34 protein-coding genes and 1 rRNA gene (2 of these 35 running past the window's edge) are annotated in these 57,671 nt (G+C 71.7%); 18 read left to right on the top strand and 17 right to left on the bottom strand.

All coding sequences use genetic code 11. The features are described 5' to 3' along the window. A protein-coding gene (locus WME85_RS13625) for a beta-propeller domain-containing protein (RefSeq protein ID WP_437838388.1) crosses the window boundary here: on the top strand, positions 1-584 show its final stretch. 2,791 nt of this gene lie to the left of the window's left edge; the window shows 584 of its 3,375 coding nt (coding positions 2,792-3,375); its start codon lies off the left edge, out of view; the stop codon is at positions 582-584. Between the two features lie 104 nt (positions 585-688). On the opposite strand, the gene WME85_RS13620 is transcribed toward WME85_RS13625, so the two are convergent. Both WME85_RS13620 and WME85_RS13615 read right to left on the bottom strand, forming a co-directional pair. Next, a complete protein-coding gene (locus WME85_RS13620) occupies positions 689-1,600 on the bottom strand; it encodes a hypothetical protein (RefSeq protein WP_437838386.1) in 912 nt (303 codons plus the stop codon). Beyond that, positions 1,600-2,394: a hypothetical protein gene (locus WME85_RS13615; protein ID WP_437838384.1), complete on the bottom strand. Its 795-nt coding sequence runs from the start codon at positions 2,392-2,394 to the stop codon at positions 1,600-1,602. The genes WME85_RS13620 and WME85_RS13615 overlap by 1 nt, the downstream gene beginning before the upstream one ends. Positions 2,395-3,634: 1,240 nt before the next feature. On the opposite strand from WME85_RS13615, the gene WME85_RS13610 reads away from it, so the two are divergent. Continuing rightward, entirely contained in the window at positions 3,635-4,096 is a 462-nt protein-coding gene (locus WME85_RS13610; protein WP_437838382.1) for a hypothetical protein, read from the top strand. A gap of 553 nt (positions 4,097-4,649) precedes the next feature. Here WME85_RS13610 and WME85_RS13605 read toward each other — a convergent pair. From WME85_RS13605 to WME85_RS13595, 3 genes are all read right to left on the bottom strand, one after another. After that, positions 4,650-6,020: a hypothetical protein gene (locus WME85_RS13605; RefSeq protein WP_437838380.1), complete on the bottom strand. Its 1,371-nt coding sequence runs from the start codon at positions 6,018-6,020 to the stop codon at positions 4,650-4,652. Positions 6,021-6,147: 127 nt separating this feature from the next. Beyond that, the gene (locus tag WME85_RS13600) at positions 6,148-6,756 is read right to left on the bottom strand and encodes a DUF6691 family protein (RefSeq protein WP_437838378.1); all 609 of its coding nucleotides are present in this window, start codon (positions 6,754-6,756) and stop codon (positions 6,148-6,150) included. Continuing rightward, positions 6,753-7,187: a YeeE/YedE family protein gene (locus WME85_RS13595; protein ID WP_437838376.1), complete on the bottom strand. Its 435-nt coding sequence runs from the start codon at positions 7,185-7,187 to the stop codon at positions 6,753-6,755. The genes WME85_RS13600 and WME85_RS13595 overlap by 4 nt, the downstream gene beginning before the upstream one ends. Positions 7,188-7,705: 518 nt before the next feature. Between WME85_RS13595 and WME85_RS13590 the strand changes: the two genes are divergently transcribed. Both WME85_RS13590 and WME85_RS13585 read left to right on the top strand, forming a co-directional pair. After that, on the top strand, positions 7,706-9,553 hold the full coding sequence (locus WME85_RS13590; protein WP_437838374.1) for a protein kinase domain-containing protein: 1,848 nt from the start codon (positions 7,706-7,708) through the stop codon (positions 9,551-9,553). 312 nt (positions 9,554-9,865) lie between these two features. Next, positions 9,866-12,784: a TonB-dependent receptor domain-containing protein gene (locus tag WME85_RS13585; RefSeq protein ID WP_437838372.1), complete on the top strand. Its 2,919-nt coding sequence runs from the start codon at positions 9,866-9,868 to the stop codon at positions 12,782-12,784. An 18-nt stretch (positions 12,785-12,802) separates the two neighbouring features. Here WME85_RS13585 and WME85_RS13580 read toward each other — a convergent pair whose 3' ends face one another. Continuing rightward, a complete protein-coding gene (locus WME85_RS13580) occupies positions 12,803-14,044 on the bottom strand; it encodes a methyltransferase (protein WP_437838370.1) in 1,242 nt (413 codons plus the stop codon). A 91-nt stretch (positions 14,045-14,135) separates the two neighbouring features. Between WME85_RS13580 and WME85_RS13575 the strand changes: the two genes are divergently transcribed. Both WME85_RS13575 and WME85_RS13570 read left to right on the top strand, forming a co-directional pair. Next, a complete protein-coding gene (locus WME85_RS13575) occupies positions 14,136-14,972 on the top strand; it encodes a hypothetical protein (RefSeq protein WP_437838368.1) in 837 nt (278 codons plus the stop codon). A 696-nt stretch (positions 14,973-15,668) separates the two neighbouring features. Then, on the top strand, positions 15,669-16,085 hold the full coding sequence (locus WME85_RS13570; protein ID WP_437304793.1) for a nuclear transport factor 2 family protein: 417 nt from the start codon (positions 15,669-15,671) through the stop codon (positions 16,083-16,085). Positions 16,086-16,159: 74 nt separating this feature from the next. Here WME85_RS13570 and WME85_RS13565 read toward each other — a convergent pair whose 3' ends face one another. The 4 genes from WME85_RS13565 to WME85_RS13550 form a co-directional block, all read right to left on the bottom strand. Further along, positions 16,160-20,350, bottom strand: a complete 4,191-nt coding sequence (locus WME85_RS13565; protein WP_437838365.1) for an ATP-binding protein — start codon at positions 20,348-20,350, stop codon at positions 16,160-16,162. A gap of 146 nt (positions 20,351-20,496) precedes the next feature. Then, a complete protein-coding gene (locus tag WME85_RS13560) occupies positions 20,497-20,895 on the bottom strand; it encodes a YybH family protein (RefSeq protein ID WP_437838363.1) in 399 nt (132 codons plus the stop codon). Between the two features lie 112 nt (positions 20,896-21,007). After that, positions 21,008-26,452: a type I polyketide synthase gene (locus WME85_RS13555; RefSeq protein WP_437838361.1), complete on the bottom strand. Its 5,445-nt coding sequence runs from the start codon at positions 26,450-26,452 to the stop codon at positions 21,008-21,010. Continuing rightward, the gene (locus tag WME85_RS13550) at positions 26,439-31,679 is read right to left on the bottom strand and encodes an amino acid adenylation domain-containing protein (protein ID WP_437838359.1); all 5,241 of its coding nucleotides are present in this window, start codon (positions 31,677-31,679) and stop codon (positions 26,439-26,441) included. The genes WME85_RS13555 and WME85_RS13550 overlap by 14 nt, the downstream gene beginning before the upstream one ends. A 583-nt stretch (positions 31,680-32,262) precedes the next feature. On the opposite strand from WME85_RS13550, the gene WME85_RS13545 reads away from it, so the two are divergent. Beyond that, positions 32,263-32,685 carry a transposase gene (locus tag WME85_RS13545; RefSeq protein ID WP_437838357.1) on the top strand — a complete coding sequence of 141 codons (423 nt, stop codon included), beginning with the start codon at positions 32,263-32,265 and terminating at the stop codon, positions 32,683-32,685. Next, positions 32,675-33,088 (top strand): hypothetical protein, encoded by a 414-nt coding sequence (locus WME85_RS13540; protein ID WP_437838355.1) that lies wholly within the window; start codon positions 32,675-32,677, stop codon positions 33,086-33,088. The genes WME85_RS13545 and WME85_RS13540 overlap by 11 nt, the downstream gene beginning before the upstream one ends. A gap of 207 nt (positions 33,089-33,295) precedes the next feature. Here WME85_RS13540 and WME85_RS13535 read toward each other — a convergent pair whose 3' ends face one another. Together WME85_RS13535 and WME85_RS13530 are read right to left on the bottom strand one after the other, a co-directional pair. Further along, a complete protein-coding gene (locus WME85_RS13535; protein WP_437838353.1) occupies positions 33,296-34,864 on the bottom strand; it encodes an FAD-dependent monooxygenase in 1,569 nt (522 codons plus the stop codon). 417 nt (positions 34,865-35,281) lie between these two features. Continuing rightward, complete coding sequence (locus tag WME85_RS13530) at positions 35,282-36,394, bottom strand: M23 family metallopeptidase (protein ID WP_437838351.1); 1,113 nt, start codon at positions 36,392-36,394, stop codon at positions 35,282-35,284. A gap of 43 nt (positions 36,395-36,437) precedes the next feature. Here WME85_RS13530 and WME85_RS13525 point away from each other — a divergent pair, with 43 nt between their 5' ends. After that, complete coding sequence (locus WME85_RS13525; protein ID WP_437838349.1) at positions 36,438-36,935, top strand: hypothetical protein; 498 nt, start codon at positions 36,438-36,440, stop codon at positions 36,933-36,935. Here WME85_RS13525 and WME85_RS13520 read toward each other — a convergent pair. Beyond that, positions 36,932-37,489, bottom strand: a complete 558-nt coding sequence (locus WME85_RS13520; protein ID WP_437838347.1) for a hypothetical protein — start codon at positions 37,487-37,489, stop codon at positions 36,932-36,934. The two genes, WME85_RS13525 and WME85_RS13520, sit on opposite strands and share 4 nt — an antisense overlap. 1,257 nt (positions 37,490-38,746) lie before the next feature. Here WME85_RS13520 and WME85_RS13515 point away from each other — a divergent pair. From WME85_RS13515 to WME85_RS13480, 8 genes are all read left to right on the top strand, one after another. After that, the gene (locus tag WME85_RS13515; protein ID WP_437838346.1) at positions 38,747-43,714 is read left to right on the top strand and encodes an AAA family ATPase; all 4,968 of its coding nucleotides are present in this window, start codon (positions 38,747-38,749) and stop codon (positions 43,712-43,714) included. A 91-nt stretch (positions 43,715-43,805) separates the two neighbouring features. Continuing rightward, positions 43,806-44,252 carry a response regulator gene (locus WME85_RS13510; RefSeq protein ID WP_437838343.1) on the top strand — a complete coding sequence of 149 codons (447 nt, stop codon included), beginning with the start codon at positions 43,806-43,808 and terminating at the stop codon, positions 44,250-44,252. A gap of 13 nt (positions 44,253-44,265) precedes the next feature. Beyond that, complete coding sequence (locus WME85_RS13505; RefSeq protein WP_437838341.1) at positions 44,266-45,486, top strand: PAS domain-containing protein; 1,221 nt, start codon at positions 44,266-44,268, stop codon at positions 45,484-45,486. Between the two features lie 206 nt (positions 45,487-45,692). Next, on the top strand, positions 45,693-47,012 hold the full coding sequence (locus WME85_RS13500; protein WP_437838339.1) for an ATP-dependent 6-phosphofructokinase: 1,320 nt from the start codon (positions 45,693-45,695) through the stop codon (positions 47,010-47,012). A gap of 77 nt (positions 47,013-47,089) precedes the next feature. Continuing rightward, positions 47,090-47,521: a hypothetical protein gene (locus tag WME85_RS13495; protein WP_437838336.1), complete on the top strand. Its 432-nt coding sequence runs from the start codon at positions 47,090-47,092 to the stop codon at positions 47,519-47,521. A gap of 324 nt (positions 47,522-47,845) precedes the next feature. Beyond that, positions 47,846-49,351 carry a glutamate-cysteine ligase family protein gene (locus WME85_RS13490; RefSeq protein ID WP_437838334.1) on the top strand — a complete coding sequence of 502 codons (1,506 nt, stop codon included), beginning with the start codon at positions 47,846-47,848 and terminating at the stop codon, positions 49,349-49,351. Between the two features lie 7 nt (positions 49,352-49,358). Next, positions 49,359-50,741 carry a hypothetical protein gene (locus WME85_RS13485; protein WP_437838331.1) on the top strand — a complete coding sequence of 461 codons (1,383 nt, stop codon included), beginning with the start codon at positions 49,359-49,361 and terminating at the stop codon, positions 50,739-50,741. After that, on the top strand, positions 50,734-51,588 hold the full coding sequence (locus WME85_RS13480; RefSeq protein ID WP_437838329.1) for a class II glutamine amidotransferase: 855 nt from the start codon (positions 50,734-50,736) through the stop codon (positions 51,586-51,588). Before WME85_RS13485 ends, WME85_RS13480 begins: the two co-directional genes overlap by 8 nt. 51 nt (positions 51,589-51,639) lie before the next feature. Here WME85_RS13480 and WME85_RS13475 read toward each other — a convergent pair whose 3' ends face one another. The 3 genes from WME85_RS13475 to WME85_RS13465 form a co-directional block, all read right to left on the bottom strand. Continuing rightward, complete coding sequence (locus tag WME85_RS13475; RefSeq protein WP_437309524.1) at positions 51,640-52,014, bottom strand: zf-TFIIB domain-containing protein; 375 nt, start codon at positions 52,012-52,014, stop codon at positions 51,640-51,642. 91 nt (positions 52,015-52,105) lie between these two features. Next, the gene (locus tag WME85_RS13470; RefSeq protein WP_437838326.1) at positions 52,106-52,885 is read right to left on the bottom strand and encodes an N-acyl homoserine lactonase family protein; all 780 of its coding nucleotides are present in this window, start codon (positions 52,883-52,885) and stop codon (positions 52,106-52,108) included. A gap of 51 nt (positions 52,886-52,936) precedes the next feature. Next, positions 52,937-53,773, bottom strand: coding sequence for a DUF1206 domain-containing protein (locus tag WME85_RS13465; RefSeq protein WP_437838323.1), 837 nt, complete (start codon positions 53,771-53,773; stop codon positions 52,937-52,939). Positions 53,774-54,370: 597 nt separating this feature from the next. Here WME85_RS13465 and WME85_RS13460 point away from each other — a divergent pair. Beyond that, a complete protein-coding gene (locus WME85_RS13460; protein ID WP_437838320.1) occupies positions 54,371-56,137 on the top strand; it encodes an ArnT family glycosyltransferase in 1,767 nt (588 codons plus the stop codon). A 659-nt stretch (positions 56,138-56,796) separates the two neighbouring features. Here the strand turns inward: WME85_RS13460 and WME85_RS13455 are convergent. Continuing rightward, positions 56,797-57,671: ribosomal RNA gene (locus WME85_RS13455) — 23S ribosomal RNA — on the bottom strand (it continues 2,134 nt past the right edge of the window).

Raw genomic sequence — 57,671 nt, 5'->3', positions numbered from 1 at the left:
TCCAGGGCAACTCGATCTTCGCGAACGACAGGGTGTGGGGCGATCAGTACATCGAGACGGCGATCGCGCGGCTCGAGCTGCACGAGGGGCTCGCGTACCTGCAGGAGTACCAGCGGTTCCCGAACCGCCGGGTCCACGCGATATCCATCGACGAGCGCGGGCTGCCCGTCGTGACCCACAGCCTCATCTGGCGTCCGGTCAACAGCTGGTACTCGGTCTCGGATCCCAACTACAAGCTGACCACGCTCTCGCCCCTGGCCGAGGGGGAGACGCCGCCTCCGCCGCCGGAGAACGAGAACCCGACGCCCCCCGAGTTCGACATGCTCTCCACCGTCCGCATCGCGCCGTGGGCGTCGCTGCGCGACACCACCGACCTGCGCGCGCTCTTCGAGGTGCCAGGCGGCGTGCTGGCGATCTCCCTCGAGCAGCCCGAGGCGCCGAAGGCACAGGCGTTCTTCCCCACCTGGGGCTGGCCCGAGCGGTTCGTGGCGAGCGGGGAAGAGGTGCTCTTCGCCTCCGGCCGCTTCGGCATTCACCAGCTCGATCGCGAGACCGTCAACCTCGTCCCCTACATGGACGAGTGATCTGACGACGAGGCGAGCCGGCCGGCGCGCTCGGCGCCAGGCCGGCTCGCCAGCCGCCGGAGCCGCCTTTCGGGACGGGCGGTCCCGCCGGCGCGGCCCGGCGATCAGAACCCGATCATGAACATGTGAACGCGCACCTCGGCGCCGAGGCGGAGGTCGGCGATCTCGGCGGCGAGCGGGTCGCCGCCGTCGCCCACGCCCTTGCGGACGAGCAGCCGTGCCTCGACGCCTGCCCCGGCCCAGTGGCTGAAGAAGTGCGCGCCCGCGCCGACGTGGGCGCCGAGCAGGGCATCGGGCGTCCTCGCGAGCTGCGTGACCGGCGCCCAGAGGTCGAGCCCCGCGCGCGCGAAGCCGTAAGACCCCGTGAGGCTCCCCTTGCCCGACGCGAACGCGTAGGTCGCCCCGGGGTGAAAGCCGAGGGTCGTGAAGTCGAGCGGGCCATGGTCCATGCGCAGGATCGAGGGGTCGAGCGCGATGCCCCACCGCTCGCGGAGCCGCACGCGCACGGCCGGACAGGCGCCGATGTGCGCCGGCGATCCCCGGCCGGTCCACACGCCGAGACATCCGCCGATGATGCCGAGCTCGATGCGGGGGAACGTGACCGGCAGCCCCGAGATCCACGGGGTCACCGGAGAGGGGATCTGGAGATAGGGATCGGGCTGCGCGCGCGCCTCGGCGAGGAAGCTCGCCTCGAGCTGCGCGCGCGCCCTGACCTCGGCTTCGAGGCGGAGGCGCGCCTCCCATTGATAGTAGGCCTCCCACTCGAGGCGCGCCTGCGCCTCGAGGCGAGCGCGCGCCTCGGCCTCGGCGCGGGCCTGGGCCTGGAGGTCCACGGCCGGCGGCTGCACCCGCACCGGCGGAGGATCGACCCTCACCGTGCCGCCGATGCACCAGGGCGGAACACAGGGGTTCGACTGGGCCAAGGCCGCGGGCGCGCACGCGAGGACAAGGAGCGCGATCGCGAGCGCGACGAGGCGGCTGACGAGGCGGCGGGGGAGCGGGCTGCTCGGGCGCATCAGAAATCCCAGAACCCCGCGCTCGGGCCGAAGATGAACTCCCACCCGGCGTGCGGCCCCCTCAGGCCGGACACCTCGCCGCCGAGGCCGCCCCGCAAGAGCCCGCGCGCTTCCGCGAACCACCCCACGAACCCGCCGCGCCCGATGCGGGCGACGCGGAACTGGCACCCGAGGCCGACGTGGCCGCCGAGCATCACCGCCGGCGGACGGGCGCCTTCATCGAACGGGAGCGTCACGTCGAGCCCGGAGCGCAGGTAGACGTCGACGCGCTCTCGCCGTCCCCAGATGAGGACCACCGAGGGCTCGAGCGTCACGGCGGAGGTGCGCTCGCCCTCCGGGATGTCGATCGCGTCGTATGCGGCGGCGATCTCGAACGCGAGCGGCTCGCCCGGGCGCAGGCGCGCGCCGAGGCCGACGGCTTGCTGCGTGTACTCGCCCCCGGCGACCGCGCCGAACCACCTTCCGGCGGCGAGCACCTCGACCAGCGGCAGCCGGAGCCGGACGGGGTTCGGCTCGCGCTGCACGCCGCGCGCGATCCACGCGCGGCGGCGCTCTTCCTCGACCTGCCGCGCCGCGGCCGCGCGCGCCTCGGGCTCGAGCCGCGCGCGGGCCTCGGCCTCGAGCCGGGCGCGCGTCGCGAGCTCGAGCTCCGGCGTGAGGGGGGGCGGCCGCGGGGGCGCGGCCGGCGCGGGCGGCGGACACGTCCCCGGAAAGCACGGGACCTGCGCCAGGAGGGCGCGCGGCGCGAGGACGACCGACACGAACGCGAGCGCGGCAGGGAGGCGGGGGATCATGGATGCGGGAGGTCGACGCCGCAGGGGGGCCGGCATCGGGTAGTGCTCAAAATTGAACATGAAGGTGGGAAGGCGGGAAGAAAAGATCAATGATCTTCCCGCCTTCCCGCCTTCATGTGAACTCTCTCCGGGCAAACTTGAGCACTACCCGGCATCGAGGGTGGCTCGCGTCGGACCGTGCGTCCCGGCGAGAACACGCACTTTCACAGATTCCCGTCCGGGTTCAAGGAAGCGACGGCGCGACAGCACGACGGCGACGACCGCCGGCAGCCTCGCGCCGCGGCGCGGGAGGCGCGGGCGGCGTGGGGGGCGGCGCGCGAGAGGAGCCCGCGGCGCGCGAGAGGCGGAGGGATCCGGTTTCGCGGAGCGCCGGACAACGCTATGGACGAGCCCCATGGTCGAGCAGAGCACAGCGGAAAACGAGGGCGGGCAGCCGGAACGCGCGGAGCCCGTCGAGGAGCGCGCGCCGGACCAGAGGGCGCCGGAGGCCGCCGGAGAGGCAACGGGCGGCGCCGGAGGCGTGGGGGCCTCGGCCGGCGGCGACGCTGGGGCTGCGGCCGGCGATGCGGGCGCAGCCCCCGCGGAAGCGGCCGCGACGGCCGCTGCGGCGACGGGTAACGCGGCGACCGCAGCGGCAGCGCCCGCTGCCGCGCGGCCGCGACGGGTCATCGACATGCGCCGACCGCGACCGCCGGCGCCCGCACAGGAGACCCCGGCGCGACGGCCAGCGAGCCCGGGGGAGCGTGGACCTGGCGACCGTGGAGCGCGCGAGCGCGCGGATCGCGACGGCGGAGCGCGCGATCGCGGGGCGAGCGGCGACAGAGCGCGCGAGCGTGCGGCTCGCGACGGCGGAGTTGCCGAGCGCCGCCCCGCGGACAGGACCAGGGCGCCGCGGGATGGGGCAGCCCAGCACGAGCGGGCAGGCGCCGAGGGGGCCGCTGGCGCCTCGCAGCACCGTTCTACCGCGCCGGGAGCCGCCTCGCGCGAGCGCCGCGCGCCCGCGGAGCCGAAGCCCGCGCGGAGCGACGCAGGACGGGCCGCCGCGCCCGCCGAGGCGAAGCCCCGGGCCGCCGCGCCCGCCGAGGCGAAGCCCGCCGGCGCCGCCGGAGCGCCCGGCACCTCCCAGAAGGCGCCCCGGCAGCCGGAGCGCGCCGGGGCGCGAGGCGCGACGCCGGTTCCGCCGCCGCCTGCCGCCCCCGAGGCGACAGCGGCTCCCGAGCCGCGCCCGAAGGCGGCGTGGGTGCCTCCCCCCGCCGCCGCCTTCCCGCGAAAGAAGAAGCCAGCGCTCACCGCCAAGGAGGCGATGAAGGCCAAGGTGCAGGCGCGGTCCGGCAAGAAGGCAGCAGCGAAGCCCGCAACGGACGGGGCGGCGGAGCGCACAAAGGGCCACGCCGCCGAGGCCGCCCGCGAGGAGCCCAGGGCGTCCGCCTCCCCCGCCGCCGGTGCCGCGACCAGGCCCCGCGACGCCGCCGCGAAGCCCCGCGGCGCCGCCGCGAAGAGCGGCGCCGCCGCGAAGACCCGCGACGACGCGACAAGGCCGCGCAGCGCCGCAGCCAGGACGCGTGACGCCGCCGCGGCAGCGCCCGGCGACGCCGCGCCCAGGTCCACACGCCGCAACCAGGAGCAGGCGGCCGCGGATGAGCCCGCCAAGAAGCCCGGGCTGCTCCGCCGGCTGCTGAACCTGTTCCGGCGATCCGGATAGCCACGTCGCGTTCATCCCCTCGACAAGTCGACTCGGGAGCTGGCGACTCCCCTCGAACCCCCGAGGCATCCCTCGGATTCTTCGGAAATTCAGCGGGAGATGGGGAGATGGGGAGATGGGGAGACGGGGAGACGGGGAGACGGGGAGACGGGGAGACGGGGAGACGGGGAGACGGGGAGAGAAATTTTCAAACACTCCCTGTCTCTCCGCCTGCCTGTTCAATTTTCCCGCCGAAGAGCGTTGCAAACAAGGGGATTCCTTGGCTCGAACCTCCGACTCCTTCCGCCCCGCACAAACAACTCCGATTCCCGCTCACGGCACCACGGTGCCTCCGGGCCGCGGCGCGAGCGCAGATTCAGGAGTCGCCCGGTAGGCCCTCTCGACAGCATGCTTCATCCTGCCGGCGGAGGCGCCCGCATGCGCAAGACTGCAGTGAGCAAGCTGAACGATCTCATCCAGCTCGACGCCGACGCGGTCAAGGAGGGCGCAGCCGCCGTCGAGCAGGAAGGGCGCCGCAAGTAGCGCGGCGCCCGGCGCCCCCTCGCGCGCGCCCTCAGAGCAGGCGCACCCGGATCGCGTGCGGATCTGCCCGCTCCACGCCGCCCGCATCCTTGTTGGTGATCGGCGCGATCGACTTGAGCTTGCCGCTGTCCCCGGCCTGGATCAGCTGGATGACGCCGACGCCGGGCGTGGTGCCCGTCGAGGCGTGCGGATCGCCGCTCAGCGGCGTCGGGCCGCGCAGGGTCACGAAGGCGCGGTTGCCCGACGGCGAGATGTCCGCGAGATCCGGCGCTGGATCGCTGGCATAAGGCTCCTTCAGATCGACGGTGCCCAGGTGCGCGCTGGTCGCGACGTCGAAGACCTCGGCCACGCCGCGGATCCGGTCGAGCGCCCACACGTTGCGGCCGTGCTTCGTCAGCAGCATGCCGTGGGCGTCACGGTCCGGGGAAGCGTCGGTGAACACCACCTCGGGCAGCGGGGTATTCGGCGCGTTGGTCGCCGCGTACCCGGTGAGCGGGAACCGGTACACGTCGAACTGATCGAGGTTCGCCGCCGTCCCTCCGCCGGAGTCGATGAACATCGAGCCTCCGGCCTGGATGCCGCCGCAGCCGTTCCCGTGCACCGCGGCGACGTCGTACTCGCCCACGATGCGTATCGGCGTCGCCGCGGGGTCGACGACGAACAGGCCGCCTCCGCGCAGCGTGATGAAGCCGTGGGCGCCCGTGGCGTCGATGATCGGGCAGATGGGCGCGTTGTCGGGCCGGATGTGCGGGAACTGGCACGGATCTCCGCTGGGCGCGACGCACCTGGCCAGGTCGAGGGTCGCGCCAGGGTCCCACGCGAAGGAGCCCGCGGCGTAGTCCGTCGCGATCCGCTCGAGCAGCTTGCCGTTCTGGTTGGCCACCAGGATGTACGAGTCGTCCGGCGCCGGCACCGCGGCGTGGGCCTGCCGCGCCCCGTCCGCGCCCGCCGAGGCGCGGAGGCACGCGACAGGGGCGCGCGTGGCGGCGTCGAAGATCGCGACATGGCCGCTGGCCACGAACGACAGCACCGCGTGCGTGCGCGCCGCATTGAAGAAGAGCATGTGCGGCCGCACCGGATTGGCGCCGGTCTGCCCGAGGCACAGCGCCGCGGTCGCGCCGCCGAGATCGATGACCTCCGCCGGGACCTGCCTGATCCCGGAGCCGCCCACCAGGCTCGGGCCATTGTAGATGTACACCGTCCCACCGTACGTCAGCCCGTTCGTGTTGGACTGATCGACCGCCCACACCTCGAAGGGCTGCTCATCGCTGGCCGCCTCGGTCCCGGCCTCGATGTCGGCCTCGCTGGCCGCGAGCCCGGTGGAGCCGACGGGCTCGACACAGGCGGGTAGCAGACACAGGCCGACCGTCGCCCCCAGAAAGGGGCCGAATGACATCTTCATGGCTCGCTCTCCCGGCGTGGGTGGAGGCCGAATCCTCTCGTCCACCAGCCTGCGGATGACCGTGACTGGGCACCACGCGAATGAGTATCGAGCATTACATGGCGCACCTGGACGCCGCAAGCGTGACCTACATGGTGCGCGCGGAGCTGCCGTGGTCGTGCCCCTCGCCGCCTTCGCGCTCGCGCTCGCGCTCACCCTCGCTCCCCGCGACGTGGCCGAGCGCCGGCGCGTCGCTCGGTCCCGCGGCCGTCGATGTCGCCATGGACGCTCGCGCGCTCGCCCTCGCGGTGCCCGTGGTGAGGTGCTCGATCGCCATGCCGGCCGCCATGGCCGCGACGAAGGCGAGGACGGCGTGCGAGCCGGTCGCCAGCGAGACGAGCGCCGGCCCGGGGCAGTACCCGGCGAGCCCCCAGCCGACGCCGAACAGCGCGGCGCCAGCGAAGAGGCGGGCGTCGAGGTCGGTGCGGGCCGGCACGACGACGCGGTCGGCGAGGAGCGGAAAGCGCGGCGCGCGGGCCGGTCCGCCGCGCTCCGCGGCGCCCTGCTGCCGGCGAAGGGCGCGGTAAGCGAGGAAGTGCACCGAGATCGCGCCCGCCATCACGAACGCGAGGCTCGGGTCCCAGTCGCCGGCGACGTCGAGGAAGCCGATCACCCTGGACGGCTGTGTCATCCCGGAGACGCCGAGCCCCACCGCGAAGAGCGCGCCGGCGAGGAGCGCGAGCGCGTTCTGCCTCATCGCGCCGCCCCGATCGCATGCAGGCTGACGTAAACGGTGATGGCCGCGGTCGCCATGAACGTCATCGTGGCGCAGAGCGAGCGCACCGACAGGCGGCTGAGCCCGCAGACGCCATGGCCGCTCGTGCACCCGTTGCCGAGCCGCGCGCCGTAGCCGACGAGCAGCCCCGCGACGACCACGAGGCCCAGCGACCCGCTTTCCCCGCCGGCGGGGAAAGCGCGGGGGTGCGCCGCGGCGAGCGCGAGGCCGCCGAGGAGGAGGCCGACCATGAAGGCCGCGCGCCAGGCCGTCTCTCCGGGCCTCCGGAAGAGGAGCCCTCCGAGCACGTCGCTGACGCCGGCGACTCTCCCGTTGAAGAGGAGGAGCAGGGACGCGCTGAGGCCGATGAGGGCGCCGCCGACGAGCGGGCCTGTCGCGAGCAGTTCGTGCATGATGAGACCTCTCGGGGTGACGGCCTGGCAGCTTAGCAACCCGCGGCGAGGTCCATCCAGGACCATCCCGAAGGAGACACAGAGCGGCTCACGGGCCCCGGTTCGACTCCACCGCTCCGGCTCCACGCTGCGTCGGAACAGGTCAAGATCCGGATCTTCGCCAGCGCGGCGCGCGCCCGCGTCGAGATCGAGAATCAGGGCGCGTGCGCCGAGCTCCCGGCGGGAGGTATCCGGGAGTGGACCGTGCGGTGGTATCTTTGCGCGCTGGCTGCCGCGGCCGTGGCCGAGCCGGGGAATGCCGGGCTCGCGGCGCTCGTCGCGCGACCCGTGAAGTGAGCGGGCGGCCGCCACAACCCGCCTCTCGCGCGCGCGGCGTCAACGCCAGCGTCAACATCGACGCCAGCGCCAAGCGCGGGTGGGGTTGAGAGCGGGCGTGTCGCACACGGCGCTGGCGCGGATGTGGTCGGGGGCGAGATTGTGCCGGATGCCGGGGGGTGCTGGTGTATACTCATCGGTCGATGGCCCAAGCAGGCTGGGAGGCGGTGGAACCGGCTTCGTGGCGCAGGATTCCGCGGGTCGGGGACGTCATCGGCGGCAAGTACCGCGTCGAGCGGGTGCTCGGGCGCGGCGGAATGGGCCTCGTCGTCTCGGCGCACCACGTCTCGCTGCGCCACCGGGTCGCTCTGAAGTTCCTGCTCCCGGAGGGGCGCACCTCGCCGGATGCCGTCGAGCGCTTCTTCCGGGAGGCGCAGGCCGCGGCGGCCATCACCAGCGAGCACACCGCGCGCGTCATCGATGTGGGCTCCCCCGACGAGGAGCTGCCGTACTTCGTGATGGAGTACCTGAATGGCATCGACCTCGAGGCGCTCCTGGAGACGCGGGGCCCGCTGCCCGTCGAGCAGGCCGTGAGCCACGTGATCGAGGCCTGCGACGCGCTCGCCGAGGCGCACGCGCTCGGGATCGTCCACCGCGACCTCAAGCCCGGCAACCTCTTCCTCGCGAGCCGCAAGGACGGTTCGACCCTGATCAAGGTGCTCGATTTCGGCATCTCGAAGGCCTCCGACGCGGGCGTCTTCGGCGCGAACGCCAAGCTCACCGCGTCGTCCGTGGTGCTCGGCTCTCCCCGCTACATGTCGCCCGAGCACATCCGCAGCACCCGGAGGGTGGACGCCCGCAGCGACATCTGGGCGCTCGGCATGACGCTGTACCAGCTCCTGACAGGGCGGCTGCCGTTCGAGACCGAGTCCGTGTCGGCGCTCTTCGTGAGCATCGTGACCGACCCGCCCGTCCCCCCGCGCGCGCACCGGCCCGAGATCCCGGTCGAGCTCGAGTTCATCATCCTGATGTGCCTGGAGAAGGACCCGGCCCGCCGCCCCCAGACGGTCGCCGAGCTGGCCACGCTGCTCGAGCCGCTGGGTTCGGAGCCCGCGCGCCGGAAGGTGGCCCGCATCCTGCGCAGGGCCATGGGGAACGAGACCCTGGACGGGCTCCCGGCGCCGGACCGCCCGAGGGCCGTCGACGAGGAAGCCGAGACCCTGAGCGGACCGCGCGACGTCGCGCCGGCCTCCCGGTGCATCGCGATCGAGCGGGCGAGCGTGCCCACGCCTTCGTCGCCGCCCACGCAGCCGTCCGCGGCCGACGCCTCGCCGACGACGGCGCGGTCGCCGGAGTCGCCGCCGTGGCCGTCCCCGCCGTCGTTGCCGCCCGTGGTGGTGTCCGCGGCCGAGGCGCTGCCGGCGGCGGCGCTCGCCGCCTCGGCGCTGTCGACAAGGGCGTCCACGGTCGAGGTGCTGCCGGCGACGGCAGCGCGCCCGGACGCGGCGCCGGCCGCCTCGCCCGCGCCGCGCGAGAGCGGCCCCGCAGCGGACGCGCGCGGTCGGCCCGCGCGGCGGCGCGCGGTCGCGCCCGTGGCGGCGCTCGTCGCGATCCTCGGGGGCGCGGCGGCGCTCGCGTGGCTGGGGCGCGCGGCGCCGCCGGTCGCGGGCGGCAACGACAGCCGCGCCGGCGAGGCGGCCCCGCCGGCCGCGCCGGCCCTGGACGGGCCTGCCGCGCCCGCGCGCGAGGATCCAGGGCCCTCGTTCTTCCCGCCGTCCGTGGCCGTCATGCCCCCCGCGGCCGCCGCGGCGAGCGGGTTCGCCGCGGCCGGCGCCGCGCTCGCCCCGCTGAGCTCCGCGAGGCCACCCCGGCCGCGCTCCGTGCTCGCGCCGTCGGCCCTGCCGGCGATGAGCGGCGAGCCCGCGGCCGGCGGCGAGCCCGCGGCCAGCGGTGAGCCCGCGGCCAGCGGTGAGCCCGCGGCCAGCGGTGAGCCCGCGGCCAGCGGCGGGCCGGCGCCGGCGAGATCGGCGCGCCTGCGCGAGCATCGCTAGAGCGACAAACGGGTTGAAACCACGAGAAAAAAGCAGAATTTTCACAGGGAGGCGGGGAGACGGGGAGCGAGAAACGGAAAGAGGGAGAAATTCATTTTTTCTTCCTCCCCGCCTCCCCGCCTCCCTGTGAAAATTCTCCGGGTTTCAACGTGTCGGTGTTCTCGGTAGCCAACAGCTTGAAATGCCCGAAAATGAAGAGATTTGAACCACAGAGGCACAGAGGACACAGAGGAACAGCAACAAAACTCTGTGCCCTCTGTGCCTCTGTGGTTCGCCTTCTCGGGGTTTCGACCTGTTCGGTGTCCTGACGGCATGCGTCGAGCGCCCTCGAGCCCGCGCGCAGGCCGGCCCCCGCGCGCTCGCCGGTGGAGGCTCGCCGCGCTCCCCCTCCTCGTGAGCGCGCTGCTCCACGCCTCCGCCGCCCGCGCCGACGGCGAGGGCCAGGCCGACGAGGCCGATCTCCACTTCGAGATGGGCCGCGATCTCTACAAGAAAGGGCAGTTCCACGCCGCCCTCGAGCACTTCCTCGCGTCCAACCGGCTCGTGCCGAACCGCAACGTGGTCTTCAACATCGCGCTCACGTACGAGGAGCTGGGCCGCTTCGCGGACGCGCACAGGTACTACGACGACGCGCTCGAGGGCGAGACCGACGCGCAGGTCGTCGCCGAGGTCCAGGCCGCGCTCGCGCGCATCGCCCCGCGCGTGGCCGTGGTGCAGATCGTCACGTCGCCGCCGGGGGCCAGGATCTACGTCGATCGCAAGGACCTCGGCGTGCGCGGCATGGCGCCGCGCCGGCTCGCCCTCGCCGAGGGGCGCTACCGGATCCTCGTCGAGCTCGCGGGCTACGAGCCCGTGGCCGTGGACGCGCTCGACGTGAAGCTCGGGGAGACCAAGGAGGTGCTCCTCGTGCTCCGCCGCATCGTCGGCACGGTGCGGGTCGACGTGCGCGGCGCGAGCGAGGCCGCCGTGCACGTGGACAGCGAGGGCGCGCCGCCCGCCTGCACGGCCCCCTGCGACCTCGACCTGCCGCCGGGCCGCCACGTGCTCTACTTCGCGCGCGCGGGCTACCAGGCGGCGCCGCAGCCGCTGAACGTCACCGCGCACGAGACGGTCCCGGTCACGGCGACGCTCAGCCCGCTCACGGGCTCGCTCCTCGTGCGCGCGGGCGAGCCCGACGCGCTCGTCGAGATCGACGGCCGGCCCATGGGCTTCACGCCGTCGGTGATCCAGGGCGTCCCCGTGGGCCGCCGCCACGTCCGCGTCAGCCTGCGGGGCTTCGCCCCGGTCGAGCGCACGCTCGACGTGGCGGCCGGCCAGCAGGCGGCGCTGCTCGACCTCACGCTGGAGCCGCTCCGGGAGGTGTCGTCGGCCTCGCGCGTGCTCGAGCGCATGGAGGACGCGCCGGCCTCGGTCAGCGTCATCGAGCAGCACGAGCTGCGCGCCTTCGGGTACCCGACCATCGCCGAGGCGCTGCGCGGCACGCGCGGCGTCTACCTCTCGAACGACCACGTGGTCTACTCGGCCGGGATCCGCGGGCTCGGCGAGCCGCTCGACTACGGCAACCGGCTCCTCGTCCTCTCGGACGGCCACTCGACGAACGACAACGTCCTGAACGCCTCGTTCGTGGGCTCGGACGCGCGCGACGACCTCCACGACGTCGATCACATCGAGGTCGTCCGCGGCCCGGGCTCGCTGCTCTACGGCACGGGCGCCCTCTCCGGCATCGTCAACCTCGTCCCCCGCGGGCGGGACGAGCCCACCGGCGCGCACGTCACGGCCGGCACCTACTACGACAGCGTGGGCCACGCGCGCGCCGGGTTCCACTACAACGCCGGCAAGGACGCGGGCGTGCGGGCGAGCGTCACCGCGGCCCGCTCCGAGGGGTTCGATGTCCCTGTCGCGCTGCGGGAGCCCGGGGACGGGCCGCGCGTGCGGGTCGCCGAGCACACCGAGGCCTTCCGGGCCGGCGGCGCCCAGGGGCGCGCCTGGTACGGGCCGCTCACGGCGCAGTGGATGTACCACACGCGCGAGCAGGTCGTTCCGATCGGCTACGTGGGCACGCGGCTGAACGACTTCCGGACGAGGTACGAGGACACGCACATGATGGCCGAGGTGCGGTTCGAGCCGCGGCTCTCGCCCGACCTCCAGCTGATGGTGCGCGGCCACGTGAACCGCTTCGTCTGGCACGGCCGCTACGCGTTCGACGAGCTGATCTCCGAGAACCAGTACGGCACCTGGCTCGGCGTCGAGGCGCGGGCGGCGTGGACGCCGCTCCGCTGGCTGAGGCTCACCGGGGGCGGCGAGGTGCAGACGCACCCCGAGGCGACGCTGCACAACGTCCGCGACGACCCTGCCGCCGTGATCCTGGACAAGCGCGCGGCGTACAGCTTCGCGGCCGGCTACCTCATCGCCGACGGCTCGCCCACCCCGTGGCTGCGCCTGTCGGCCGGCGCGCGCGTGGACGCCTACAGCGAGTTCCAGCCGATCGCCCCGCGCGCGGCGATCATCGTCCGGCCCGCGCCCGGAGGGGTCCTGAAGATCATGGGCGGGAGCGCCTTCCGCGCCCCGAGCATCTCCGAGCAGCACTACAAGGACGACGAGACGCAGGTCGCCGCCGTCGACCCGCAGCGGGGCCTCAGGCTCATTCCGGAGTCGATCCTCTCGGGCGAGGTCGAGTACTCGCAGCGCCTCGGCGACGAGTGGGTCGCGCTCGGCGCGATCCACTCGAGCCGCGTCTCGAACGTCATCTCCTTCGTGGAGGACAGCCCCGGGGTGGTGCGCTACGCGAACAGCAGGTCGGCGGCGACCGTGGCCGGGGGCGACCTCGAGCTGCGCCGCGAGTGGCGGCAGGGCTGGATGCTGTCAGCCAACTACGGCTACCAGCGCGCCCAGCGCGCCGGCGGGGAGCGGCTCATCAACGTCCCGGAGCACCTCGCGTCGTTCCGCGGCGTCGTCCCGGTGGTGGACAGGCTCCTCCTGGCCGGCTTGCGGCTCAACCTGGAGGCCCCGCGGCAGGTCCCCCGCGGCTGGGTCGGCGCGACGGGGACGGCGGTGGTCGCGGATCTCACGATCTCCGGGGAGGTCCGTCGCTTCCATACCCGCTACGTGTTCGGCCTCTACAACGCGATGGACGCGCGGTACGACTATCCGGTCGCCGAGACCTACCGCTCGTCCACGAGCCGCCAGAACGGCCGGACCTTCCTCGGCGAGATCACCGTCAGCTATCCGTAGCTGGACCGCCGCGCCGCCTCAGCCGCCGAGCCCTCCCGGCCGCGCGCTCGCGAAGATGGCGATGTTCCTCGGCGTCACCTCGGGCGCGAAGACGACGGCCGCCTCCACCTCGTGGCCCCGCTCGCCGAGGGCCATCGCGCGGTCCAGCGCGACCGCGACCTCCGTGAGCCGGGCCAGGAGGTACCGCGGCAGCGTGAGCCGGCGCATCCGCCCGAACGCCGCCCGCGCCGCCGCCTCGCGCGCGCGGAGCTCGGCCTCGGTCGCGGGGGCCAGGCCCCGCAGCGCGAGCGCCCGCGCCGCGAGCTCGCGCAGCCCGCCGTGCGCGCGCCGCCGGTTGATCCCGCGCATCTCCTCGCCCTGGGCCACGTCGAGCCCGCGGCCCCGGAGCAGCGAGAGCAGCGCGTGCCGCCGCTCGCGCGCGGCGAGCTCCTCGTCGAGGCTGGCCTCGACCCCGGCGCGGCGCGCCGTGAGGTTGGTGAGGCCCAGCGCCTCGCGCCGCAGGACGAGCCCCGCCGCCCTGCCCGCGGCCGAGAGCGGGGCGCGGGCCGGCGCGCCGATCTTCTGCAGGCAGCACGAGACGAGCGCGAGATCGCAGGGCGCCGCCGCCGCCGCCACCACGATGCGGTCCCCGAGCTCACCGCAGGCGTGCAGGCCCACAGACAGGTCGTCCGGGGCGAACGCGAGCGCCTCCTCGCAGGCGTCGAACGCGACGAAGCGCGCCCGGCCCCCCGCGGCGAGCGCGGAGGCGGTCGCGACGCGATCGGGCTCGCGCTCCAGGCCGACAGCGTCGCGGTCGAAGCGCGCGGCGGCCAGGCGGGTGAAGTGCCCGTGTCCCGCGCCCACGTCCACGAGCCGGCGGGCGCGGGCGGCCATGGGCGCCACGGCGCCGAGCAGGGCCTCGAGCTGGAGCCGCTTGCGCGCCGGCACCGCCTTGAGCTCGTCGAGGGACGCCGGCGCCAGCGGCTGGACCGGCCGCCGCGGCAACCTCGCGGCCTCGTCCGCGGCGCGCGCGAGGGCCTTCAGGCTCGGCGGCGCGCCGTCGAGCCCGTCGATGCCCGCCGCGAGCCCCTCGGCCTCGCAGCGGGCGAGATCGCCGTCGGCGAGCGAGAGGAGGAACCCCGTCCAGCCCCGCGCCTCGCACCAGGCCGGCGGCGCGCCCTCGTCGACGCGCGCCTCGACGATGTCGAGCGCCGGCACGAGCACCTCGAGGGCGCGCTCGAGGCGCTGGGGGACGGACGGAGGCCTTGTCGACGGGAGCATGCGGGAGCCGGAGCAGGGGCAGCACTACTACCGGATCGGCGCGGCGCCGGCCCAGGGAAGAGGGCGAGCATGGTAGCGTACTCAAGACACCATGCGGCTGCTCGCCTTTGCGCTCCTCTCCTTCTGGGCGTGCGGTTGCGCGCCGGCTCTCTCCACCTTCCAGCCAGCCCACGTGGCCGACAAGGGCCATGTCCAGGCCGAGCTCGGGCTCGACGTCTCGGTCCCGACCGGCGCGATCGCGTCGGTCGTGGACGCCGGCGTCGTGCTGGCGAACATCGCGGAGTCGCGGGAGCTGACGGAGGGCGAGCGGCTGACGCTCTTCGAGGCGGGCGGCGCGCTCGCCCTGAACCCGCCGACGGTGACGCCGCACATCGGGGTCGGCTACACGGCGCTCGATCGCTGGGAGCTCAACCTCCGTTACACAGGCAGCGCGTTTCGCCTGGGCACCCGGTATCAGCTCCTGAAGCGCGACAAGCACGGTGTCGACCTCACGGCCGGCGCCGGGGTCGGTCGCTACGTGATCGATCTGCCTATCGGGAGCATCCTTGGGCTGGTCGAGCTCGAGGACTTCACGCGATGGCAGATCGATCTGCCGATCCAGATCGGGACGGCGGGCACATGGTACCGGGTCTGGGGCGGCCCTCGGCTCATGCTCACGACGTTCGACACGGCGCTCGTCGTGGATCTGCCCGCCTTCACCGGCTACCCGGGCGAGCGCGAGCTCGCGTCGTTCTCCGGCACCGGGCTCTACGTGGGCGGCCAGGCGGGCGTCGCGCTCGGCTACAAGCACGTGTTCCTCGGCCTCGAGCTGACGCTCGCGGAGATCTTCTCGAGCGGTGAGCTCGCCGTGCTCGGAGAGCGGGCGGTCGCCGTCGATCTCGACAGCTTCATCATCTATCCGTCGATAGGGCTGATGCTCGAGTTCTAGCTCCGCGTGTCAGAAACCCCGCCAGGGATTTCTGCGAGAGCGAGAAGGGGCCGGAAGATAGCTCGGCATTTCCAACACTTTCCGTCTGTCTTTCCGCCGAGCGGGGCTCGGCCGTGGCCCAACGCGGCGGTCGCGGCGGTCGCGGCGGTCGCGGTCGAGCGCGCCGATCTCCCGCTGTTCTGCGCGGCGGTCTGCGGCGTCGGTCTGCAAGGCGCGTTCGTGCAGCAGTATCGCTTCGCGATCCTCGAGGGGCAGCCGAGCAGCAAGGGCGCCGGGCCTGCTGACCCGCTCGGTCCAGCAGGCGAGCTGGGTGATCCAGGTGCACCTCCTGAGCATGTACCTGCCCTCGCTCTCGGTCGGCGCCCTCCTGAAGCGGATGTCGATCGCGCAGCTGCAGGGCGTGGGGCTGCTGTTCCTGCTCGTGGGGTTTCTGGTCAGCTGGGTTCCGGGGTTCGAGGGGGCACCTGGTCGGCTGGCGCTGGTCGGGGTCGTGTGGTGTTACGTGCTCGTGACCGCGACGACCCTTGTCGCGCGCAGCCGCCCGGGCTCCGAGCGCTTTCGCGCGCAGGGCGTCGCGCGTCGCCTCCGGGGTGCTGTATGCTCGGCCGAGATCAGGCTCGGATCGGTACGGGAGCAGCGGAGCGCATGGAGTCCTCGGAGAGAAAGCCGGCAAGTCCAGAAGATTCGGTTCGCCAGATGCTCGTCGAGTTCGCGCGCGCCTTCGAGCGAGGCGACGTGGACGCGTTATGCGACATGTTCGTACGTGACGATGCCCTGATCTTCTACGGCACACACGACAAGCTGCACTTCACGCGCTGGGCCGAGATCGAGGCCTCGTTCCGGCGGCAGAGCGAGATCCTGAAGGACCTCGTGTGCAGGATCACCGGCGATGTCCAGGTGCGTCTGCTGGCCGGGGGAGCGGCAGCCTGCGCCGGGACGGCCGGCTTCGGTATCCACGCCACCATGGGCGGCGTGCGCTTCGACCTGCCCGCGCTCCGGATGACCTGTACGGTCGAGCGCCACGGGGGTCACTGGCGGTTCGTGCAGCTCCACCTCTCCGCGCCGGACAGGCCGTTCCTCGACAGCGTGGGTCACGTCCTCGAGAGCGCCTGAACGACCGCCGCGGCGCCCGGGCCGCGGCGCCGCGGCGCCGCCGCACCACCTCGGCGCGGCGGCGCGGCCCGCGCTCACGGGGTGATTTCGCTCGACTCCGCCAGATCCCGCAGCGCCATCTCGCTCCGGCGCAGCGCCACCTCGGTCCGCTGGCGCTTCTGCGCCTCCTGCTCCAGCTCGCCGCGGAGCACGGTGTTCTGCAGCGACAGCGCGGCCAGGAACTCGAGGAGCGGCAGCCGGCGCAGGATGAACGCGCCGTGGACCAGCCGGTTCTCCAGGTAGAGGAGGCCGCCCACCTCGCCGGGGTTCTTCATGAGCGGCATGCACAGCACCGATTTCGGCCGCTCGCGCACGAGGTACTCGTCCGCGGCGAAGGCGCCGCTCGCCCCCACGTCGCTGAGCAACACCCGCTCCCGCGTCCGCTCGACATAGTTGACGATCGAGGCCGGGACGCGCGTCGCGAGCGGCGCCGTGCTCCGCTCGTACACGCGGATGCTGATCCCGTCGCGGTCCACCACGGCCTCGGCGGCGAGCCGCAGGCCGTCGCCGGTGAGCAGGAGACAGCACCGCTCCGCCCCCTCGTGCTCGACGACCAGCCGCATGAGCGACTCCATCATCTCCTTCGGCGTCATGTCGCTCGAGAGCGACCGCGAGACCTTCACCGCGGTCTGCGCGTCGATGGTCTCCGCCGCCAGCGTCATGACGCCGCTGCTCGTGGCGCGCCGCTGCTCCTGGTTCAGGACGAGCGCGTGCCGCTGCTCGAGCTGCCGCACCTTGGCGCTCGCGCCCCAGCGCGAGTACGCCGCCACCGCCTCCCTGAGGTAGAGCCCCGGCAGGCCGCTGTAGCCGCGATCCAGGTAGAACCGGGCGGCGAGCTCGCTGGCGAGCGCCTCCTGGTGGATGAACCGGCTCTCGCGGAAGGCCACGATCGCGCGATCGTAGAGCGCCGCCGCGTCCTCGTGCCTGCCCTCGATGCGCGCGATCTCCGCGCTGACGAGCGCGTGCTTGCCGGCGAAGTTGTCGGGGCAGCTCTCGGCCCAGACGCGCAGCTGCTCCGCGTGGCCGGCGAGCGACCCCCGGAGCCCGGCCTGCACCTCGGCCGGGGCTCCGGCGAAGCGCGCCGCCCGGGCGAGGGCGCCGTAATAGTGATATTCGGCCGAGAACAACATCCCGTTGCCCCCCGCGATGTTGCGCTCCGCCCCCTCCGCGGCCGCGACCGCCTCCTCGTCATTGCAGGCCAGGAGGTGCTGCGCGGTCTTCATGACGTAATGGACGAGCCGCACGCTCGGGAAGCTCTCCTTCTCGAGGCGGGCCTCGAACGCCTGCTCGTCGAAGTCGTCCCCGCTCATCGTGCCGAGGTGGCGCGTGGCGCCCCTCATCGCCTGGACGAAGCGCAGCATGCTCATCACGGCGTCCGCGGCGAACGTGATCTTCGCCTTCGTCGCGTAGTCGAGCGCGCTCACCGCGCCCTTGTACGTCTCCTCCATCGGGTCGCCCCGCACGAGCAGGTTCAGGGTGAGCTGGATGTTGCTGAAGCTCCCCCACGTCAGGTTGCCGACCTCGTTCGCGGCCTGGATGCTCGCGCGCTGGCAGACGATCCCGGTGTCGATGTGGCGCGTCCAGACCGAGATCAGGCAGCCATAGAGGTTGGCCACCTCGGGCTTGTAGACGAGCGCGTTCATCTTCTCGGTCAGGTCGTAACCCACCCTGCCGATCCGGTCGCCGTCCTGGTACGCGCCGAGCCTCATGCAGAGCGCCTTGCCGAGGCACGTGTACCCGATGCCGGTCGACTCCGCGTTGCCGTGGAGCAAGCTGAGCCGGACCATCTGGCAGACCAGGAGGTCGTTGAGGTTCGGATCGGTGTAGAACGACGAGGCGTACATCTCCGCCATCACGCCCATCGCCGCGATCATCGGCGGCGCCGTCATCCTCGGCTGGCCCAGGATCTCGTCGGCCGCGCGATCGCGGAGCGCGTCGCGCAGCGCCGTGATCTCCGCGATCACCTCGTCGTCGGCCGGCTGCCTCCGGAGCTTGATGCCGAGCAGCGCGAGGCACTCCAGCCCGACGCCGATGCACGCGTCGTGCTCCGACCGGGCCGTGTGGTTCTGCATCAGGACGCGGTAGGCCGCCGCCTTGTCGAGCGGCGTGCGCGCGCGCTCGAGGAGCGTCGAGCAGAGGCCGACGGACCGATCGAACTCCCCGTTCACGCACGCGCTCTCGGCGAGATCGAGGCGCAGCGCGAAGGCGAGCAGGTGGTCGTCTCCCCCCCAGTCGTCCTCCCCGATCAGCGCGCAGCCCGCGGCGAAGTAGGCCACCGCCGAGCCGTAGGCCCCGGAGGCCTTCGCCTTCCTGCCGGCGCGGAGGTTCATCGCGGCCGTCCTGCGCCGCTCGCCCGGATCGGTGATGAGGGAGGCGCCGATGTTCAGCTGGTTCGTGATCTCGAACAGCCGGTCCTCCAGCGCCTCCTCCGGCGTCTGGACGAGGAGCAGGCGCCCGATGCGGAGGTGCGTCTCGGCGTGGCTGCCCTCGCGGATGAGCAGGTACGCGGCCTGCTGCACGCGGTCGTGGAGGAACTTGTACGTGCCGCCCCGGCGCGCCACGAGCCCCTCGCGGATGGCCGGGGTGATGACGGCGTGGGTCGCCTGCGTCGACTCGCCGTACATGGCCGAGAGGACCTCGGCGTCGAAGCGGGCGCCGAGGCAGGCGGCGAGGGAGAGGACCCGCTGCGCCTCTCCGTCCAGCCGCTTGAGGCGGGTCAGCACCAGATCGACGACGTTGTCGGTCAGGTTCTGCGCGGCGATCGCCTCGATGTCCCAGCACCAGGCGGCGCTCCCGGGATCGACCCAGACCAGCCTCTGGCGATAGAGCTCCATCAGGAACTGGCCCACGAAGAACGGGTTGCCGCCCGTCCTCTGGACGAGGAGCTGGGTGAGCGGCGCCGCCTGCTCGTCGTCGCAGCGGAAGGTGTCCATGACGAGCTTGAGGACGTTCTCGTGCGGGAGCGGGCCGAGGGTGAGCGTCGAGACGCGCGCGCCCGTCGCGTGGATCTGCCGGAGCACCTCCACGAGCGGGTGCGACGGGCTCACCTCGTTGTCGCGGTACGCGCCGATCACGAGCAGGTGCCGCTTCTCGGGCACCGCGACGATGTCGCGGATGAGCTTCAGGCTGGCGGGGTCCGCCCACTGCAGGTCGTCCACGAACAGCACGAGCGGGTGCCGCTTGCGGGCGACCACGCCGAGCAACGCGTGGAACACGCGGACGAAGCGGCTGCGCGCCTCGTTCGGCGCGAGCGGCGCCACCGGCGGCTGCTCGCCGAGGATCAGCGAGAGCTGCGGGACGATGTCGATGATGACCTGCCCCTCCTCGCCGAGCGCCTCGCGCAGCCGGTGCTTCCACCCCGCGAGGGACTGCGGGCTCTCCGTCAGGAGCTGCCGGACGAGCTCCCCGAACGCCTGGGCGATCGTGCGGTAGGGGATGTCGCGCTGGAGCTGATCGAACTTGCCGGAGATGAACGCCCCGCGCTCGCGCACGATGGGCGCTTGCACCTCCTTCACGAGCGAGGTCTTCCCGACGCCCGAGTACCCGGCGACGAGCACGAGCTCGGCGGTGCCCGTGGCGACCACGCGCTCGAACGCCTCGAGCAGCAGCGCGCGCTCGCGCTTCCTGCCGTAGAGCTTCGTCGGGAGCTGCAGCCTGTCCGGGATGTCGGCCGTCCCGAGCGGGAACGAGTCGATCATCCCGAGCTCCTCCAGCTCGGTCTGGCACACGAGGAGGTCCGACCAGAGCCCGCGGGCGGTCTGATAACGCTCCTCCGGAGACTTCGCGAGGAGCTTCATGACGATCTCGGCGACGATCCGAGGCACGTCCTGCACCACCTCCGAGAGCGGCACAGGGGCCCTCGCGATGTGGGCGTGCGCCCACGCGGGCGCGTCGTCCGCGTCGAGCGGCAGCTTGCCGGAGAGCAGCTCGTACAGCGTGACACCGAGCGAGTAGAGATCGGCGCGCTCGTCGATCGGCCAGTCGACGCGGCCCGTCCGCTCCGGCGCGATGTAGGGCAGCGACTCCGGCTTGATCTTCGTCTCGTCGGAGAGGCCGAGATCGCCGCGCACCGCGGCCAGCCCACCGTCGAGCGCAACCTCCCCGCTCTCCGGGTGCACGGAGAGGTTCGCGGGGCGGATGTCCAGGTGAAGCGTGCCTGACTTATGAAGTTTCGACAGCGCAGATGCGATCTGCACCGCGTGCGTGAGGAACCGGCGAAGATCCATGAGAGCCCTGGTGATCGTCGGTAGGACGATCCTGAGTGTACGGTACTCGAAGCAGGATCCCTGTCAACGTTTCCTCCGGCCTCGCCGGCGAGGCGCCGGCCGCCGGAGCGCTTCGACGCGGTCGACGCAGTCGGCGCGGACGTCGATCACGACGCGTCAGGGATCCTCGTCGTGTGGTGCACGAGGGCTTTCCATTCACCGCCCTTGAGCTCCCAGACCGCGGTGAAGGCGATGGTGTTATCGAGCTTGACACCGCCCTTGAGCTCGGCGCGCGAGCGGTAGACGCCGCTCACGATAGCGACGTCCCCGCCGACGATACGCACGTCGCACTGCCGGAGCTCCTGCGTGTACGTCAACATGCTGTCGACGAGCTTCAGGTACTCGTCCTTGCCGCGCTGCACTCCGTTGTAATCGACGTACCGCCAGCCTTCGGCCAGGTGGCGATCGAGGAAGCCGTAGTCCTTGACGGCCCCCACCGCCTTCGTCCACGCCTTGAGGAGCGCGACGTGCTCCTCTCTCGCCTGCTCCGCGGTGCTCTTCGACATTCTCCACCTCCGCCGCGCGCCCTGGCCGCACTCGAGCCCGCGCGACCGCGCGGGGGCGCCGCCGTCGCCGCTCCACACCCATGGTAAAGAGCCCGCCGGCCGGGCGTCAACATCAGCCCTGATGTCCCGCCGCCTCGAGGGCCGCGCGCAGATGATCGGCCATGAGTTGCACGTTCGGCGGCAAATTCATGGTGATGTGATTGCCAGGGACCTCGTGGACAGTGAGCTGGCCCTGGATCAAATCGAGCCATCCCCGCGCCGGGTTGTTCACGGTCATGGCGTCGCGCTCGCTCGCCTCGAAGAAGAGCACGTCACCCGGGTAGGGGCGGGGGACATAGCGCAGCATCGCCTGCAGGTTGGCGGTGACGATCTTGCGGAACGTGGCGAGCTCCTGGAGCGCCAGCTTCGGGAACATCCGGGAGACACCCTTCTTGCGCTGGAGCACGTGGAGCAGCTGCTCGTCCGGGGAGAGGTGCCGGATCTCCTCCGCGGGGACGGGGAGGCTCGCATCGCCGCTGATCAGGTAGGCGAGGCGCTCGGGGGTGTCGAGATCCTCGGGGAACACCGCCGAGGGCGCGGGCGTGTCGATCATCATGAGAAGCGCGACGCGCTCGCCCCCGGAGATGAGCTGGTGCGCCATCTCGAAGGCGACGACCCCGCCGAAGGACGACCCGCCGAGCACGTAGGGGCCCTCCGGCTGGATGTGCCGCCGTACCGCCTCGAGGTAGCGCGCGGCCATCTCCTCGACGCGGGTCAAGGGCGGCGCCTTGCCTTCGATGCCCTGCGCCTGCAGCCCGTACACGGGCTGCGCCGGGTCCAGGCAGGTGGCGAGATCGTGGTAGAAGTAAACGTGCCCTCCGACCGGGTGCATCAGGAAGAGCGGCCGCCCGGTGCCGGGCTTGATCCGCACGAGCGACGCGGGCAAGAGGCGCGCGGGAGAGCGCCTCGACAGCGAGGTGGATGAGGGCGAGTCGGACTGCGCGATGAGCTCGGCCAGGGCCGCCACGGTCGGCGCGTTGAGCAGGCTGTGGCCGGGGAGATCCATGTTCACGACGCTGCGCAGCCGGGAGATGAGCTGGACGGCGAGCAGCGAGTCGCCGCCGAGCGCGAAGAAGTCGTCGTGGACGCCGATCCGCTCGATGCCGAACAGCTTCTCCCACGTCTCGGCGACGGCGCGCTCCAGCGGATCGCGCGGCGCCACGTAGGCCGTGCCGAGGTCGGGCCGCGGGTGGACCGATCTCGGGATGCCCTCGGACTCGACGTCCCGCGAGGCCGGCGCGATCGAGCTGGGCGTGCTCGAGCTGGCCGCGGCGCGCTGCTTGGCCTGCGCTTCCCGCTTCAGGACCAGGACGTGGGGCGTGGGGCTCGTGAGGACGCGCATCCAGGCGTCGAGCGCCTCGTCGCGCGAGATCCCCTCCTCCGCGGCGGCCGCGCCGCCCTCGCTCGAGTCGGCCGCGAGCTCGGGATCCTTGCCGCGCGAGGCGTCCTGCCGCTGCCACGGGTCCCACTCGATCGCGATCGTGAGCGGGCCGTCACCGGCGGCCCGCCGCTGCGCGAAGGCGCCGAGGAAGGCGGTCGCGGCGCACTGGCCCGCGAGGCCCGCCCCGCGGGCGCCCGCGGTCCGCGCGGCGCACAGCGCGACGAAATCGGGCCGGAGGCCCCGGAGCGACTCGTCGAGGACGAGCGCGCCGTCGAGCTTCGGGGCGAGGAGCGCCTCGCCCTCCTCGCGCGTCATGCGCTGGAGGGGCACGGCGCGGCGGGCGCCCGCCGCGTGGATCACGCCGTCGATCCGCCCGAAGCGCTGGAGCCCCTCGGCCACCGCGCGCTGCATGTCGTCGAGCCGCGTGACGTCGGCCGTCACGAGCAGCACCTCGGCGCCCAGCCGCTCCATTTCGAGCACCGCGCCGATCTTGCGGCGTAGCGCGTCGAAGGCGCCCGCGCCGGCGAGGCCGTCCCAGGCCTCCCGGGGCGGGAGCGCCGTCCGGCCCGCGAGCACGAGCTTCGCGCGCGCGACCTTCGCGAGGTGCTCCGCGAGGGCGGAGCCGACGGCCCCGAGCCCGCCGGCGATCAGGTAGACGCCGCCCTCCCGGAGGCGCGGCGGCAGGCCCTCGGCGCGGTCCATGCGCGCGGGCTCGAAGATCCGGACCCAGCGCTCCCCGTTCCGGTAGGCGATGACGGGCTCGGTCCGCTCCAGCGTGACCTCGGCGAGGAGCTGGTCGATGAGCCTCGCCTCCTGCAGCGTCCGCGGCTCCGGTAGATCGATGTCGACGCTGATGCACGAGACGTTCGGGTACGCCCTGGGGATGGCCTCGCACGGGCCGAGCAGCGTGGCCTTCTCGGGGCAGAGCACGGCCGCGTCGGTCACCTTCTGCATGTGGCTCGTCACGACGCCGAGCCGCACCTCGTCGCGAATCCCCGCGTCGCCGATCCCCTGGGCCAGCGCGACGAGGCTGGCGAACCCGAGCCGCTGGGCCTCCGCGAGGCGGCCGGCGTCGAGCGGCGCGCGCGCGGGCTTGGTCACGCCCCACAGGAACATGATGCGCGAGGGGGACACGCCCGCCGCGCGCAGCGCGCCGAAGAGGGACGCGTGGTCCGCGCGGCTCGCGGGGGCGACGGTGAACTCGCCCTCGCCCGTCTCGGCGAAGCCCTCGCCCGGCCGCACGGTGATGACCTTGTAGCCGTCCCGGCGGAGCCGCATCTCCATCCGGGCGCCCAGCCCGTAGCTGTCGGCGAAGACGACGCAGCACTGCGCCCTGGCCGGCCGGGCCGACGCCTTCATCGACCCCGACAGCACCGAGCGCTTCCAGGCCAGGAGGTGGATCAGGCCGGCCGGCTCCGGCGCGCTGCGCGCCGGCCGGCGCGCGGCGCTCGAGGGCGGGTCGATCCAGTACCGCTTCCGCTCGAACGGGTAGGTCGGCAGGGGCACGCGCCGGCGGGGCTCGTGGGTGTAGAAGCCCGACCAGTCGACGCGGACGCCGGAGAGCCAGAGCTGGCCCAGCGTCTCCAGCAGGAACCCGATGTCGGACTGGCGGTGGTGGACGTGCCGGATCGACGAGAGCATCACCCGGCGGGCGCCCCGCGCAGGGTGCTGCTTGGCCAGGGTCGCGAGCACCCGGCCCGGGCCGACCTCGAGCAGGGCGCGCGTCGGATCGGCGAGCACCTCGCCGAGCCCCGCCATGAAGCGCACCGGCTCGCGCACGTGCCTCGCCCAGTACCCGGGGTCCTGCGCGTCGGCCGCGGACAGCCAGGTGCCGGTGACGTTCGACGCGATCGGGATCTTCGGGGCGCTCGGGCGCGCGCGGGCCACGATCGCGGTGAACGACGCGAGCATCGGCTCCATCATCCGGGAGTGGAACGCGTGCGACGTCTGGAGGCGCGTGCACTCCAGCTCGCGCTCGGCGAAGAGCCGGTCGGAGAGCGCCTCGACGGCGTCCTCGGGCCCGGCCACGACGCAGGCGGCCGGCCCGTTGACGGCCGCGAGCGAGAGCGCGCCGCCCCCCTCGTCGAGCAGCGGCTGCACCTCGGCCTCGGGCAGCGGGACCGCGAGCATCGCGCCCGGCGGCATCTCCTGCATCAGCTTGCCCCGCCGGGCGACGATCTTCAGCGCGTCCTCCAGCGAGAAGACGCCCGCGAGGCAGGCCGCCACGTACTCGCCGAGGCTGTGGCCGATCATCGCCGCGGGCCGGATGCCCCACTCCATCCAGAGCGTGGCGAGCGCGTACTCGATCACGAAGAGCGCGGGCTGGGCGAAGCGCGTCTGCTTGAGCAGCTCCGCGGCCGCCGCCTCCCGCCCCGGGGGCGGGTAGATCACCTCGCGGAGATCGAACCCGAGCTCGGGCTGGAGCATGGCCGCGCAGAGATCGACGCCGGCGCAGAACGTGGGCTCCCGCTCGTACAGCTCCCGCGCCATGCCGGCGTACTGCGTGCCCTGCCCCGGGAACATGAGGACGACCGGGCGATCGATGGCCTCCTCGACGTGCGCGAGGACCCGCCGCTCCCCGAGCGTCGACAGCAGGCTCACCGCCTCGTCTGCGTCGTTGCAGACGAGCATGCGCCGGTGCGGGAACGTCTTGCGGCCGACCTGGAGCGTGAACGCGACGTCCGGCAGGCTGACGTCCGGGTGCGCCTTGAGGTACCCGACGAGGTTCTCGGTGATCGTGTCGAGCGCGGTCCTCGTGCGGGCGGAGAGCAGGAGGAGCTGCCAGGACCGCCCGCCGGGCGCCGCCGCCGCGTGGGGCGCCTCCTCGAGGATGGCGTGGGCGTTGGTGCCGCCGATGCCGAACGAGCTCACGCCGGCGCGGCGGGGCCCGTCGCCGGGCTCCCAGTCCGCGAGCGCCGCGTTGACGTAGAACGGGCTGTTCGCGAAGTCGATCTCCGGGTTCGGCGTCTTGAAGTGCAGGCTGGCCGGGATCTGCCGGTGGCGGAGCGCCTGCACGACCTTGATCACGCCGGTGATGCCGGCGGCGACGTCGAGGTGCCCGACGTTCGGCTTGACCGAGCCGAGCGCGCACCAGCCCTTGCGCTGGCCGCGGGACCGGGCGCGGAACGCCCGGGTGAGCGCCGCGACCTCGATGGGATCCCCGAGGCGCGTGCCGGTGCCGTGGGCCTCCACGTAGCTGATCGTCTCGGGATCGGTGTTCGCCATCGCCAGGGCCTGCGCGATGACCTGCGCCTGCCCCTCCACGCCCGGCGCGGTGAACCCGATCTTGCCCGAGCCGTCGTTGTTGACGGCCGAGCCCCGGATCACCGCCTCGATGTGATCGCCGCTGTCGAGGGCGTCCTCGAGCCGGCGCAGCACGATGACGCCCGCGCCGTTGCCGACCACCGTCCCCTGCGCCTCGGCGTCGAACGCGCGGCAGCGCCCGTCGGGCGAGAGGATCATGCCGTGCCGGTACAGGTAACCCGACCGCGTGGGGACGTTGATGGCCACGCCGCCGGCCAGCGCCATGTCGCACTGGTAGGTGAGCAGCGCCTGGCAGGCCATGTGGACGGCCACGAGCGAGGTGGAACAGGCGGTCTGGACCGCGACGCTCGGCCCGCGGAGGTTCAGCTTGTACGAGGTCCGCGTGGGCAGGAAGTCCTTGTCGTTGGCGACGTAGACTTGATAGTCCATCGCCTTCCTGAGCTCGTGGTTCGGGTAAAGGTTGCTCAGGAAATACGTGTCGTGGCCGCTCGCGCCCGCGTAGACGCCGATGGTCCCCTTGAACGCCTCGGGGTTGTACCCGGCGTGCTCGAGCGCCTCCCACGCGCACTCCAGGAAGAAGCGGTGCTGCGGATCCAGGATCTCGGCCTCTCGCGGGGTCATCCCGAAGAAGGCCGCGTCGAACCACTCCACCTCGTCGAGCACGGCCCGCGCGCGGACGTAGCTCGGGTCCGAGGCCACCGCCGGGCGCACGCCCGCCGCGGCGAGATCCTGATCCGAGAGCGCCGCGATCGACTCGACCCCATCGCGCAGGTTCTGCCAGAAGGCGTCGACGCTCCTCGCGCCCGGGAAGCGGCCGGCCATCCCGATGATCGCGATTTGGTCCTCCGGGACGGGTTGATCAAGCGGATCCATTCTGTCTGCTCTTGGCTGCCTGCTTCTTTCGTTTCAGGATCTCTCGCTGCTTCAGCGCCCGGGCGTCGGCCTCCGAGAGGTCGCTCCCGCCGCCGCTGCCGCTCGCGAGGAACGCGGCGAGATCGGTGACCGTCGGGCGCGCGAACAGATCGACGATGGAGAGATCGCTGCCGAACGACTCCCGGACGCGCTCGTGGAGGCGCATCAGGAGCAGCGAGTGGCCGCCCAGATCGAAGAAGTTGTCCTGCACGCTCACGCGCTCGATGCCGAGGACGTCCTGCCATATCGCGGTGAGCCGCTCCTCGAGCGAGCTCCGCGGCGCCACCATGGGCGCGCTCTCGGGGCGGAGCTCGACGGGGGCCGGCAGGGCGCGGCGGTCCACCTTGCCGTTGCCCGTGAGGGGCAGCGCGTCGAGCAGCACGATGGCCGAGGGGTGCATGTAGTCGGGCAGCCGCCGCTGCGCGTGATCGCGGATCGCACGCTCGAGCCCGCCGGTCGGATCCGCCATGAACGGGCGCGCGCGGGCGCCGGCTTGCGCGGGCGGCGCCGCGGCCCTGCCGCCGTGCGGGACGACGTACGCCACGAGGCGCCGGTCGCCCGAGCGCGCCGGCTGCGCCACGACGACCACCTCGCGCACGGCCGGGTGCTCGCCGAGGACCACCTCGATCTCGCCGAGCTCGATCCGGTAACCGCGGACCTTGACCTGCTGATCCATGCGGCCGAGGAACTCGAGCTGCCCGTCCGGCATCAGGCGGACGCGATCGCCGGTCCGGTACAGCCGCCCTCCCGGCTCGCCGCCGATGGGATCGTGGATGAACCGCTCCGCGGTGAGCTCCGGCAGATCGAGGTAGCCGCGCGCGAGGCCCTCTCCGCCGATGCAGAGCTCCCCGGGGACGCCGGCCGGGACCTCGTTGAGATCCCGGTCGAGCACGTGCACCCTCGTGCCGGGGATCGGGCTTCCGATGGGCACCGTGTGGCCGACCGGGCGCTCCACCGCGGCGCAGCAGGCGAACGTCGCGGCCTCCGTGGGCCCGTAGCCGTTGATCATCCGGCACCCCGGGAGCTCGGCGAGGACCCGGTTGACGTGCTGCGGGGACAGGACGTCCCCCCCGGCCACGATCTGGCGCAGGCCGCGCAGCGCCGTGATCCGCTCGTCCACGAGGAGGTGGAAGACGCCGGCGGTGAGCCACACCGTGGTCACCCCGTGCTGCCGGATCACGCGATCCAGGTCGTCGAGCGACGCGGGCGCGGGGGGCATGACGACCAGCCGGCCGCCGTTGAGGAGCGCGCCCCAGATCTCGAACTGCGACGTGTCGAAGGAGATCGACGCGAGCTGCAGGAAGACCTCGTCCGGCGCGAAGCGCGCGTACGTCGTGCCCTTGACGAGCCGGGCCACGCCCCGGTGCGGCACGGCCACGCCCTTGGGCCGGCCGGTGGAGCCCGACGTGTACATGACATAGGCGAGTTGGTCCGGCGTCGCCAGCTCCGTCGGGTTGTCGTCGCTCGCCCGGCCGATCTCCTCGGGATCCGCGTCCAGGCAGAGGACGCGCGCGCGGCACCCCGGCAGCACCGCGCCGACGCGCACCTGGGTGAGCATCACGCGGACCCGGGCCTGCTCCAGCATGAACGCGAGGCGCTCGGTGGGGTAGGTCGGATCCAGGGGCACGAAGGCGAGGCCCGCCTTCAGCACGCCGAGGAGCGCGACGATCATCTCGATCGACCGGTACATGCACACGGCCACGCGGTCTTCGGGCGCGAGGGCGCCCTCGTCGGTGCGCGCGAGGGCCCCCTCGTCGGGGCCGGGCGCGGCTTCGGGCCCCGGCGCCCCCGGCGCCCCCGGCGCGCGGAGGCCGAGCAGGGTGTGCGCGAGCTGGTTGGCCCGCCGGTTCAGCTCCCGGTAGGTGAGCGACGTGACGTTGCCCGCGCCGTCGTCGAAGACGACCGCGACGGCCTCGGGAGAGCGCTCGACCTGGGCCTCGAAGAGGCGGTGAATGCACGCGTCCGACCCGGGGCCGGCCGGGGCGGTGCCCCACGCGCGGAGCGCGCTCCGCTCCTCGGGCGTGAGCAGCGGCAGCGCCGAGAGGCGCAGATCGACGTCGCGCGACGCGCCCTCGAGCAGGGCCTCGTAGTGGCCCGCCATGCGCTCGATGGTGCGGGCGTCGAACAGCGCGGTGCTGTACTCGATGCGCCCGATGATGCCGTCCTCGCGCTCGTCGAGCTCCAGCATCAGGTCGAACTTGGACGCGCCCGTGTCCACGTCGAGCTGGCTCAGGGTCCAGCTCGGATCGAGCGCCGGCACGGGCGGCTCCAGCACGAAGGCGACCTGGAACAGCGGGTTCTGGCCGGGGACCCGCTTCGGCTGGAGCGCCTGCACGACGCTGGCGAACGGCACGTCCTGGTGCGAGAGCGCGGCCTGGCTCACCGCCCGCACGCGCCCGAGCAGCTGCCGGAACGTCGGGTCGCCGCGCAGGTCGGTGCGCAGCACGAGCGTGTTCAGGAAGAAGCCGAGGAGGTCCTCGGTCTCCGGCGGGTGGCGGCACGACGCGGACGTGCCCACGACGACCTCGTCCTGCCGCGCGTACCGGTAGAGCATCGCCTTGAAGGCCGAGAGCAGGACCACGAAGAGCGTGACGCCCTGCTCCCTGGCCAGCGCCTTCAGCCGGAGCGTGAGCTCCCGCGACAGGGCGACGCAGTGGCGGGCCCCCGCGAGGCTCGGGGCGGCCGGGCGCGGCCTGTCGGTCGGCAGCTCCAGGGTGGGCAGGTCGGCGAGCTGTCGCCTCCAGTAATCGAGCTGCGGCTGGAGGGCGCCGCTCAGCTGCTGCTCCCGCTGCCAGACCGCGTAATCGGCGTAGTGGATCGCGCGCTCGGGCAGCGGCGACGGCCTGCCCGCGGCGAACGCCTGGTAGAGCGCGTGGAGCTCCCTCGGGAGCGCGTCGAAGATGGAGACTCCATCCATCAGGATGTGGTGCACCACCACGAACAGCACGTGGTCGGCCTCGTCGAGCCGGACCAGCGTGGCCCGGAGCAGCGGGCCGCGGGCGAGATCGAACGGGCGCCGGGCCTCGTCTGTGGCGAGCGCGACGGCGCGCCCCCACCGCGCTTCAGCCGATAGCGCCGGCAGCGCGGTCAGCTCGACGACCGGCAGATCGAGCGGCGCCGGGGGCAGGATCTGCTGCACGGGCTCGCCGCCGACGACCGCGACGACGCTCCTCAGGATCTCGTGGCGCCTGAGGAGCTCGTCGAGGGCGCGCCCCAGGACCGGGACGTCGAGGGGCCCGCGGAGGCGCAGGGAGAACGGCTCGTTGTAGAACAGCGCGCCCGGGTGGAGCGAGGCGTGGAGCCAGATCTGCCGCTGCCCGTGCGAGAGGGGGATGGGCCGGTCGCGCGGCGCAGGCCGGATGGTCGCGGCGGCCGGGCGCTGCTTCGGCCGGGGGAGCGACTCCACGAGCTCGGCCAGCGCGGCGACCGTGGGGGCGTCGCACAGGCTCTGCAGGGAGAGCTCGACGCCGAGCGCGCGGCGCAGCCGCGACAGCACCCGCGCGGCGAGCAGCGAGTGCGCCCCGAGGTCGAAGACGTCGTCGTGGACGCCGAGGTGCTCGATCCCGAGCGCCTCGGCCCACGCCGTGGCGATCGCCGCCTCGATCTGGTTGCGCGGCGCGAGGGGCTCGCCGTCGCCGCGATCGGGCCGGGCGGCGTCCGGCGGCGGCAGGGCCGCGCGGTCCACCTTCCCGCTGGGGCCGAGCGGCAGCGCGTCGAGCAGCACGAACGTCGACGGGATCATGACCTCGGGGAGGCTCTCGCGGAGGAAGCTGCGCAGCGCGGGCACGACGGCCCGGGGGGCGGCCGGGGGCGCGTCCGGCGCGTCCGGGCGCGCGACGACGTAGGCGACGAGGCGGCCCTCGCTGGCGACGGCCACCGCCGCGCGGACGGCGGGGTGGCGCCCGAGCGCGGCCTCGACCTCGCCGAGCTCGACGCGGTGGCCGCGGATCTTCACCTGCTGGTCGACGCGCCCGAGGAAGGCGAGATCGCCGCCGGGCAGGCGGCGCACCACGTCCCCCGTGCGGTAGAGCCGGGCCTCCGGGGTGGAGCTGAACGGATCGGGGACGAACCGCGCCGCCGTGAGCTCGGGCCGTCCCAGGTAGCTCCGGGCCAGCCCGGGTCCACCGAGGTAGAGCTCGCCGGCCTCGCCGTCCGGGACCGGGCGCATGGCACGGTCGAGCACGTAGCAGCGCGCGTTCCTGATCGGCCGGCCGATGGAGAGGGGCTCGCCGGGGTCCCGAACCGGGTCGAGCCCGTCGGCCATCGTGGCGCACACGGTGAACTCGGTGGGACCGTAGGCGTTGATGAACCTGCGCCCCTGCGCCCAGCGCGCGGCGAGGTCGGCCGGGCAGGTCTCGCCGGCGACGATGAGGGTCCGGAGCGCGGGCAGCGAGCGCTCCGCGCCCTCGGGGAAGGCGGCGAGCGCGGAGGGGGGGAAGGTCGCGATCGACACCTCCTCCGCGCGCATCCGATCGAGCAGCGCGGGCCCGGGGATCATCTCGGCCTGCGCCCCCATCACCAGGGTGCCTCCCCGGGCGAGCGTCATCGCGATCTCCCAGACCGACGCATCGAAGCTGAGGGACGCGAACTGGAGCACGCGGCAGCCCGGCGCCACGTCGAATCGCTCGGCCAGCGCGCGGGTGAGGTTGGTGAGGCCGCGGTGCGTCAGCAGCGTGCCCTTGGGCCTGCCGGTCGAGCCCGACGTGTAGATGACGTAGGCGAGGTCGTCGGGGCCCGTGGTGTCCGGCGGGTCCTCGCCGCTGAAGCCCGCGGTCAGATCGCGATCGCCGTCCAGGAGGACCACGCGCGCCCCGTGGCGCGGCAGCGACGGGAGCAGCCGCGCCTGGGTGAGCAGGACGGGCGCCCCGGCGTCCTCGAGCATGAAGGCGACCCGCTCCCGCGGGTACGCGGGGTCGACAGGGACATAGGCGCCGCCGGCCTTGAGCGCCGCGAGCAGCCCGATGAGCGCCTCCAGGGAGCGCTCGGCGCAGAGCGCGACGAGGACGTCGCGGCCGACGCCCAGGCTCCTCAGGTGGTGCGCGAGCTGGTTCGCGCGGCGATTCAGCTCCTGATAGGTGAGCCGGTCAGGGCCGAAGGATGCGGCCACGACGCCGGGCGTGCGCCCGGCCTGGAGCTCGAACGAGCGGTGAATGCTGGCGTCCTCGGAGCTGAAGTCGTGATAGGTCATGTCGTGTGTGGTGGCAGGAGTCTCTTCAGGGGCAGAACATCAGCCGCCGTGTGCGAGCCCGACCAGCGACGCGAGGGCGTCACGCATCTCGTTCAGAACCGTCCCAGGAGCACCGGAGTGAGCTCCAGGGCGGCAGCCGGTGACACGGGCGCGCCCCCGACGTTTCAGGGGCGCTGTCGGCACGGATACCATGCTGCATCACGCTGGTACTCACGCTTCGATGGGCGAGTCCATCGACGCCGTGGCAGGGTGACGGTCCACAATTCAAGGCTATTCGCAGCGCAGCCGATTACACACAACCGCGGAATGAAGGTCAAGCGGGACGTACGGCTTTTTTCGGCGTGGAGGGGCATGTGGTCGCGGCGCTGCGTCATGAGGCGATCGCTCCCGGGCGGCCCCGCGTGGCCCGCGACGACCGCGCCGGGCTCGCACACCGCGACGGAGCCCGCCGCGAACGAGGCGTCGGGAGCACTCGTAATCCGGTGGTGATCGACGATTGGCACAGTCCTCGGTCATCCCAAGCGCCGAGAGGCGTTTGCGAGCTACACGCTGGGGCTTCTCAGCGATCTGGAACGCAAGAGCGTTGAGCCGATCGCCGCGTTGGGAGTGTGCCAACGATCCAAGTCGCCGGCGCGAAGCGCAGATCCCTGACGGCATTCAGTTCAAGAGCAAGGTGGATCTGACACTCGACGCGATCGAGCGCGCTGCGGCCGACAACGTGCCGGGTCAGCTCGTGCTTGCGGACGCCGTCTACGGTCGCTCGGCAAAGTTTCGCGACACCGTGCGCCTGCTCGGCTTCGACTACCCCGTCGGTGTGGACTCGATGACGATGGTCGTCGCCCTCGGTCCCGGCGGGCGCTGGAACAAGACGCCCATGACAGCCGACGAGCTCGCGCGCAAGCTTGGCAAAAAGACGTTTCGTCGGATCACATGGCGCGAAGGTACGGGCAAGAAGCTCGCGTCGCGGTTCGCCTTGCGCCGCGTTCGGCTCGCCAATGACGATTGACGATGGCATCCCGGTCGAGGAGCACGAACCGCTGTGGCTGCTCATCGAGTGGCCGTTCGGCGAGAGCGATCCCTCGAAGTTCGCGGTCACGACGCTGGGGACCAAGATGTCCAAGAAGCAGATCGTACGCCAGTACAAGGAGCGCCACCGAACTGAGCAGGCCTACGAAGAGATGAAGGGCGAGCTGGGGCTCGATCGCTTCGAAGGGCGGCGATTCCGAGGCTGGCACCACCATGTTTCCGTCGTCCTGTGCTGTTACGCCTTCATCGTGGCCGAGCGTGATCGGTCTTTTTTTTCCCTCGGCAGACGCCGAAGGTCACGCCCACCTGCTCCGCTTCGCGGCCTGAGCGTCACTTCGCCGACTCGCTCGCGACCGTTCGCCGCGCGATCGCTCGCGCCTTGATCGCGTGGCTGCCTCGTTGCCCTGCGTGCCACCGCCCGCCGTTACGCCGCAGCGCGCATTGGTTCGTGTCCGCGCCGCGCTGACACAGTAGTGGTAGGCTCTTTCGAGATGCCCGTGCCGCCGGAGGTAACGGAGCATCCGCCCGACGGCGTGCTCTAGACAGGCAGACGGCCGTGACATTCCGACCGCCAGTGGTGACGTTGTCGGCTACGTTCGCTGCTCCGATCGCGACGGCACGGAGGACGATGGCCCGGCCGAGCACGACCGTTTCTGGAAGCCGCCTGGCCGGGGAGCGGCGGACGCGAACCAGCGCTCAAGCGCGTCCACTAACCCCTCGACGTCTCCCACGTCGCCGGCCCAAGCAATGCACCCGTCGGGCCGGATCAGCATCGACGGGCCTGCGTCGGCCGGTAAGCAGCGCACCCGCGTGAACCCGGCGGCGAGACCGGCCGCGTGCCCGTCCGGAGACGCGTCGAGCAATATGCCTTCGCCTTCCGCCATCTCCGCGAACAGCGATGTTCGAGCGTCGGCGCGGCCGACCGGGTGATCGCCGATGAGGCGCCCGACCAGGTCTCGCTCCGCGCCGAGGTCGTAGCGCGTGGCCAGACCGCTCGTCAGTCCGTCGAGATGGCCATTCACGGCGTCGATCTCCATCAGCTTCGCGAAGATCTGCCGCATTGCGCTCGACTGCGGGTCGGACCGCGTGAGCGCGACCTGGGCGAGCGTGTTGGCCAGCACGGCCTCGGCCACGGGCCGCCGCTCGGACGTGTAGCTGTCGAGCAGGCTGTCCAGCTTGTCGCCGCGAACGACGGCGGCGAGCTTCCAGCCGAGGTTGGCCGCGTCGACCAGCCCAAGGCTCAGCCCCTGGCCGCCCAATGGCGAATGGATGTGCGCCGCATCACCCGCGAGCAGGACGCGATCCCGGCGGTACGTGTCGACCAGACGTGCGCTGTCCGTGAAGCGATTCGCCTGCTCAATCGCCGTCACGCGGACATCCGCGCCGCTGATTCGGCGCAGCACGCCTTCGATCTCCTCGCGCGTGACGGGCGCATTGCGATCAGCCGGCGGACCGCTGAAATCGTGCATCGCAAGCCAGCGAGGCCGAGGTCCGTTCATGACGACGCCCTCCGGCGTGCGGGTCGCCCCGCGCGGCAGGCGCTCGGGGTGGTCGAGGTCGAGCACGGCCTGGTACATGAATTGGCTCGGCGGCGTACCGGGGAAGGCAAAACCGGCCATCTTGCGGATCGAACTGCGCCCTCCGTCACATCCGACCAGCCAGGCGCAGCGCGCGTGCTCCGGCCCGTCCGGGGAAGCCCAGTGGAGCGCGACGCCATCGTCATGCTGGTCCAAGCCCGTGACCTCGCACCCGCGCCGTACCTCTATGTCGAGCGCGGCCGCCCGCGCGCCCAGGATCGCCTCCACGCCCTGCTGGTTCACCCAGAGCATGCGCCGTTCGGGCTCGCCCGCTGCTTCTGATCGGAGAGGGAGAAGGGCGAAATGCCCCCTGGACCTGTGTGCCTGCGCCCGCCTCTCCACGCCCACCGGTCCCATGGCCGCGAAGTGGCGATCTTCCGCCTCGGCGAGCGCTGGGCCCATGCCCCGGCGCTGGAGCGCCTCCACGCCGAGCGGTCCGACTGCAGTCCCCTTCAGGGCGACGCTTGGCGCAGTGAGCCGCTCAAGCACCATCACACCGGCGCCGCCCAGCTTGAGCTCGATCGCGAGCAAGAGCCCGACCGGCCCGGCGCCTACAACCACGACATCGACCTGCTTGTCCATCGGCTATGTATCCATCGAGTGCTACGTACAAACACCGAACAGCTATCGGGACACAGAAGGCACAGCGGCGGCGGCGGTGGCGGTGGCGGGGACGGCCGCGGCGGGGGCGGCGGCGAGGCGGGGGGGCCGAACGGTATCCAGGCGTGCGTGGATATCTGTGAGGCGCACAAGATGTACGGCCGTGATCCGCCGGATCGAGGTCGGGACGTGCGAAGGCGCGGAGAGGGAGGTGTGCCACCTCAAGCAGGGCCGTTGCCAGGAGTTCTTCAACCTTCCCATGTAACGAATCTCCGGTCACCAGCTCTGGCCGCGTCCCGGCTCCACGGCGCGCATCGTCGAGGAGTCATCCAGGGGGACACGCCGGACCAGGTCATCCCGTCAGGGGGAGACGAGGCCGCCGGGCGGCCTCGCCGCCGGTCACCGCCGCTGGCGCCGGGCGCCCGACGCGGCCGCGCGCGGCTGCGACACCGAATCGCTCGCCCGCGACGCCGGCGCGCCCTCGCCTCCGCGCCGCGACGCGGCGGGGAGGGGATCCCCGATGTCGTCGAGCTCGCGGTCGAGCTCGCCCTTCTCGGTGCGGAACGCGTCGCGCTGATCGCCGGGGAGCTCCCGCAGGCGCGTCGCGAGCAGCGTCTCCGCGTCGAAGTAGACGCTGTCGCGGCTCGCGCTGAAGTGCAGGTGCGGCCCCGTCGATCGCCCGGTCGACCCCACGTAGCCGACGAGCTGATGGGTCGCCACGTGGTCCCCGCGCCTCAGGCCCGCCGCGAACCTCGAGAGGTGCGCGTAGCCTGTCTCGACCCCGTTGTCGTGCAGGATCGCGACCCAGTTGCCGTGACCACCATGCGGCCCCACCCAGGAGACGGTGCCCTCGAGCGCGGCATAGACCGAGGTTCCCGACGGCGCGCCGTAGTCCGTGCCCTCGTGTGGGATCACGCGGTGCAGGATCGGGTGCATCCGCTTGGGGTTGAACGGCGACGTCCGACGCAGCGTGGCGAGCGGCGCCTGCCACGGGCTCGGCACCGGCTCGCGTCCATCTTCGTCGACCAGCCGCCCCGCGGCGCTGCCGTCGAACCGGTAGAAGCGGGCTTCCGGCTGCCCGGCCGCCCGCACGTCGAGCGCCAGAACACGAGGCTCCTCCGGCGCCCTGGCGGCCTCGGCCACGGCGCGGATCACCGCCCCGCGACGGAGCCCGTGAGGGAGGCGCCGCGCGAGCAGCTCCTCGGCTGCCCGCCGCACGCTCGCCTGCGGCTCCGCCGGCTCGCCCGTGGCTCCCACGGTCCAGGCCAGGGCGAGATGCGGCTCTGCGCCCGCGTCGGGAGCCGGCGCTGGCGGCGGCGGCGCGTCCGGAGGCCCGGCGCTCGCGAGCTGCCGGCTCGCGGCGTCGAGCGACCTGTCGATCTCGACGGCGCGCACCGCGAACCACACGACCCCGACGCCGAGCAGCCCGAGCCCGAGCCACACCGAGGCCTCGGCGCGGGGCGACCAGCCGTCGGAAGTGGACTCGGGTCGCTTGGGGCTTCCACCGGGCACCGGAGATCACCTTGCGCTAAGGCACCGACGAGCCTTGTCGGCGGTGACAGGGGCACGAGACATGCGGACGGCGCGCACGCTAGGCGCGAGCGTCGCTCGCGTCAACGCCGGCCGCCCGGCGGGCCCCCCTCCGCGGACGTATCGCTGGGATCTCACGACGGCGCTCCAGGCGCGCGACGCGACGCGCATCGAGGAGATCGCCGCGCGCGATCGCTACGACCCGCCGACCATTCTCGGGAGCGTGCTCCGCGACCGCGAGCGGATGGCCCTGTTGGTGAATGCCGGCGTGCCGCTGAACCTGAGAGATCGTATCGGCTACAAACCGCTGATGCGCGAAGAGGTGAAGGTGGAGACGGTGCGCCGCCTGCTCCACGCCGGCGCGGATCTGGAGGCACGGAGCGGCGCATGCCTGACGCCGTTCATGGTGCGGATCAAGAACCAGGAGCACGCGGGCCCGGGGGGTAGCTGCTGCCCACCCGGGTCCGCGTCATTCGGGGTACGCCGGCCTCGCCTGCGGCTGGGTCTCCGAGCGACCCTCTAGATGCCCCCCGTCTGGATGCCCACCTTCCGTGTCGACGCGCTGCTGCTAGCGGAGGTGCGAGCCGTGAGCGCGAAGCGAAAGCTCTGGCCGGTGCCCAAACCATCGCCGACCAGCGGCGTCTGGCACTTCCCTGTGCCCGCATTCCACACGCCGTGATCGTCCATGGAGAAGTGGTACGACCAGCTTCCACTGACCCACTTGAACACGTCCGCCGCGACGTAGCTGTCTTCGCAGGCCGCTTGCGTGGTCGGCGCGCTGTCGGCCCAGTAGACGGTGGCGGTTGCCACACCTCCAGGAAAGAGGATGTTGTTCACGTCGACCACCACGCCCTTGTAGCAGGAGGGCGTGTTGTACGTCTGGACCGACTCCCAGTCGGCAGAGCCGGTGAAGGAAACCGTGGCGGTAGCGCCGGCGCATTCGACCCCCATCGCTTGCTCCGTCTCGACAACCTCTTCCTCGAAGCCCTCGCCCTCCGCGCTCCCGAGACAGCCCGAGAGTACCAGCGCGCCCGCGCAGACCGACACGATGCCCATACGCGAGATGACTCGTCCCATGTTCATTCTAGATCTCCCTAAATCGACGTTGGTCGACAATCGCCGGCTCCAGGCCACATCGTGCGGCGCCGCTCGTGGTGGCCCGAACGCCTGATCCGCTCGTAAGAGACACACTTCGTGAACGCGGCAGGCTCCGCACATCCGTCGTCTTCGACGACGCTCCAGGCCAGCCGCCCCGGACGAAAAGCAATTTAGATGCCATCGCCAGGAGAGCGGCTCAGGCTTCGCTCGGCCGCGTCCAGCGCACTGCAGGCGGCGCCTTGCGGGCCGATTCCGCCGCGTCTCCGTCGGCGTGGGAAGAACGCAGGGCCCCCTCGAAGTCTGCCATGTGCCACTCCTTCTCAGGTGGCGACCTCCCTGAGATGCCGTCTCGACAGGTATCCTCAGGGCGAGAGAGCGGCATCAGCCGGCGCTGAGCAAGAGGCTTCTCCTGACGTGCGACGTCAGGACGACGCCGGGGTGCGGTCAGGACACGGTGGAAGGCGGGGTGCTGGCACGCTGGCACGCTGGCACGCTGGCACGCTGGCACGCTGGCACCTCTTCCACAGGTTCGGTCGACACCATCGCACAGCCACGACGTGGTCGTGCCATCCAGAAAACGCGCAGGTACGCGAGGGTGAGACGACCAGAACAAGGGGGATGACTTGCAAGGGTCCCCCGCCCTACCCCTCCACCGCGCCGGCGGAGACCCGGCGAAGCGAGGGGCACGGTCGACTCCGCTCTTCCGGCGTGAGTGCCCTGGGGCCGATGAAGTCGCCTGTGCGAACCTTCGCCAAACCATGGAGGCGAGGTGCTCCTCGAGCGTGGCGGGTCGCAGGGAGACCGTCGAACAGCCACAGACGCGCCATGCGGCGGCAGCGCGCGAGGACGCAAACGAACGGACAACCAGCAAGAACAGCCGCGTCCGCCGCGTCGTCACGCCGGAGGACATCAACGTCGGTCGAATAGTGCAACGTCCCTCTTGAAGAGCTCTGCGAGCCTCTGTTATGTAGACTTTGTTCAAGGAACGAAGCACGGCCGCCGGGGGGCGGCGGGGGAGAGATGGAGAGGGGGCGAGCGCGAGCCCGGGAGCAGGGGCGTTGAACGCAGCCTGCTCACAGGCGAGGAGGGGCGCTCCGCCGAGCTGCTGACGATGCTCGCCGGCGGGGGCGTGCGACGATCGCCCGGGATCCGCCGATCGCGCAGAGCGCCGCCCGGCCCGGTCGTCGAGGGCCCCTCCGGGCGGCGCGTCATTCGCCATCAACAGCACGGAGCTCTATGTCAATGCAGATCGTGTCCAATCCGTCCGTGAAGGAGTTTCGCGGCCAGCCGCTCGACAAGCTCTGCCGAGAGCCGATGGACATCGCGGTGTTCCTGAGGTGCGCCTCCCGCATCGCCGGCGCCCTCTCGGAGATGCACCGGAGCGGCATGATCCACAAGAACATCAAACCGCAAAGCATCTTGCTCGACAGCGACGCGGGCGAGGCGCGCATCACGGACCTGAGCCTCGCGGTGCGGCTCCCCCGCGAGCAGCCCGCGCTGAAGAGCCCGGGGGTCATCGAGGGCACCCTCGCCTACATGTCTCCCGAGCAGACCGGCCGGATGAACCGCTGGGTCGACGACCGGAGCGACCTCTACTCGCTCGGCGTCACCTTCTACGAGATGCTCACGGGCAAGCTGCCCTTCCACGCGGCCGATCCGCTCGAGTGGGTGCACTGCCACATCGCGCGCGTCCCCCCGGCTCCCTCCGCCCTGAGGCCGGCGATCCCCGAGCCCGTGTCCGACATCGTGATGAGGCTCCTGGCCAAGGCGGCGGAAGACCGCTATCAGAGCGCTCACGGCCTCCGGACCGATCTGGAGATCTGCCTCGCGCGCTGGCAGTCGGCGGGCAAGATCGAGCCCTTCCCGCTCGGCGCGAGCGACGTGCCGGATCGCTTCCAGATCCCGCAGCGGCTCTATGGCCGCGAGGCCGAGAGCCAGGCCCTGATCGGCGCGTTCGAGCGCGTGGTCCTGCACGGAAAGCCGGAGATCGTGCTCGTCTCGGGCTACTCCGGCATCGGCAAATCCTCGCTGGTCCACGAGCTCCACAAGCCGATCGTCCGCAGCCGGGGCGCGTTCGCCTCGGGCAAGTTCGACCAGTACAGCCGCAATATCCCTTACGCGACCTTCGTGCAGGCGCTCCGGCAGCTCGTGCTCGAGATCCTGACCGCGAGCGAGGCGGAGCTGTCCGCCATCCGGCGCGCGCTCCGGTCCGCGCTCGGCGCGAACGGACAGCTCCTCGTGGACATGATCCCGGAGGTCGAGCTCATCCTCGGCAAGCAGGGCCCCGTCCCCGAGCTCGCGCCCGCCGACGCGCAGAACCGACAGAACCTCGTCTTCCGGCAGTTCCTCGGCGTCCTGGCCACCGCCGAGCGCCCGGTCGTGATCTTCCTCGACGACCTGCAATGGGCCGACGCAGCGAGCCTCAGCCTGATAACGCACCTCGCGAGCCACCACGAGGTGAGGCACGTCCTGCTCATCGGCGCCTACCGCGACAACGAGGTCAGCCCCTCTCACCCGCTGATGCTGGCGCTCGATGACACGCGCGAGGCGGGCGCGGCGCTCCGCTCGATCGTGCTCGGCCCCCTGTCGGCCGAGCACCTCTGCCACCTGGTCGCCGGCGCGCTCCGCGCGCGCCTCGAGGACGCGGCGCCCCTCGCGCGCCTGCTCCGGGAGAAGACCGCCGGCAATCCGTTCTTCGCCATCCAGTTCCTGGTGCAGCTCCACCACGAGCAGCTCATCGCCTACGATGTCCAGGCCTCGACGTGGCGCTGGGACCTCTCGAAGATCCAGGAGAAGCGCTTCACGGACAACGTGGTCGACCTCCTGCTCGAGCGGCTGAGGTTGCTTCCGCAGGAGACCCAGGGCGTCATCGAGCTCGCCGCCTGCCTCGGCAACCGGGTCGACCTCCACACCCTCGCGGTGCTCGCCGATCGCACCGAGGCCGAGACCCGGCGGCGCCTGTGGGAGGCGGTCAAGGAGGGCTTCTTGCTCTCCGACGGCGATACGTATCAGTTCCTGCACGACCGCGTGCAGCAGGCGGCCTACGCGCTCATCGACGTGGAGGCGCGGAGCGCCGTGCACCTCAAGATCGGGCGGCAGCTCCTCGCGCGCACGCGCGAGAGCGTCGGTGAGAGCGTCGGCGAGCGCGTCTTCGAGATCGTCAACCAGCTCAACCTGGGCGCCCCGGGCATCGCGGATCCGGCCGAGAAGCGGAGGCTCGCGGCGCTGAACCTCCAGGCCGGGAAGAAGGCCAAGGCGTCCGCCGCCTGGCAGGCCGCGTCGCGCCTCCTGTCGCTCGGGATAGGGCAGCTCGCCGAGGACGCCTGGGAGGCGGACCACGACCTCGCCCATGCGCTGCACTCCGAGCTGGCAGAGTGCGAGCTCCTGAGCGCGCGGTACGAGGAAGCGGAGCGCCTGCTCCTGCTGCTGCTCGACAGGTGCAACGGCAAGATCGACAGGGCGTCGGCCTACCGCATGAAGGTCGACCTCCACTTCAGCAAGGGGGAGGTGCGCGAGTCCGTCGAGGCCGCGATCGAGGGGCTCCGCCTGTTCGGCATCGACCTGCCGCCGCACCCGTCGTGGGAAGAGGTGCAGGCCGAGCACGAAGAGGTGCGGCGCAACCTGGACGGGCGGCCGATCGAGGCGCTCGCGGATCTGCCGCTCATGACCGACCCGGAGATGAGGGCGGCGATGCGCATCCTCGGGGTGTTCTGGGCGCCCGCACTCAGCTCCGACGCGAACCTGCTCGCGCTCCACCTCGGGCGCATGGTCAACCTTTGCCTTCGGTACGGCAACGTGGACGCCGCGACCATGGCGTACGCCTGGTGGGGTATCACGCTGATCAACACCTTCCACCAGTACGAGGACGGCTACCGCTTCGGCAAGCTCGCGCGCGCCCTCGTGGAGAAGCATGGCTTCGCCGCGTACGAGCCCAAGCTGTACTATTCGCTCGAGCTCATCACCGCCTGGGTCGACGACCTGGAGAAGGCGGTCGACCTCGCCAAGGCGGGCTTCCTCGCCGGGGTAGAGCGGGGCGACCTGACCGTGGCCGGCTTCTGCTGCAATCACATCGTGGCCCTCGTCCTCGCCCGGGGAGCGCACCTCAAGGAGGTGTACGAAGAGTCCGAGCGGCGCCTCAGCTTCGTGCGCGCCGCCCGCCTCCAGTACCTCGTGGAGATCATCGAGAACATCCAGCGCTACGCGCAGTGCCTGAGGGGGCAGTCGCGCGGCCTCTCCACGTTCAGCGACGACCATTTCGACGAGGCCGCCTTCGAGGCCGGCCTCACCTCCGAGCGAATGCCCGGGATGGTCTTCTGGTACTGGATACTGAAGATGCAGTCGAGGTTCCTGAGCGGAGACCTCGATCAGGCGCTGTCGGCGGCCGGGCGGGCGCGCGACATGCTCTGGGCGAACCCGCCGTGTCACTGGCAGATCCACGACTACCACCTCTACTCGGCGCTCCTCCTCGCGGCCGCGTGCGCGGAGGCGTCCCCGGAGCAGCGGCGGGAGTACGCGGGCCGGCTCTCGGCGCACCGGGCCCAGCTCGGCGAGTGGGCGGAGAGCTGCCCTCGGACCTTCCGCGCCAGCGAGGCGCTCGTGTCCGCCGAGATCGCGCGGATCGAGGGCAGGGCGCTCGCGGCGAGCGAGCTGTACGAGGAAGCCATCGGGGCGGCGCGCGAGGGCGGCTTCGTGCAGCACGAGGCCGTCGGCCATGAGCTGGCCGCGAGGTTCTACCTCGCCCGCGGGCTGCGCACGGCGGCGAAGGGGCACCTGCGGGAGGCGCACGCCTGCTTCGGGCGCTGGGGGGCCGAGGGCAAGGTGAGGCAGCTCGAGCAGCTCTACCCCGAGCTCGCAGAGCAAAGGGCGGCGGCCGCGACGGCCACCTTCGCCGCGACGCCCCAGCAGATTGACATCCTCTCGGTCTCCAAGGCGTCCCAGAGCATCTCGAGCGAGATCCTCTTGCCGAGGCTCGCGGAGACGCTGATCCGGATCGTGCTCGAGACCGCGGGCGCCCAGCGAGGGTACCTGCTGCGGCTGCGCGCGGACGGCGGCGGCGGCGACTGGGCCGTCGAGGTCGACGCGAAGGTGGGCGGCGCGGGCCCGGATATCGAGGTGCGCCACCGCGGAGACGCGATCTCGCCGGCGGAGCTGCCGGAGGCGATCCTCAACTACGTCAAGCGGACGCGGGAGCAGGTCCTCCTCGACGACGCGACGGCGGACGCGAGGTTCTCGGCGAGCCCGTACATCGCCCGCGAGCGGCCGCGATCGGTGCTGTGCCTGCCGCTCGTGCGGCAGGCGGAGCTCATGGGCGCCGTCTACCTGGAGAACAACCTGACGGCGGGCGCGTTCACGCCCGATCGCGTGGTCGTGCTGGGGATCCTCGTGTCGCAGGCGTCGATCTCGCTCGAGAACGCGACGCTCTACGCGGACCTGTCGCAGGAGAACGCGGAGCGGAAGCGGGCCGAGGCGGAGACCCGCAAGCTCAACGAGGAGCTCGAGCTGCGCGTCCTCGACCGGACGGCGCAGCTCTCGGCCGCGAACCGCGAGCTCGAGGCCTTCAGCTCCTCGGTCTCGCACGACCTGCGGGCGCCGCTCCGGACCATCAACGGCTTCGGCACCGCGCTCCTCGAGGACTACGGGGACCGGCTCGACGAGGAGGGGAAGGTCTTCCTGAACCATATCCGCGCGGCCAGCCGGAGGATGGGGACGCTGATCGACGACATGATGAACCTCTCCCGGGTGACGCGGAGCGCGATGGAGCGGCGGAAGGTGGACCTCAGCGGGATGGCGCGCGAGATCCTCGCCGAGCTCCGCAAGGAGGACCGCGAGCGCAGCGTGGAGCTCGTCATCGCCGACGGGCTCTCCGCGAGCGGCGACGAGCGGCTCCTCAGGATCGCCTTCCAGAACCTCCTCGGCAACGCGTGGAAGTTCACGAGCAAGCGCCCGCAGGCCCGCATCGAGTTCGGCAGCGCGGAGCAGGCCGCGGGGCGCGCCGCGTACTTCGTGCGGGACGACGGCGCCGGCTTCGACATGAGCCGGGCGGACAGGCTGTTCACGGCCTTCGAGCGCCTGCACACGACCTCCGATTTCCAGGGCACCGGCATCGGGCTGGCGACCGTCCAGCGCGTGATCGACCGGCACGGCGGGCGCATCTGGGCCGAGAGCGCCGTGGGCAAGGGGGCGACGTTTTATTTCACACTCTGATGCTCACACTCTGATGCTCACGCTCTGATGCTCACGCTCTGATTCGCAGTCTGATGGATCTCACGATCTCGATACCACTGGAGCGAGCCGAATGAACAACAAGTCGATTCTCATCGTGGACGACAGCGACGCCGAGATGGCGCTGACCATGCGCGCGATCAGGAAGAGCGGGATCAAGGCCGACGTCATGGTGGCCCACGACGGGTACGAGGCGCTCGAGATGCTCCTCGGCGCGGCCCGGGGAGAGGAGAGCCGGGACCCGGAGCTGCCCTGGATCGTCCTCCTCGATCTGCGCATGCCCGGCGTCGACGGCCTGGCCGTGCTGCGGCGCCTCCGCGCCGAGGAGCGCACCCGCCGCCTGCCGATCATCATCCTGAGCTCCTCTGACGAGCTCTCGGACGTGGGCGCCTGCTACGACACCGGCGCCAACAGCTACATCCGCAAGCGCGTCGACATCATCGATTTCACCGAGACGATCCGCATCCTGCACACCTACTGGACCATCGCCGAGCACCCGTCGGTCCCCGCGAGCTCTTGACATGGAAGCTCCGTTGCGGGTTCTCCTTGTCGAAGACTCCGCGGACGACGCGGCGCTCCTCGTGCGCTGTCTCAAGCGCTCGGGGTACGCGCCGACGTTCGATCGGGTGGAGACGGCCGAGGGCATGCGGGCGGCGCTCGACCGGACGCGGTGGGATATCGTCTTCTCGGACCACCGCATGCCGCTGTTCAGCGCGCTCGGGGCCCTGCGGGTGTTGCGCGAGCGGGATCTCGATCTCCCGTTCATCATCGTCTCCGGGAACATCGGCCCGGAGCTGGTCGCCTCCGCCATGCAGGAGGGGGCGAGCGATTACGTCCTCAAGGACGACATGTCCCGCGTCGCCCCCGCCGTGGATCGCGCGCTGCGGGACGTCGCCGAGCGGCGGAAGCGGCGCGAGGCGGAGCTGGCGCTGAAGGAGAGCGAGGAGCGGTTCGCGCTCGCCGTCCGCGGCTCGCGCGACGGGCTGTGGGACTGGAACCTGCTGACCGGCCGCGTCTACTACTCGGGCCGCCTCAAGGAGATGCTCGGGTTCGAGGAGCACGAGCTCGAGGGGATCGAGGCCTTCGCCGCGCGGATCCACGAAGGCGATCGCGAGCGCGCGTCCGCGGCGCTCCGGGACCACCTGGTCCGACGGGTGCCTTACGACGTGGAGCTCCGCGTCGCCACGAAGCAGGGGGAGGTTCGCTGGTACTGCGCGCGGGGGCAGGCCCTCTGGGACGAGGCCGGGACGCCGATCCGCATCGCCGGCTCGCTCAGCGACCTGACGACGCGCAAGAACGCCGAGGCGGAGCTCAAGGCGCAGCTCGAGCTCATCCTCCAGCAGCAGGAGGCGATCCGCCTCCTCTCTGCGCCGATCATCGAGGTGTGGGACGGCGTCCTGACGGTGCCCGTGCTCGGCGCGCTCGACGTGGAGCGCGCGCAGGCGATCCTCGACGCGCTGCTCGCGGCCGTCTCGCGCGCGCAGTGCCGGCAGGTGATCCTCGACGTGACGGGCGTCGCCTCGATGGAGGCGGACACGGCCGAGCAGCTCGTCCGCATCGTCCGCGCGCTCCGGCTCCTCGGGGCGCACTGCATCGTCGTGGGCATCCAGCCGCAGGCGGCGAGCGCGATGGTGACGCGCGGGATCGACCTCTCCTCGATCACGACCCTCGCCAACCTCCGTCAGGCCCTGGTCCGGTGCATGCGCGGCGGTGGCGGCGCGGGCAGCGCGGCCGCGCCGGCGGCGCTCCGGTGACTCGCCCGGTCACGTCCTTCACCACGGCATCGACGCCGTCGAGCGGGGGCAGCGACGTGTAGCGCGGGCGCTCGACAGCACGGTCACGACGTTACGACAGCTTCTCGCCCCCGAAAAGCCGACGAAACCTGCGCCGGATGACAATGGCTGGGTCCCGCGGCGGCTCGCGCCGCAGGGTGGTGCTCTCACCCCCGGAGGCATTCCACGTGGTGACCTCTGCCGACCTCGCCATCAAGGATCTCGGCCCCTGCCGGTACCCCTCGCCTGTCGCCGAGAAGCTCGGCGAGAAGGCCACGGTGTACGTCGGCGAGGCCGACAAGGTGCTGTTCGACGATCGCCTGTCCGCCGTCCTCGCGGGCGCCTCCGGCCCGCGGCCGCCGGCGTTCGAGCTGGCCGGGCCGCGCAACCGCGTCTTCTGGGATCCGAGGGAGATGCGCGCCGGCATCGTGACCTGCGGCGGCCTGTGCCCCGGCGTGAACAACGTCATCCGCGGGCTCGTGCTCACGCTCGCGCACAGCTACGGCGTCCAGCACATCTTCGGCTTTCGTTACGGCTACGAGGGGCTCGTCGCGCGCTTCGGGCACGCCCCGATGCGGCTCGGTCCCGGCAATGTCGAGGAGATCCACCGCATGGGCGGCACGGTCCTCGGCACCTCCCGCGGCAACCAGGACCCGCACCAGATGGTGGACACGCTCGTGTCCCTCGGCATCAACGTGCTCTTCGTCGTCGGCGGAGACGGCACCATCCGCGGCGCGATGTCGATCGTCAGGGCCATCGAGGAGCGCCGCCTGCCCATCGGCGTCATCGGCGTGCCCAAGACCATCGACAACGACATCCACTTCATCGACCGCAGCTTCGGCTTCGAGAGCGCCTTTGCCGCCGCCGTGGACGTCATCCGCAGCGCGCACGTGGAGGCCTCGGGGGCGAAGAACGGCATCGGCTTGGTCAAGCTGATGGGCCGGCACTCGGGCTTCATCGCCTGCACGGCGGCGCTCGCGTCGGCGGACGTCGACGTGGTGCTCATCCCCGAGGTCCGCGCCGAGCTCGACGGCCCGCGCGGGCTGCTCGCGCACCTGGAGCGGCGGCTGGCCCGCCACGGCAACGCCGTCGTCGTCGTCGCCGAGGGCGCCCTGCAAGAGCACTGCTCGCCGAGCGCGGAGCCGATGGCGACCGATCTCAGCGGCAACGTCAAGCTGAAGGACATCGGCCTCGTCCTGCGGGATCGCATCAACGCGTACTTCCACGCGCGCGGGGTCGAGGCGACGCTCAAGTACCTCGACCCGAGCTATCATATCCGCAGCGTCCCGGCTTCGCCGTCGGACAGCGTGTATTGCTGGAACATGGCCCGGAACGCGGCCCACGCCGCGATGGCGGGCAACACCGAGATGCTCATCGGCCGGTGGCACGGCCGCTTCGTCCACGTGCCCATGTCGCTCGCGGTCCGCATGCGCAAGCAGGTGGAGCCGACGGACGATCTGTGGATGGCCGTCGTCGAGGCCACGGGACAGCCGCTCTCGTTCTCCTGACCCCCGCCGTCGCGCGCTCCTGGCCGCCGCCGTCACGCGCTCGGCCAGTTCACCTCGGCCGTGTCATGATGGCCGCCATGAACACCTCGTCGCTCTCGCTCGCGCTCGTCGCCCTCGCCTGTCTCGCCGGCTGTCGCAACGAAGCCCCGGCGCAGTCCGCGCCCACCACGTCGACAACGCCCACCGCGGTCACGTCCGCGTCCCCGACCGACACAGGGACCGCCGCCGGAGACGGGAGCGGCGCGGCGTCCGGCCCCCGGTGCGAGACGGACGCCGACTGCGTCGTGTCGTGCGCCCGCCCCGCGGACTGCTGCGACCAGCTCTGCCCGCCGTGCGACCAGGCGTTCCACCGCGACGAGCTCGCGGCGCTCCAGCAGTGGCGCGCCCAGAGCTGCGCCGCCGCGAGCTGCCCGGTCGCGAAGTGCATGGCGCCGAAGGAGGACTCGGTCGCCCGCTGCGCGTCGGGGCAGTGCCTCGTCCAGCGCGTCCCGCGCGCCGCCGATCAGTGAGCCGCCCGCGCGGGGTGGAAGACCGCCCCGCCCCGCGGTGAAGCCCGGACGACCTCGCCAGACCGCAGCTCACGCGGCGTTTTGTCACACGCCGCAGCCGCGCCACACCGGACGAGCTCGACGCGCACAGCGCCCCGCGCGACCGGCGACAAACCGCCTCTGCGGCACGCCCGTCGCCGGGCTCGCCGCTCCTGGCCCTGCGTTTGCACTGCGCAAATCCCGGCAGAAAGATCACGATCCCGGCGGCGCGCCTGCTCCAGCCCACGGCTGGAACCCGTATTGAACGACGGATCAGCTCTCGCCGAGATCGCCGCGGGAGGTCCCTTGGGCATCGAGATCGAGCAAGATCACTTCAAGACCGTGGATTACGGGCTGTTCAAGTCGCGCCTCCAGCAGAACCTCACGGCCCTCGAGATGGTGCTCAGCAGGCCGGGGTTCGGCCTGGGGGACACGACGATCGGCACCGAGCTCGAGATGTTCCTGGTCGACCGCGAGGCGCGCCCCGTGCCGCTCGGGCCGGAGATCGCCCGCGCGGCGGCGAGCCCGATGATCACACCGGAGATGGGCGCGTTCGACATCGAGCTCAGCACGCAGGCCGTCCCGCTCGCCGGCCGGCCGTTCTCCGCCCTGCGCGAGCAGATGCGCGCGACCGCCGCGTCGATCCGCCAGCGCGCCGAGGCGCGGGGCGCGCGCGTGGTCCCGGTCAGCATCCTGCCGACCTTCCGCCGGCAGGACTTCAGCCCCGCGACGATCACGAACCTGCCCCGCTACCGCGCGCTCGCCGCGGGGCTCTGCCGGCTGCGCAAGGCGCCGTTCCACATCCGCATCGACGGCGCCGATCCGCTGGAGCTGATGTCGGACGATCCCGCGATGGAGGCGGCGAACACCGCCTTTCAGGTCCACCTCCGGGCGAGCCCCGACGCGTTCGCGCGGCTGTTCAACGCGGCCATGATGATGACCGCGCCCGTGCTCGCGGCCTCCGGCAACTCTCCCATCTTCCTCGGTCACCGGCTGTGGCACGAGACGCGGGTCGCCGTGTTCAAGCAGGCCGGCGACGACCGCCCGCCGGGCGCGGACACGGACTGGAAGAAGCCGGCCCGCATCGGCTTCGGCACCGGCTGGGTGCGCGAGGGCGCGGCGGAGCTGTTCATGGAGAGCGTCGCGCTGCACGAGCCCATCCTCCCCGTGTGCAGCGACGAGGACGACCTCGCCTGCGCGCGGGCCGGCGGCGTGCCCCAGCTCCACGAGCTCCGCCTGCACCACGGCACGGTCTGGAACTGGAACCGGCCGGTGTACGACCCTGCCGGCGGCGGCCACCTGCGGATCGAGCTCCGCGCCCTGCCGTCCGGCCCCACGCTCGACGACATGCTCGCGAACGGGAGCTTCCTCCTCGGGGGCATCCTCGCCCTCGCGCCCTCCGTCGCGGAGCTCCTGCCGTCGTTCCCCTTCGGCCTCGCCGCCAGGAACTTCTACCACGCCGCGCAATACGGCCTCGACGCCGAGCTCGTCTGGCCGACGGGGCCGGGGGCCGCGCCCAAGGGCATCCGCGCGCGCGATCTCCTCCTGTCGCTGCTGCCGCAGGTCGAGCAAGGGCTCTTGACCGCGGGCGTGGACGCGGCGGAGGCGCGCCGGTTCCTGGAGGTCTTCGAGCGGCGCGTCGCCAGGGGCGTCACCGGGGCCGTGTGGCAGCTCCGCACGCTGGAGGCGATGGAGGCGCGCGGCGCGCCGCGCGAAGAGGCGCTCAGGATGATGCTGGAGCGGTACATGGCCGAGGTCGACTCCGGGAAACCCGTTCACGCCTGGACGATCCCCGGCGTCGGCGCGGCGTGAGGGCGTCATGACGTGGGACGCCACAAGGGACCTCGCGGCGCGGCTCGACCGAGGGCTCTCCGCGCCGGGAGCGATCGACGCGGCGCGGTTCGCGTCGTTCCTGGAGGGCCAGAAGAAGCTCGGGCTCGTGCACGGCGCCCGCGCGCTGTGCCGCCACCTGCGTCCCTACCTCATCGCGGAGCAGGACTACGCCGCTGTCGCCCGCGCCGCCGAGCGGGTCGCCGCCGCGCTCGAGCGCGTCGCGCGGCGCGCCCTCGCGGACGCTGACCTGGCCGAGGAGCTGGGGCTCTCCGCGGACGAGCGCGCCCTCGCCGCCGTGGATCCCGGCGGGGGCCCGTTCCTCACGGTCGGGCGCCTCGACATGCTGGTGACCGAGGGCGGCTTTCATTTCATCGAGCTCAACGCCGACTCTCCGGCGGGCATCACCGATCAGCTCCTCGTCGAGCAGACGCTGATGGCGCTGCCCCACATGGCGGCCTTCCGCGGCCGGGCGGGCCTCCGCACGCCCGCGCCGCACCGCGGGCTGATCCGCGCCCTGCGCGAGGGGTACGCCGCGTGGGGCGGGCGCGCGCCGCGGCCCACGATAGCCATCGTCGACTGGGCCACGGTCGACACGGCGGCCGAGTTCAAGGTGCTCGCCGGCCTGCTCTCGGCCGACGGGCACCGGACGCTGATCCTCGATCCGGACGAGCTGGAATATGACGGCGCCCGCCTCTCCGCCGGCGGGGCGCCGATCGATCTCGTCTACCGGCGGGTGATCACGCAGGAGCTCATCGGGCGGCGCGGCGTCGATCACCCCCTGGTCCGCGCCTACCGCGACCGCGCGGCGTACGTGGCGAACTCGCTCCGCACGAAGCCGCTCAACAAGAAGGCCGCCTTCGCGGTCCTCAGCGACCCTGCGTTCTCTGGCCTCTTCCCGCCCGAGCAGCGGGCCGCCATCGCGGCGCACGTCCCCTGGACGCGCCGGGTGAGGCCAGGCCGGACCGAGTGGAAGGGCCGCGAGGTGGATCTCGTCGAGCTCATCCTCGGTGAGCAGGAGAGCTTCGTGCTGAAGCCGAACGACGAGTACGGCGGCAAGGGCGTGCTGCTCGGGTGGCAGACGCCCCCCGCCGCGTGGAGGGAGGCTGTCCGCGGCGCCGGGGAGCAGCACGCGATCGTGCAGGAGCGCAGCCGCTCGCGCACCGCGCGCATGCCGACGTTCCGCGACGGGATCGTGGAGGAGGAGGTCTATTTCGATCTCTGCCCCTTCGTCTTCGCTGGCCGGATGGAAGGCGCGATGGTGCGGCTGTCGGCCTCGGCGGTGAGCAACGTCTCCGCGGGCGGCGGGGTCACCGGGCTCTTGATCGTTGACGATGCGCGCCCGCAGCGGGAGGATACACCCCATGTGTGAGCTCCTTGGCATGGTCTCGAACGTGCCGACGGACATCGTGTTCTCGTTCACGGGGCTCGCGCTGCGCGGCGGGCAGACAGGCCCTCACGCCGACGGCTGGGGCGTCTCGCTGTACGACGGGCTCTTCGCGCGGACGTTCATCGAGCCTCACCCGGCGTTCTCGAGCCCCCTCGCCCGGTTCATCCGCGAGAACCCGATCCACACGGCGCTCTCCATCGCCCACGTGCGCAAGATGACGCGCGGGGGAGCGGCCCTGAAGAACACGCACCCTTTCATGCGGGTGCTCCACCGGCGACACATCGTGTTCGCGCACAACGGCACCCTGCCCACGGTCAGGGATCGGAAGCTCCACCTCGAGACGCCCATCGGCGACACCGACAGCGAGCACGCCTTCTGCGTCATCCTCGAGGAGCTCCGGAGCGCCTATGGCGCGCAGTACCCGACCGACGCGCGGGAGCTGGGGAAGACGCTGTACGAGCTGGGGAACGAGCTCGGCAGCGATGGAGTCTTCAACTTCCTCTTCGCGGACGGCGAGCACCTCTTCGCCCGCTGCGGCGACAACCTCTCCTGCATCATCCGCCACGCCCCCTTCGGCGAGGCGACGCTCGTGGACGCGGACCTCAAGGTGAACTTCAACGACGTCCACGGCATGGGCCCCGACGCGCGCATGGCCGTCGTGGCCACCGAGCCGCTCACGCGCGACGAGCTCTGGAGCAAGGCGACCCCCGGCACGCTGTGGGTCTTCCGCGCGGGCGAGCTCCTGGCGACGTTCCCTGGTGCGTCCGCGCGCGGCTCGCTCGCCGATGACGCCGGGCAGGGCATCGCCGAGCAGGGCCGCTCCTGCTGAGCTGCGCTGGCCGGAGGGGGGCGTCTCCGCGGCGCCGGGCGGCGGCGCTCTTCAGCTGCGCGGCCGGACGAAGAGGCTCCGGAAGAAGTCGCCGAGCGTGTGCTCCTTGTAGTCGCGGAACTCGCCGGCATCGAAGTAGACGCCGCCGCACACGCTACAGGTCTCGTACCAGATGTGCGCCTGCTGGGGGTCGACCATGCGCACCATCGGCGTCGTGCAGCGCGGACACGGCACCTTCCGGATCTCGTTGTTCTTCCTCCCCACCGCGGGATCGCCAGTGTCGATCTGCTGGGAGCCCTCCATCGCCTTGAGCGACTCCTTCTCGCGGCTGTCGAACCAGATGCCGCCGCAGGCGGTGCATCGGTCGACGTCGATCCCGCCGTAGGTGATGATCTCCATCGAGGCGGTGCATTTCGGGCAGTTCACGTCGCGCTCCAGTGCGGCCGGCGCCGCGATCTGGGGCGAGGCTACCAGAGGAGCCGGATGCCGTGAAGGGCGGAGCGGCCGCCGGCGCGGCTCATGCGTAGGACTCCGGCGCGAGCCGCACCTTCTGGATGAGCTGCGGATCGTGGCCGAGGAGGAGCTCCGCGTCGCGCTCTCGCGCGATCTGCTTGAGCCGGCGGATGCTTGCGAGCGCGGCCTCGTCGTCGACGCTCTCGCCGGGGAGCACCTCGTCGGTGAAGTTCTCCGCGAGATCGCCCGCGTCGCCCACGAGCACGACGCTGCCGGTCTCCTCGAGCGTGACGACCACCGACTGGTGGCCGGGCGTGTGCCCGCGCGTCAGGACGACCTCGAGGCCGGGCATCGCCTCCCAGTCGCCCTCGACGAGGTCCCAGCGCAGGTCAGGCAGGTCGTAGTCGCGTTCGAACCAGGCGGGTCCGTGGTCCGGGCTGAACGCGTACGCGTGCTCCGCCCGCTGCACCGAGATGCGCGCGTGGCGGAACATCCCGAGGTTCCCCGCGTGGTCGAGGTGCATGTGCGTCAGGATGACGTGACTCACGTCCTCTGGCCGCACCCCGATCTGCTCGAGCTGGTGGGCGAGCTCGTGCTCGGGGAGGATGACCGGCGGGCGGATCCCGCGCTTCGTGTAGTGCTCCTCGCGCAGCGCCGGGTCGTGGACGAGCGCGCTGTTCAGCCCCGCGTCGACGAGCACGTACCCTCGCGCCGTCTCGAGCAGGTAAGCCGAGACCGGCTCGGCGAGGATGAAGCGCCCCCCGCGGTCGCGCGTCGAGACCGTCTTCTCCAGGATCTCGAAGCCGCAGAGCAGCACATGGAGCCTGGAGACTTCGGTGCTCATCGCGCGGCCTCTCCTCGTCTCATCGTCTCATCATCTCGGGTTCCGGCGGACCTACGCCGCGGGGTGTGCCAGCTTCGAGTACTTCGTGCAAAAGAACATGTACACGCCGTAGGCGCACAGGCCGGCCGCGACGAGCACGAGCAGCGCCGTCCCGAAGGGCGACTCGGCGACGGTCGCGAGCGCCTCGCGGACCCCCTTCGACTGGCCGGGATCGTGGGCGAGCGCGGCCTTGATCAGCGCCGCGCCGATGATGCTGAAGACCACGCCGCGCGACACGAGCCCGACGCGCGCCATGCGGAACACCCAGGTGCGTTCGGGCGGGCTCATGGCCTGCGTGCTGAGGTCCTTCGCGAAGCGCGACCTCATCGCCTTGCGGAACTGCTGGACGGCGACGCCGATCACCGCGAGCCCCGCGATGCCGACCAGGACGCCCCCGAACGGCTGCTCCATCAGCTTGCCGACCCAGGTGCGCGCCCCGTCGCCCCCGCCGCTGCTGCGGCCGAGGGCGAGCTGGAACGCCGTGAGCGCGAGCCCCGCCGAGATGACGCCGCTCACCGCCCAGCCGACGCGCTCGGCCGTGCCCTTCGCGTCCTTGCCCACATGGCCCGGGTCCTTGAGGGCGAGGACCTCGCGCCACAGCGCGTACCCGAGGAGACCGATGGCCACGATGAACAGCAGCGCTTGCCCGAAGGGCTGATCGCCGAGGACCCCGACCGCCTCGCGCCCGCCGGCCGTCTGCCCGCCGCCGCTGAACGCGGCCTGGAGCGACAGCGCGCCGATGAGCACGTAGACAAGGCCCTTGGCAGCGAACCCGAACCTGGCCAGGGTGCGCACCCAGCCGTTGTTTTCGGGCTGAGTGAACATTTCTCTCTGTACCGGAATTCCCATGGTTTCAGCTCTCCTGGGAATCTCTAGTGCAGCGGGCATGCCACCGAGCGAGCGCGGCGCAGCGGGCGCGCGGCGCGGCGCGCGTCCAGCGGCGTGAGGCGCGCCGCCACGGCGCGGCGCCGGACTGCCTCACTGCGCGTGCCGGGCGCCCGTCGCGATGCTCGGCGGCGCGCGCGGGGGCGATCCCCGGGGTGGTGGCCGGATTTGAACATGAAGGCGGGAAGGCGGGAAGAAAAGATCAATGATCTTCCTGCCTTCCCGCCTTCATGTGAATCACTCCGGGGCAAATTGGGCCACCATCATCCCCGGGCCACCGCCCGCGAGCACACACGCCCTCTGCGCGCGGCGCTCAGGCCCCGTGAAGACCGAAGCATGGAATCGACGCAGATAGGCCACCTGCTTGCTTGCAGCGAGTCCAGCGGGATCAGGGCCTGCCATGGCTCCCCATTGCCCAGGTGCCGTTGTACGGCGTTGACACACCCGTCCTGGTTGAGGTCTTCTGGCCGCGCGATTCGCGCTCCGCACAGGCCTTCATGCGCCCTGAGCTGGCCGCGCCCGCCGCTCCCTCCCCTGTTCTTCGCAGCTCCTCGAATCCCCATGACCCAGACCCCTCCCGACGTAGCGCCGGCGCCGGCGCCTGAAGAGCCGCAGCGCGCCGGGACACCCACGTCCCTGGCCGCGCCGTCGCTCTGGGGCGCGCGCGCCGCGGCCTTCCGGGCGCGCATCCTGCCGTGGCTCGAGCGCCTCCCTCGCCTCGCCGGGGTGGTCCTGCGCGTGGTCGTCGCGCTCGCCGCGGCGGCCGCGCTCGGCACCTACCTCGTGCTCGGGATCATCCACCTTCGGCATCCGTTCGAGCTCGAGTGGATGGAAGGCGGCATGCTCGACGAGGTGCGCCGCGCGCTCGGCGGGCAGAAGCTCTACGTCAAGCCGACGCTGGAGTACGTTCCGTTCCTGTACGCGCCGCTCTACTTCTATGTTGCCGCCGCGTTCTCGAAGGTCCTGGGCGTGAGCTTCTTCTCGGCGCGGCTGGTCTCTTACCTGGCCTCGCTCGCCGCCATCGCGCTCGTCGCGCGCTTCGTCCACCGCGAGACCGGCGCCAGGTTCGCCGCGCTGCTCGCCGCCGGCGTGTTCGCGGGCGCCTACCACCTGTCGGCCGGGTTCTACGACATCGCGCGGGTCGACTCCCTCTTCGTGCTCCTGCTGCTCTCGGCCCTTTACGTCGTGCGGTTCCGCCGCTCGGCGAGGTCCGGCGTCGCCGCGGCGGCGCTCTTCACGCTCGCGCTGCTCACGAAGCAGTCGGCGTCCGTGATCTTCGTGCCTGCGGCGGCGTACGTCCTGCTCACCGAGCGCAGGCGCGGCCTCGTCTTCGCCGCGGCGGGCACGGTGATGATGGTGGGCAGCGTCCTCGTGCTCGATCGGATCCACGACGGCTGGTTCTGGTACTTCGTCTTCTGGCTCCCGCGGCAGCACCCCTGGGTCGCGCAGATGTGGACCGACTTCTGGCTCGAAGACCTGATGAGGCCGCTCTCGGTGAGCTGCCTCCTCGCCCTCTTCTACGTGACGGTCGATCGCGGCGTCTTCTCGTCGAGCCACCGCCCCGCGACGGAGCCGGGCGACTCGCCGGGCCGGGGCTCTACCCCCGCCGTCGCCACCCAGGCAGGCGAGGGCTCGGCCCTCGCGGTCGCCTCCCGGCCAGACCAGGGGTCGGCTTTCGCCGTCTCCCTCCCGGGCAGCAGGTACTTTTACCTCTTCGCGGCCGCGGGGATGCTCGGCGCCTCCTGGGCGGGGAGGCTCCATGCTGGCGGCTGGCCCAACGTGATCATGCCTGGCTTCGCGATCCTCGCGATCCTCTTCGGTCTGGGACTCCATGCGGTTCTCGACGCCGCCGCCGGGCTCGCCGCGCCTCGCCGGCACCGTATCGAGGCCTTCCTCCTCGCCGTGGCGGCCATCCAGTTCGCGACTCTGGCCTACAAGCCTTCTCGTTACGTGCCGAAGTCCCGGGACGCCAGAGCCGGACAGCACCTCATCGACAAGATCCGCAAGATCGAGGGCGAGGTCTTCGTCCCGGCCCACGGCTACCTCGCCCAGCTCGCGGGCAAGCGCGCCTACGCGCACCAGATGGCGATCATCGACATCCTCGGGATCGGCGGCGGGCAGGCTGGCGTCGACCTCCGCGCCGAGATCGAGCAGGCGATCTCGCAGAAGCGGTTCAACGCGATCATCACGGACATCGGGTTCTTCATGCCGGAGATCCAGCGGAGCTACCGCCGCGACGGCAACATCTTCGAGGACGAGAAGGTGTTCTGGCCCGTGACGGGCTTACACATCCGGCCTGACTCCCTCTACGTGCCCAAGAAGAAGTAGCCGCGAGCGCAGCGGCTCCGCTCGCCGTGCGCCGCTGCGGGGGCGCCGCGGGAGGACGGGGCGCGAGGCGGACCATTCCCGTGCGTCACGTGTGCATGACACCTGGCCAGGATCGCCCGAGAGAGACCTACCGTAGGCCCCCGCGGAGGGTGCTCGTCGCGCGGGGTGGGGACGGGCTGATGTTCGAGCGCAATCGAGGGTCGCCTAGCGCTTGCGCTCCGCGAGCCGCTGGCGCTCCGCGAGCCGCTGGCGCCCCGCTGTGCGGGAGTCTTCGCCTTCCTGGCGGGCGCGGCGCAGCCGTGGGCGAGCCTACCGTAGGCCCCCGCGGAGGGGGCTCGTCGCGCGGGGTGGGGACGGGCTGATGTCTGAGCGCAATCAACGTCCTGTGTCCGTCGTGCGCAGCACGACGGGCACAGGACGTCTCACGCGAGTTCAGCCCGTCCCTGCCCCGCGCGACGAGCCCCCTCCGCGGGGGCCGGCCGTCCTGGATCCCCGGCGAAGCTCCGCGAAGCCCATCTCTTCCCCGCTCGGAAAACGGACAAAAAAAAAGCCCGCACGACGTCCGCCATGCAGGCTCTCGAATCTTGAAGCGTCGCCACGCTGCGACACGCTGCTCACACCCGAGCTCCGGGCGCGATGCTCGTCACGTTCCATGGAGTATGGTCAAGCCGCACGACCTATTAGTACCGGTTAGCTCCTCCGATTGCTCGGCTTCCACACCCGGCCTATCAACCTCGTGGTCTACGAGGGGTCTTTAGGGGCCTTGCGGCCCGGGACACCTAGTCTTGAGGCCGGCTTCCCGCTTAGATGCTTTCAGCGGTTATCCGTTCCGTACATGGCTACCCGGCTATGCCCTTGGCAGGACAACCGGAGCACCAGAGGTACGTCCACCCAGGTCCTCTCGTACTATGGGCAGCTCCTCTCAAGTGTCCTACGCCCACGGCAGATAGGGACCAAACTGTCTCACGACGTTTTAAACCCAGCTCGCGTACCGCTTTAATCGGCGAACAGCCGAACCCTTGGGACCTGCTCCAGCCCCAGGATGCGATGGGCCGACATCGAGGTGCCAAACCGCGCCGCCGATATGAACTCTCAGGCGCGATCAGCCTGTTATCCCCAGAGTACCTTTTATCCGATGAGCGATGGCCCTTCCATACAGAACCACCGGATCACTAACGCCTGCTTTCGCACCTGTTCGACCTGTCGGTCTCACAGTTAAGCTCCCTTGTGCGTTTGCACTCTACGCCTGGTTTCCAATCAGGCTGAGGGAACCTTCGCACGCCTCCGTTACTTTTTAGGAGGCGACCGCCCCAGTCAAACTGCCCACCAGGCAGTGTCCCCGACCCAGTTCATGGGCCCAGGTTAGATTTCCAGAATACCCAGGGTGGTATTTCAACGTTGGCTCTGCCGAACCCAGAAGCCCGGCTTCATAGCCTCCCACCTATCCTACGCAGAATATCCCGAAAATCACTGCCAAGTTGCAGTAAAGGTTCATGGGGTCTTTCCGTCTTGCCGCGGGTAGAGGGTATCTTCA

This window comes from Sorangium sp. So ce1153, assembly GCF_051521595.1.
Taxonomy (GTDB): domain Bacteria; phylum Myxococcota_A; class Polyangia; order Polyangiales; family Polyangiaceae; genus Sorangium.
This window is presented reverse-complemented; position numbering and strand designations above follow the sequence as displayed.

What these genes read in the sequence shown, in the direction of transcription:
- WME85_RS13620 (WP_437838386.1), bottom strand. Translation starts at nt 1,600, where the DNA reads ATGCGCCCGAGCAGCCCGCTCCCCCGCCGCCTCGTCAGCCGCCTCGTC.
- WME85_RS13615 (WP_437838384.1), bottom strand. Translation starts at nt 2,394, where the DNA reads ATGATCCCCCGCCTCCCTGCCGCGCTCGCGTTCGTGTCGGTCGTCCTC.
- WME85_RS13605 (WP_437838380.1), bottom strand. Translation starts at nt 6,020, where the DNA reads ATGAAGATGTCATTCGGCCCCTTTCTGGGGGCGACGGTCGGCCTGTGT.
- WME85_RS13600 (WP_437838378.1), bottom strand. Translation starts at nt 6,756, where the DNA reads ATGAGGCAGAACGCGCTCGCGCTCCTCGCCGGCGCGCTCTTCGCGGTG.
- WME85_RS13595 (WP_437838376.1), bottom strand. Translation starts at nt 7,187, where the DNA reads ATGCACGAACTGCTCGCGACAGGCCCGCTCGTCGGCGGCGCCCTCATC.
- WME85_RS13590 (WP_437838374.1), top strand. Translation starts at nt 7,706, where the DNA reads ATGGCCCAAGCAGGCTGGGAGGCGGTGGAACCGGCTTCGTGGCGCAGG.
- WME85_RS13585 (WP_437838372.1), top strand. Translation starts at nt 9,866, where the DNA reads ATGCGTCGAGCGCCCTCGAGCCCGCGCGCAGGCCGGCCCCCGCGCGCT.
- WME85_RS13580 (WP_437838370.1), bottom strand. Translation starts at nt 14,044, where the DNA reads ATGCTCCCGTCGACAAGGCCTCCGTCCGTCCCCCAGCGCCTCGAGCGC.
- WME85_RS13575 (WP_437838368.1), top strand. Translation starts at nt 14,136, where the DNA reads ATGCGGCTGCTCGCCTTTGCGCTCCTCTCCTTCTGGGCGTGCGGTTGC.
- WME85_RS13570 (WP_437304793.1), top strand. Translation starts at nt 15,669, where the DNA reads ATGCTCGTCGAGTTCGCGCGCGCCTTCGAGCGAGGCGACGTGGACGCG.
- WME85_RS13565 (WP_437838365.1), bottom strand. Translation starts at nt 20,350, where the DNA reads ATGGATCTTCGCCGGTTCCTCACGCACGCGGTGCAGATCGCATCTGCG.
- WME85_RS13560 (WP_437838363.1), bottom strand. Translation starts at nt 20,895, where the DNA reads ATGTCGAAGAGCACCGCGGAGCAGGCGAGAGAGGAGCACGTCGCGCTC.
- WME85_RS13555 (WP_437838361.1), bottom strand. Translation starts at nt 26,452, where the DNA reads ATGGATCCGCTTGATCAACCCGTCCCGGAGGACCAAATCGCGATCATC.
- WME85_RS13550 (WP_437838359.1), bottom strand. Translation starts at nt 31,679, where the DNA reads ATGACCTATCACGACTTCAGCTCCGAGGACGCCAGCATTCACCGCTCG.
- WME85_RS13540 (WP_437838355.1), top strand. Translation starts at nt 32,675, where the DNA reads ATGACGATTGACGATGGCATCCCGGTCGAGGAGCACGAACCGCTGTGG.
- WME85_RS13535 (WP_437838353.1), bottom strand. Translation starts at nt 34,864, where the DNA reads ATGGACAAGCAGGTCGATGTCGTGGTTGTAGGCGCCGGGCCGGTCGGG.
- WME85_RS13520 (WP_437838347.1), bottom strand. Translation starts at nt 37,489, where the DNA reads ATGGGACGAGTCATCTCGCGTATGGGCATCGTGTCGGTCTGCGCGGGC.
- WME85_RS13515 (WP_437838346.1), top strand. Translation starts at nt 38,747, where the DNA reads ATGTCAATGCAGATCGTGTCCAATCCGTCCGTGAAGGAGTTTCGCGGC.
- WME85_RS13510 (WP_437838343.1), top strand. Translation starts at nt 43,806, where the DNA reads ATGAACAACAAGTCGATTCTCATCGTGGACGACAGCGACGCCGAGATG.
- WME85_RS13495 (WP_437838336.1), top strand. Translation starts at nt 47,090, where the DNA reads ATGAACACCTCGTCGCTCTCGCTCGCGCTCGTCGCCCTCGCCTGTCTC.
- WME85_RS13485 (WP_437838331.1), top strand. Translation starts at nt 49,359, where the DNA reads ATGACGTGGGACGCCACAAGGGACCTCGCGGCGCGGCTCGACCGAGGG.
- WME85_RS13480 (WP_437838329.1), top strand. Translation starts at nt 50,734, where the DNA reads ATGTGTGAGCTCCTTGGCATGGTCTCGAACGTGCCGACGGACATCGTG.
- WME85_RS13470 (WP_437838326.1), bottom strand. Translation starts at nt 52,885, where the DNA reads ATGAGCACCGAAGTCTCCAGGCTCCATGTGCTGCTCTGCGGCTTCGAG.
- WME85_RS13465 (WP_437838323.1), bottom strand. Translation starts at nt 53,773, where the DNA reads ATGGGAATTCCGGTACAGAGAGAAATGTTCACTCAGCCCGAAAACAAC.
- WME85_RS13460 (WP_437838320.1), top strand. Translation starts at nt 54,371, where the DNA reads ATGACCCAGACCCCTCCCGACGTAGCGCCGGCGCCGGCGCCTGAAGAG.